Here is a 57,671-nt window from a genome sequence, read left to right on the forward strand (position 1 = left end):
ACTGTAGAAGATAATGTTGATCCTACTGCTATCTGTCAAGATATTACAGTACAACTTGATGCTTCTGGTAATGCGAGTATTACAGCAGCTCAAATTGATAATGGTTCTAATGATGCTTGTGGTATTCAATCACTTGCTTTAGATGTTACGTCTTTTGATTGTTCTAATGTAGGGGCTAATACTGTAACCCTTACTGTTACAGATAACAACAATAACACAGCACAATGTACAGCAACAGTAACTGTAGAAGATAATGTTGATCCTACTGCTATCTGTCAAGATATTACAGTACAACTTGATGCTTCTGGTAATGCGAGTATTACAGCAGCTCAAATTGATAATGGTTCTAATGATGCTTGTGGTATTCAATCACTTGCTTTAGATGTTACGTCTTTTGATTGTTCTAATGTAGGGGCTAATACTGTAACCCTTACTGTTACAGATAACAACAATAACACAGCACAATGTACAGCAACAGTAACTGTAGAAGATAATGTTGATCCAGTATTAATTACACCTGCTTCTCCCATTGTAGTTGAATGTGATGGTAATGGGAATAATGGTGAAATAGAAGCATGGATTCAAAATAATGGAGGTGCAGTAGCCACTGATGCGTGTGGACTAACTTGGGATAATGATTATGCCGGTCAAAATTCAGACTGTTCTGCACCAGTAGAAGTAACTTTTACGGCTACTGATGACAATGGTAATAGTATATCAACAAAAGCTACTTATTCAATATCAGATACAATAAATCCAACAATAATCACTCCTGCTGCTGATCAAACAGTTCAGTGCGATGGTGCTGGAAATATTTCTGAATTTGAAAATTGGTTAAATACAAATGCAGGTGCTCAGGCCACAGATGATTGTTCAGCTATAGCTTGGTCCAACAACTTCAGCGTATTAAGCGATGAATGTGGATTAACAGGTAGTACATTAGTAACATTTAGAGCTACTGACGGTTGTGGTAACTTTATTGAAACAACTGCATTGTTTACAATTGCTGATACAACGCCTCCTGCTTTAGCTGGTGGTGCCGATGGAGCTGCTGAGTGTACAGGTACTGATCCTGCTCTTAATGCCGATTATATCGCTTGGAGAGATAGTTTCGCTGGTGTAACTTCTACTGATATTTGTGGCGCTGCTACAATGAGCTTCTCTGAAGGTACTTGGGATTCTCAAGGATGTACTGATACTATAACTGTAACTTTTACAGCAACTGATGAATGTGGATTGACTTCTAGTCAAGATCAAACTTTCGTTATCTCTGATACAACGCCTCCTGCTTTAGCTGGTGGTGCCGATGGAGCTGCTGAGTGTACAGGTACTGATCCTGCTCTTAATGCCGATTATATCGCTTGGAGAGATAGTTTCGCTGGTGTAACTTCTACTGATATTTGTGGCGCTGCTACAATGAGCTTCTCTGAAGGTACTTGGGATTCGCAAGGATGTACTGATACTATAACTGTAACTTTTACAGCAACTGATGAATGTGGATTGACTTCTAGTCAAGATCAAACTTTCGTTATCTCTGATACAACAAGTCCAGAGCTTATAACTGAGTTCCCTGCCCCTATTTCAGTTAGTTGTGATAATATTCCTGATGCGGCTGATCTGGCATTTGCAGATAACTGTTCAACTAATGTGACTGTTACATTTACTGAAGAGTATATGTATACAACAAATGACACGGAAGAATATGAAATTAAAAGAACTTGGACTGCTGTTGATGAATGTGGTAATCCAGCTGCTGTAGTAGAACAGATAGTAACTGTTACAATAGATGAATTTGTTATACCTACGACCGCTGATGCTTGTGTGGATGATGGTACCGTAGACCTTAACCAATTTGCAAGCGACCTAGATGAGGATTCAAGTTGGTCATTTATTTCAGGTGTAACAAACGATATTGTGTTAAATGATAATATTTTCGATCCATCCAACTTATTAGATTTCACTGGCGATTATGTATTTAGCTATACATACACAAGTCCAACTGGATGTCTTGAAACTACTGAGGTAACCATTAATGTAAATGACGAATGTGTGGTATTCCCATGTACCTCGGATGACATAATAATCTCTAAGGCTGTAACTCCGAATGGTGATAGTTATAATCAGTCATTTGATATTGATGCTGATCCTGGATGTGGGTTCCGTGCAGAAGTTAAGATCTTTAACAGATGGGGAGCTTTAATATTCGAGTCGGCAGACTACCCAATAGGAATTAATGCAACAGGCTCACCTGATTCTCTGAAATGGGAAGGTCAAGCAAATGGTGCTATTGGTAATGCAGACACCGCTCCAAATGGAACATATTATTATATAGTCACTTTAAAAAATAGTACTGGAAACAGTGGAGTTGGATTACCTCCATTTACTGGACCAGTTTACTTAGGAACCAAATAAAACTTTAACCTATGAAACTTATTAAACATTACATAATCGCAATTGCATTGTTTAGTTGTACGTTTGGAGTTGCGCAACAGTTACCGCAGTTCACACAGTACATGTACAATACAATTTCTATTAATCCCGCTTATGCTGGTAGTAGAGAAGCCTTGAGCATTGTTGGCTTGCATAGAAGTCAATGGGTTGGCTTTGATGGTGGTCCAATAACACAAACACTGTCTATTCATTCACCTTTAAGGAATGATAGAATTGGTTTAGGGCTATCTTTTATTCAAGATGATTTAGGTCCGGAGAATTTCTCGTATTTATATGGAGACTTCTCATATAGCATACCAACTGGTGTCGATGGAAAGCTTGCTTTTGGTTTAAAAGCTGGATTCACGAGTTATAGCTTAGACCCTGATTTTAGACAATCACAGAGTTTCGACCCTTCTATTCGAGGTATTGAAGATCGTTGGACTCCAAATATTGGATTAGGGGTATTCTGGCATACCAATAAATGGTACTTAGGATTATCGGCTCCTCGAGTATTAAATACAGATAGAAATAAAGAAGAAGGCTTTGAAGCTCTAGAGCGCTTAAGTTACTACTTCACTGGTGGTTATGTATTCGATTTAAGTAAAAGTATTAAGTTTAAACCATCTTATTTAATAAAAGCAACTAATGGTGCTCCATTGTCATACGACTTCACTGCCAATTTCTTATTCAATGAAAAGTTTTGGTTAGGAGGTTCTTATAGAGTTAATGAGCAAACAGGAGCATTTGGTGGCTTTGCAGACTTTCAAGTTTCTAGACAATTACGTGTAGGTTATGCTTACGAAAAGCCAATCTCCGATATTAATGACTTCACTAATGGTACTCATGAAGTATTGTTAATTTACGAATTCAAGTTCTTAAGCAATAAACTAAAATCACCTAGATATTTCTAATAAAAAAATCACCCCATGAAATTAAAAAATTACATATTAGTTTGTATCCTATTGACGGTGAGTTTTACTGCCTCTGCGCAATATGGAAAACAGAAAAAAGCAGATACTTTATTTAATAAGTTTTCATTTGTAAAAGCTTCTGAAGCTTATAAAGAACTTATTGAGAATAAGTATAATGAAGACTACGCCGTTAGACGATTGGCGGATTGCTATGCACTCTTAAGAGATGCAAAAAATGCAGCCAAATATTATAAAAAGGCGGTAAACCAAGAGAATATTCCTATTGAGTATTACTATAACTATGCACAGGCTCTTAGAGGTATTGAAAAATACGATGAATCCAAAGAATGGATGAAACGCTATAAAGATTCTGGTGGAGTTATAAATACTAGCAAGTACTTAAAAAAAGGTAATTTCATAACAAATATCTTTAATGCTAAGCAACAGTATTTTTTAAAGAAGTTTAACCATAATTCAAAATTAAGTGATTTTGGAGCTTACGAGCATAACGGTAAAATATTCTTTGCTTCTACAAGAGACGAAGGTGTTTCTATAAAGCGTTTATATGGTTGGAATGAACAACCATTCTTAGATGTTTACGCGGTAGATAAAGATAGTAAAGAACCTGCGGACCATACATCAAAAATTAAAGGAGACGTTAATTCCATTTATCATGATGGTCCTGTGGCCATTACAAACGATGGCAACACGATGTACTTTACAAGGAATAGCTTTATTAAAAACGTTTATGACAGCAATAGTAAAGGAATTAATCAAGTAAAAATTTACAGAGCAACATTAACTGATAGTACATGGACTAATGTTGAAGATCTATCTATAAACGATTCGGAGTTTAGTACGCAACACCCTGCACTGAGTTCAGATAATAAAAAATTATATTTCGCTTCAGACAGACCTGGAGGGATCGGCGCTAGTGATATTTATTATGTAGATATTAACGATGATGGCTCTTTAGGCGAACCAAAAAATCTTGGTGAAGTTGTTAACACAAAAGGAGCAGAAGGAATGCCTTACATAAATAACGAGGGCAGTTTATTCTTTTCTTCGGATGGGCATGTCGGACTTGGAATGTTAGATATTTTTGGAACTATTGCCAATGAAGAAGGTGAAATAGTTGATATTATTAATCTTGGTGTTCCTGTAAACTCAAGTAAAGATGATTTTTCATTCACGATGAATGAAGATGGTCTTTCGGGATATTTTGCTTCTAACAGAGCTGGTGGTATGGGAGATGATGATATATATGCCTATAATAGAGTACCATTATTAAATGTTGAAGGTACTGTTACAGATGTTGTAAATAAAAAACCTGTTCCTAACGCTATCATTACCTTATTAGATGGTAATGGCAAACAAATAGCTTATATGGAAACGGATGAAGAGGGTTATTACGAAATCAATATTGACAGAGATATGGATTATAAAATTACTGCTAGTCAGAAAAAGTATGAGGATGATTCTAAAGACTTTACTTCTAAAAATATTGAGACTAGCGTAACAACTATTACTGCTGATCTTGAATTAACTCCAGTAAGAGATGTTGTTAAATTGGCGGATTTAGGAATTATTTATTTCGACTTCGACAAGCACAACATTCGTCCTGATGCAGCTTTAGAGCTTGACAAAATTGTTAAATTGATGAACGAGACTTATCCAGAAATGGTTATAAGAATTGAATCTCATACAGATTCTAGAGGTACATTGTCATATAACGATAAGTTATCCATTGATAGAGCGAACTCTACTTACGAATACTTAATTAGTAATGGTGTTGATAAATCAAGAATTACAGCACATGAAGGATTTGGAGAGCGTAGGCTAACCAATGGATGTGATGGTAGTGTTAATTGTGAAGAAGATAATCACCAATTAAATAGACGTACTGAATTTATCATTATTCAGATGCAAAATGAATAAAGTTTGAATCCAAACATTTATTTTAAAACCATCAAGTGAAAGCTTGGTGGTTTTTTTGTTTATATATCTCTACTCAATTGCCAAGTATTTTTTTAACTTGTTCATAATTAACAACTAAAAAGATGAAAGATCTAAAAGCAATTAAGAACTCAAAAATCTTTATGCTGCTTATATTTATACTTATCTTCTTATCTACATGTCAAAAGACTGATAAACAAATTAATTTAAATAGAGTTCCTGAGCTAGCTTCTTTTGCTTCATATAATCATACGGCATTGGTGGTAAAAGATTTAGATTCTAGTGTTGCTTTTTACCAGTATATCTTTAATTTTGATACAATCAACTACCCTTTTCCATATAGAGAACATATAAGAGCAAAATGGCTATCTATTGGGCATAATGCTGAATTACATTTAGGCGAATTTATTGGAGACACAACACAATACTATTACCCTGGACATATTGGATTTACGGTTAAGTCCATAGATTCTATATTTTCAAGACTATTAAAGCTTAATTATACGTTACCTCAGATTGAAAATATGCCAAATGGCGAAAGAACTATTCATATTACCGATATTGATAGTAATAATATACATATCATTGAAAGTAAATAGATGAATAGAAGTTGAAGTCCATCATAAAAATTAAAAAATCCTCTCAAATATGAGAGGATTTTATACCTAAAGCTAAATTCAATAACAACAAGTTATCAAAAAATAACCATTTATATACTAATACATGCAATACAAATACTGCACTTAGTTGCTACTAATCAGTAAATAAAAGGCTATAAGGTTTGTTACTTTGTGATAAAGCAATTTTATTTTTTTATGAAGATATTGGTATAATACCATTTGCCTTCTTTGCTTTGCTCTGCTGAAATTTCAAAATTTGTAAAATCGCCTTCAATAGTTGCTTTATGTCCTTCACTTCTTATCCAAGCATTAACTACAGATTGCGCTGAAGTATAACCGTAAGCTACATTTTCTGAAACTTTTTTCGCACCAGCATTATTTTTCAAATAGGTACTTCTAGTATAAAAATTATCATGAGAAACCACTTCATTGTCCACCATATAATCTGTATGTGTATAAGCCACAGATTTTACAACAGACATTGATTCTAAGGCGTTAAGGCCTAAAGATAGTCTATGATCATTAATAAGTTCTAATACTTCAATTTCGATTGTTTTGGTCGTAGGCACAACTAAATCTGCTGTAATAGCTTCTACATTGTCCTCTACACTATCCGTTGAACATGAGTAAGTTAGGATAGTAAACAGCACCAATAATGGCAGTTTTCTTAATAACTTCATAAGTAGGTAAATTTAGATTTGGTTCTGTAAAATTAACCGCCTACTACGAAGTGAGTGTTAAAGAAATGTTAAAATCGATTAAAGACATGTATTTTATCGTCTTTTTATGTTTTTAATCGATGAATTGCAATATGTAAAACAGAAAAAATGTATTTCATCGTTATTTTAAGGAGATAATCGATGTATTTGCCAATTAAAATCATCTTGAATTCGATATCTAATTCTGTCGTGCAATCGATTAGGGCGACCTTGCCAAAATTCAAGCTCTACGGGTTTAACTATGTATCCACCCCACGTATCAGGCCTCGATATTTCTTTCCCTTCAAACGCTTTTTCTAATGCTGAAAGTTTATTTTCGAGTTCTTTTCTATCAAATATAATTTCACTCTGATTTGATGCTAGAGCACCTAATTGACTTCCTCTTGGTCGTGATTCAAAATAACCATCGCTTAAATTAGCAGGAATCTTTTCTGCTTTTCCTTTTATAATAATTTGGCGCTCTGCTCCATGCCAAAAAAAAGACAAACAAACATTGGGATTTGCTTCAATAGATTTTCCTTTTTCACTTGTATAATTAGTATAGAAAATGAACCCTTCGAAGGTATATTTCTTGAGAAGGACTACCCTATTCTTAGGAAAACCATCATGCCCTATCGTCGATAAAGTCATGGCGTTTGTTTCATCTTCAGCAAAAAAAGAGTCAACCTCATAAAACCATTTTTGAAACAGTTCCATAGGGTTTTCTGGTACATCCTCTAGAAGTAACTCACCTTTTTCGTATGATTTTCTATAATCGCCTAAATCTTTTTCCATACAAGTGCAAGTTACACGTTTTTTAAAATAAAATAAATACTATTTTCATTATATTAATTCAAAATTTAAAGATTGATAATTTATTTAATCCATTGATATCAATAAGCAAATAGAGAAAGTAGCAAGTTATTTGAAGACCCAGAAGAGTTCAAGAATCGCAAAGGGATTTTATTCGAATGGAGCATTTAATTTGTTATTATGGAAAAGTGTGAGAAACGCGTAAATGAGTTAATAAGAATTTTGATTTGATTGAAACTATAATTTATAATAAACTTCCTGACGAGTTTTATGCCATATACAAACACAAAAGCATACTACAAGATTTATGACTCCGAGTAATATAACCAGAGTAATGGAAACTGAAATTGATTATTTATAATTTAAGTGGCCTAATAAAATTGCTTATCTAGTTTTTCCCAGTTATGTTTAAAAAGCGAGTAAATAAATGGTTAGTTAAATTTAAAGCCTATTGGGAAGGTTGGTAAATATCTCAATTTCACCTAATCAAATTCAAAAACTTTTCCATCTTCAGCTAATTCAACGTTTTTAAAAACTTCTTTAGCCTCTACTTTAAAGAAATTTAAATCATTATATCTAGTTGAATAATGACCGAGTATCAATTTACCTACACAAGCTTGTTTTGCTATTCTAGCGGCTTCTTTTGCTGTGGAATGCTTTGTTTTGGATGCTAGATGTGAATGTTTCTCCAAAAATGTTGATTCATGGTAAAGAACGCTCACATTATTGATTATTGGTACAATACTTTCTTTATAAGCAGTATCGCTGCAAAAGGCATAACTTTTTGGTTTTCTTCCGTCCATTGTCACACTTTCATTCTTAATAAGAATGCCATCTGTATTGTAAACATCAAAACCTTGTTTAAGTTTTCTATAATAGGCTATATCTATTTTTTCTTCTTGTACCGCATCAATATTTAATTTGCGGTCCCCTGGTTTTTCTTTAAATAAAAAGCCATTTGTATAAACACGATGTTCTAAGGGAATCGTAAAAACTTCTACTAACTCGTCTTCAAATATTAATTCAGAATCCTTAGAAGTTAATTCATGAAATATTAGATTATAGTTAGTCCATGAATCTGCCAACTTCATCTGAAGGGTAATCACTTCTTTAATTCCTTTTGGACCATAAATGTGTAAATCGGCTTCTCTTGTTAGAAGTCGAAAAGTAGAAATTAAGCCTACAAGACCAAAAAAATGATCGCCATGCAAATGAGAAATAAAAATGTGCTTTATACGATTGAATTTAATTTTATGCTTACGAAGTTGCACTTGGCTCCCTTCACCACAGTCAATTAAAAACATATGCTTATTGATTTCTAAAACCTGCGACGTTGTATTATTCAACGTCCTTGGCGTGGCACTATAACAACCTAATATGGATAACTTCATGCTATCTAATTGGTTTATAATTTAAAAAATCTTCAATTCCAAATTTACTTTTAAAACTAAAAGCGTATGGTGTATCTCCATGATTATTCAAGTAATCCAGTCTTTTTTTTGCATCTTGAAAAGTAGGTTCATAACCTATTGGTACAAACCAAAATGCCATATGCATCAATTTCATTTTAGAAAACCAATCTTTTCTGCGCTTAAAGACTTCTATATGCCCCGAGTGATAAGTGTAATTAAACAATGCTTCTAAACTAGCCCATACAGACATATTAATAATTAAAGTATCATCTTGAAAGACTAAAGCTGCTTCCTGTTTATCTTCATCTTGTAAGCGCCAAATAAACCCTTCTGCTTTATCCGCAATAGCATTAATTTTATCTAGATTATTCACAAAATCCTGCATTATTGGATCATCCATAGGTGCCAATCTTTTAGCAATATTTACTTGCGCTAAATGGTAATTATCCATTCTAAAACCCTAAATCACGTTCCATTTCTTCCATTTCAATTATATCATGGGCTTCTTGAATAGTTGGAACTACAACAATTTCATCTGGCACATCATCCAAATCAATCTTATTAGAAACTATTACAAAAGACTGTTTATTATTTCGATGTGTATTTGACAACTGAAGAAACTCAACTATATCCTCTACATTAATCTTATTTAAAGAAGTAAGACATATAATTATGTTGTCATTTTTAAACTTAGGATATAAAGCATGTATTTTTTTTACTAATTCAATTATAGTAGCCTTTTCTTGGGTTATAATTGACGTATTGCCAGTTTTATCTATTAACATAACTACTGTTTTATTTTTGAAGCCAATAAGTAAATTACGGCCATTCTAATAGCCACACCATTTTGTACTTGATCTAAAATAATGGCTTGATTAGAATCTGCCACATCACTAGTTATTTCTACACCTCTATTTATTGGACCTGGATGCATAATTGTGATTTCTTTATCCAACGAATCTAAAAAATCCTTATTTACACCATACTGTTGCGTATATTCTCTAGTTGAAGGAAAGTAACTTATTTCCATTCTCTCATTTTGAACACGTAGCATATTTGCTACATCGCACCAATTTAAGGCCTTACGAAGATTTGTTTCAACCTTTACACCTAACTTGCCAATATATTTTGGTAGTAATGTTTTAGGGCCACAAACCATAACTTCTGCGCCTTGTAACTGTAGGGCATAAATATTTGAAAGAGCAACCCTACTATGCAATATATCACCAACAATTACCACTTTCTTTCCTTTTACCTCACCTAGTTTTTCCCTAATAGAATAGGAATCCAAAAGCGCTTGTGTAGGATGTTCATGTGCTCCATCCCCAGCATTAATAATACTAGCATTGACGTGTTTGGATAAAAACACTCCTGCTCCTGGATTTGGATGACGCATAACCACCATATCTACCTTCATAGACAGTATGTTGTTCACAGTGTCTATTAAAGTTTCTCCTTTTTTAACTGAAGACTGTGCCGAAGAAAAATTTATAACATCCGCAGAGAGACGTTTCTCAGCTAATTCAAAAGATAATTTCGTTCTTGTAGAGTTTTCGAAAAATAAATTAGCTATGGTAATATCCCTGAGCGATGGTACTTTTTTAATAGGACGATTAATCACCTCCTTAAAGTGATCTGCAGTTTTAAAAATAAGTTCGATATCTTCTTTATTAAGATATTTTATTCCCAATAAGTGATTGACACTTAATTCGCTCATTTTATCTATTTTTCAATTAAGTAAACGGAATCTTCTTTATCTTGTTCCTTCCAATTTACTTTTACTTTTTCATTATTAATAACATCTACCTGCCTACCTCGATAATCTGGTTGAATGGGTAAATGTCTGCTAAATCGTCTGTCTATTAATGTGAGTAGTTCAATTTCATTAGGCCTACCAAAAGATTGAATAGCCGTTAAAGCCGCTCGTATACTTCTTCCCGTATATAAAACATCGTCAATTAATATGATGTTTTTATTCTCTACTATAAAGTTAATTTCGGTTTTATTAGCCGCTAAAGTTTTATCGCCTCTTCGAAAATCATCACGATAAAACGTGATATCTAAATGACCTAATTGGATACTTTTAACCTTATAATCTTCTTCAAGTATTTTAACTAATCGATCTGCCAAAAACACACCACGTGGCTGAAGGCCAATTATAACAGTATTTGAAAAGTCGTTGTGTTTTTCAATGAGTTGACAAGCCAATCGATGAAGAATGATGTTTACCTCTTTTGCGTTAAGTAAAACTTTTTGACTCATAAAATTTCCAAACGTATCTGGGATACAAAGGTAATGCAAAAAAATAAATATGATGACTATATTTAATCACAATAAAAAAAGCCTTCAATTACTTGAAGGCTTTTAATTTCACAATGAATTATAAAAAACTTATTTTTTAGTTTTTTTACCGTCCATTTTATCTTTAAGAGCTTGTAAAGCATCATTAGCATCACCTAAAGTTGGTTTTGCTTCTGCTGCTGCAGTTGCTGCTTTTTTAGCAGCTGCTTTTACGTTTTTAATCTCTTCAGCTTTAAATACAGCTGTATGAGAAGCTACTACACGCTTAAACTCTTTATTAAATTCAATGATTTTGAATTCTGCTTCTTCACCTTTTTTTAGCTTATTACCATCTTCTTTTTCAAGATGACGAGATGGAATAAATGCTACGATATCGTCATTAAATGCTACAGTAGCACCTTTATCAACGATTTCAGTAACAGCTGCTTTGTGTACCGTTTCTAAAGCGAATTCTGTTTCATATTTGTCCCAAGGGTTTTCAGTAGTTTGCTTGTGTCCTAAACTTAACTTACGACCTTCTACATCTAACTCTAAAACAATAACATCTAATTTATCTCCTACTGCACAGAACTCCGATGGATGCTTAATTTTCTTAGTCCAAGATAAATCTGAAATATAAATTAATCCGTCGATACCTTCTTCTAATTCGACAAAAACACCAAAGTTTGTGAAGTTACGCACAATTCCTGTATGCTTGGAACCTAGTGGATATTTACCTGTAATATCTGTCCATGGGTCTGGTGTTAATTGCTTAATACCAAGAGACATTTTACGATCTTCTCTATCTAAAGTTAAAATAACTGCTTCAACTTCATCTCCAACAGTTACGAAATCTTGAGCTGAACGTAAATGTGTAGACCAAGACATTTCAGAAACGTGAATCAATCCTTCAACACCGTCTGCCACTTCAATAAACGCACCGTAATCTGCAATTACTACTACTTTACCTTTTACTTTATCACCAACTTTTACCTCTTCTGCAAGAGCTTCCCATGGGTGTTTCGATAATTGTTTAAGACCTAATTGGATTCTTGATTTGTTTTCATCAAAATCAAGTATTACAACATTTAGCTTTTGATCTAACTCAACAATCTCGTTTGGATGATTGATTCTAGACCAAGATAAATCTGTAATATGAACTAATCCATCAACACCTCCTAGATCAATAAATACTCCGTAAGAAGTGATGTTTTTAACCACACCTTCTAACACTTGACCTTTTTCTAATTGACCAATAATTTCTTTCTTTTGTTCCTCTATATCAGCTTCAATAAGTGCTTTATGAGAAACTACTACGTTTTTAAATTCGTGGTTGATTTTTACAACCTTGAACTCCATAGTTTTATTTACGTACTGATCGTAATCTCTAATTGGTTTAACATCAATTTGAGAACCTGGTAAGAATGCTTCAATTCCAAAAACATCTACAATCATACCTCCTTTAGTTCTACATTTAACAAAACCGTTTACAATTTCACCAGAATCATGAGCAGCATTCACTCTGTCCCATGCTTTAATTACTCTTGCTTTTCTATGAGATAATACTAATTGTCCTGTTGCATCTTCACGAACGTCAATTAATACTTCTACTTTATCGCCAACAGCTAAGTTAGGATTATAACGGAATTCGTTTAATGAGATTACACCTTCAGATTTTGCATTGATGTCAATAATAGCATCTCTATCTGAGATATGTACTACTGTACCTTCAACAACTTCATCATTTAAAGTGTCTACAAAGTTTTCTGCTACTAATTTTTCAAATTCTTGAAGTTGTTTGTCGTCCACCTCATCAATGCCTTCTTGGTAATTGTGCCAGTTGAACTCTTTTAAGAATTTTTCAGGGTTTGCTTGAGCTTCAGATACTACTGGAGCTTCTACTGCTGGAGTTTCAGTTACTTCAACTTCAGCTTGTTTTTCGTTTTCAGCCATTTGCTGATTAAAATTTGTATTCTGTTTATTTCGGAAGTTTTAAGCGATTAAAAAACAGAAGCGTTAAATTATATTTTATATCCTTTTCCTTTTATCTTTCCGACTATCCGCTAAAAGGAGCGCAAAAATACATATTATTGAGATAATTACCTAAAAATGAGAAAATAAATAATAAAGTTGAAGTAACTTATTTGATTGACTTAGAATGTGACTTTTCAAAAATGTTGGTGTCTTAATACCAGATAACGAAAATTAAACCATAATTTATAAATTTAGATAAGAAATTATATATCTTGTAATACTCAAATTAATTTAAAATTTCCAATTATGACAATGAAAGCAAAGTACCAACCAGTCCTTGATTTAGGAGAATCTTTAAACATTCAAAACGGAAGTGTATCAGAAGAAAATGGTGTTCTAAAGGTTAAAGGAACTGCTAGTACACAATATGAAAAAAATATCCTTTGGGATAAAATAAAAGAGATAGGGGGTGATAACCCATCTGACATTAAAGCTAATATAACTGTTGCAGACGAAAGTGTTTATCATAGACACGTTGTAAGTAGCGGGGAAACATTAGGTAAAATTGCAAAACAATACTATGGTGATGCTATGAAGTATAAAGAGATTTTTGCTGCTAATAGTGATATTTTAAAAAATCCGGATTTAATTTATCCAGATCAAGAATTAATCATTCCAAATTTATAGAGATTAGGAGAACATATTATAAAAACGAATCTTTAAATAAAGATTCGTTTTTATTTATCATTATTACGACTAGTAGACTCTCTCTTAATGAAAAGATTATACTCTATGATCATAATGACTTCTTATATCATTCAAAACCCTCTAAGGTCATAGTAACCAATTGAAGTATTTTTTGAAATTGTTCCTCTAGTGATAGATTAGAATTATCAATTTCTATAGCATCCTCGGCCTTTACAAGAGGAGAATCAGCACGGTTAGTGTCTATATAATCACGATCAACTACATTTTTTAAAACATCATTATAGTCGACATTATCGCCTCTATTCAATAACTCATGATAACGTCGTTTTGCTCTAGTTTCGGCGGAAGCTGTCATAAATATTTTTAATTCGGCATCAGGAAACACAACAGTTCCAATATCACGACCATCCATTACAACACCTTTGTTTAAACCCATATACTTTTGTTGTTGCACCAGTTTTTCTCTTACTTCAGATGCGGTCGCAACCTTGCTTACAAAATTGGAGACTTCTAAAGTACGAATCGCTTTTTCAATGTTTTCATTATTTAGATAAACCTCGGCGAATCCAAGCGTTTCATTAAACTTAAAGCTTATATCAATATTATTCAATTTAGAAATTAATCCTTCAATATTAAAATGAAGTTCATCAATAAAACCATTTTGCATTGCAAAATATGTCACAGCTCGATACATGGCTCCAGAGTCAACATAAATATATCCCAGATAATTTGCCAATTGCTTTGCAACTGTACTCTTTCCTGTTGATGAGTACCCATCAATTGCTATGGTTATTTTTTTATTGCTCATCGCGGATTCAAATCAATTTGTAAACCGAAAAAATTAGAATTGGCTGCACTTGTATATTTTGCATGTGTATAGCTAAAGCGCATTTTATTCATTTTTATTGAAATTCCAGCTGAAAGTCCTGAAAAATTTCTTTGGTCAATAATACGTAATTCTTCTCCCCTTCTAAAATTATAGCCCAAACGAATATTAAAACCTCCCTCTGGAAACAATTCTGCACCCAAAATAGTGTGCCTAATAACTTGACCTAAAAAACCTATTTTTTCTGAAGACTGATTTCCACTTAAATCACTTGATGCTCGAGCAGGATTTGGTCTTGCAATAGGCCAATCCTGTAAATTCTCCAAAGTTACATGCCATCGTATAGGAACATGCTCTAAAGTTTGCGACATACCAAAATCTATTTCGAATGGCAATGGCTCATTTAAACCTGCATAAGTAGTAATTTGAGAGCCCAGATTTCTAATTGCTAATGCAGCATTAAAATCGATGTTATCATTAATATATATCAAGCCCAAATCTACAGCAGCTCCAAAGGAATTATACTGTTCTAATTTAGATGTTATTAACTTTAAGTTTGCTCCAAAGTAAAAATCGGAATATCCTAACTGCAAAGCATAACCAATAGATAACGCAGATTCGTTACCAGTAAAAGTTCCTGTAGAATTACCATCTTCATCATACCCATCAAAAGAACCGTAATTAATATAAGTTATTCCAGCATGAAAAGTTTGCGTACGTCTATCGACTGTATAGGCATAGGATGCTGTTCCATATCCAATATCTCCAAGATAACTTGTATAATTTAGCGCCAATTGATTATCCATTTCAGCATTAATTGTTGCAGGATTAAATAGTGCTTGAGTTACATCGTAATCAACATTGGTTAGTACCTTTCCTCCTAGCGCTGCTTGACGTGGTGACGATACCAAATTTAAAAATTGATACGTGGCCTCCCCACCCACTTGCGAATACAAAGAAAAACTCAAAAACGAGCAAAAAATTATGATTGTCTTTTTCAGCATATTTACGACACAAAGAAACTAAATCTATCTTAAAACGATACCATGTATCTTTTATTTTAAAACATAAAAAAACCTCGATTCATTTCGAGGTTTTTTTGCTTCTTATATCTAGTTATAATTTTTTTGCGCCTTTTACTTTTTGATTGGTTATAGCTATATTAATAACATCACTCATATCTGTAACATAATGAAAGGTAAGTCCTTTGAGGTACTCAGGCTTGATTTCATCTATATCCCTTCTATTATCTTCACAGAGTAAAATTTCCTTTATTCTAGCACGTTTGGCTGCTAAAATTTTCTCTTTAATCCCTCCAACAGGTAGTACCTTGCCACGAAGTGTTATTTCCCCTGTCATCGCCAAACTTTTCTTTACTTTTTGTTGAGTAAACAATGAAACTAGCGAAGTTAACATCGTAACTCCTGCACTAGGCCCATCTTTAGGAGTTGCACCCTCTGGAACATGAATATGAACATTATATTTCTCAAAGACTGATGAATCAATTCCAAAAGTTTCAGCATTTGATTTAATATATTCCATGGCAATAGTGGCAGACTCTTTCATTACTTTACCTAAATTACCAGTAATAGATAATGCGCCCTTACCTTTTGATAAAATGGATTCAATAAATAATATGTCACCCCCTACACGTGTCCATGCAAGTCCAGTTACCACTCCTGCTACGTTATTGTTTTCATATTTATCGCGTTCTAGTTTAGGGCCACCTAATACCTCAATAATATCTTCATTGGAAACTTTCACATTATACTCCTCTTCCATAGCTATATTTTTCGCAGCATAACGTACCATTTTAGCTATTTGTTTTTCCAGTCCACGAACCCCTGACTCACGTGTGTAGCCTTCAACTATCTTCTCCAATTGCTGCTTTCCAATACTTAAGTGCTTGTTTGTCAAACCATGCTCTTTTAACTGCTTTGGTAACAAGTGTCGTTTGGCTATTTCTACCTTTTCTTCTATCGTATATCCTGTTACATTAATAATTTCCATACGGTCTCTTAATGCCGGCTGGATGGTAGACAAACTATTCGAGGTAGCAATAAACATAACTTTAGAGAGATCGTACCCCATCTCCAAAAAGTTATCATAAAATTCACTGTTCTGCTCAGGATCTAAAACTTCAAGCATTGCAGAAGATGGATCGCCTTGATGTGAGTTTGAAAGTTTATCAATTTCATCTAAAACAAAAACAGGATTGGATGTTCCAGCCTTTTTTAAACTTTGAATTATTCGCCCTGGCATAGCACCAATGTATGTTTTTCTATGTCCTCGTATTTCAGCCTCATCCCTTAATCCACCTAAAGAAATTCGAACATATTCCCTACCTAAAGCTTCTGCTATCGACTTTCCAAGAGAGGTTTTTCCAACACCCGGAGGACCATATAAACATAATATAGGTGATTTCATATCGTTGCGAAGCTTTAAAACTGCTAAATACTCAATAATTCTTCGTTTAACATCTTCTAATCCAAAATGATCGCGATCTAAGATTTTTTTTGCACGCTTTAAATCAAATTTATCGGTGCTAAATTCATTCCAAGGTAAATCTAAAAACAACTCCAAATAATTCCTTTGAATTGAATACTCCGCAACTTGAGGATTCATTCGCTGCATTTTAGCTATTTCCTTTTCAAAGTGTTTTGCCACTTTTTCATCCCATAGTTTTTCCATAGCCTTGGCCTTCATCTCTTCAATTTCCTCATCATGACTTACGCCTCCCAATTCTTCTTGGATGGTCTTCATCTGTTGGTGTAGAAAATATTCACGCTGCTGCTGACTCATGTCCATTTGAACTTTAGACTGGATATCATTCTTAAGTTCTAATTTTTGAAACTCAACATTCATGTGCTTCAAAGTAGCTAATGCACGTTGTTTCAAATCATTCATTTCAAGTAACGACTGTTTATCGGCTACAGAAAGATTCATGTTTGAAGAGACAAAATTGATTAAAAAAGAACTACTCTCTATATTTTTAATGGCAAATGATGCCTCACTAGGAATATTTGGACTTTCTTTAATAATTTCTAAGGCCAAATCTTTTATAGAGTCAATAATAGCTGAAAACTCCTTGCTATTTTTGGCAGGTTTTGCTTCAGGAATATCTCTTATTGTTGCATTCATATAAGGATTCTCTGTAAGTACTTCTGCAACCTTAAAACGCTTTTTCCCTTGAATGATTACTGTAACATTACCATCTGGCATTTTTAAAACTCGCAGTATTCTTGCAACTGTTCCTGTTTCGTGAATTTCTTTTGCCGACGGGTTTTCAACAGCCTCATCTTTTTGCGCAACCACACCAATAACTTTACCTCCTTTATTGGCATCATTAATAAGCTTGATAGACTTATCGCGACCTGCCGTAATAGGTATCACCACACCTGGAAACAAAACTGTGTTTCTTAGAGAAAGAATTGGTAAAGTTGCTGGTAACTCTTCGTTGTTTATAGCTTCTTCGTCCTCTGGAGTCATTAATGGAATTAACTCTGAATTTTCATCAAATTCCTGTAATGACAAACTGTCAAGGGCAATAAAATTAGATTTTTTCATATATACAATTAGGTCAATCTGTCATTAAAACAAAACTGATCATTTTTTATGTCTTAAACTATATATTTTAAAACATTGAATATCAGCTACTTAAAAACAAATAAAAGTATTCAACAATACTATAAAGTCAATAGCTATGCCATAGCCATATTTCCAAACATGAATTTTATATTTTGCCCGCTTTCTTCAAACCAAACAAAAGAAGAATTGGTAATGCAAGCAAACCTATCATTAGTAAATTAGTTTCAAAAAGCCAGGGTGATAATATTAAGGTTATTACATAACCTCCAATGGCACCGCCAAAATGGGCATCATGCCCTATGTTACCTATTCTATTTTTCATGCCATAGATAGAATACAATAAATATCCAATACCTAAAACATAGCCTGGAATACCTAAATCCACATCACCAATTCTTGAAGGTAAAAAAAGAAAGTAATACTCGCGTTCTGGGTTTAATAGGATCGCAGCATATAAAATCCCGGTTACCGCTCCACTAGCACCCACAGCACTATAATGATATTCATTTTTATGAAAATACAATGACAAAAGACTACCAGCAACCAAACTTCCCATGTATATTATGAAAAAGCTATATTGACCTACTTCATAAATCACCTGTCCTGCAAAAAGATATAATGCGAACATATTAAAGAATAGATGGGCAGTATCAGCATGTAAAAAACCCGAACTTAGCATTCTAAACTGCTCGCCTCTCCTAATACTACCTATATTAAATTTATGCCTTTCGAAAAAGCCAAAATCGTTAAACCCCTTGTATGAAAGAATGACATTAGCAGCGATAATTATAATTGTTATTAAATCCAATTTACCCATATGGTTTAAACGTTTAAAGTCAAATAATATATATTTGCAAATCTAAAATTAATTCATGCAATTTCTAGCTTATATAATTGTTTATCCGTTTTTATGGTTAATTTCATTATTACCGTTTAGACTTTTATATCTTCTTTCCGATTTCGCCTTCGTATTCATATATCATGTCTTTGGATATAGAAAAAAGGTAGTTACTGATAATATGAAACTTGTTTTTCCTGAAATGTCTGATAAAGAAATTTCTATTATTCGAAATAAGTTTTACCACCATTTATGTGATATGATTCTGGAATCTATAAAATCCATTACTATTTCGGAACAAGAATTAATAAATAGATATGTTTTTACCAACCTAGAAGAGATTCATAAGTTAGAAAAAGAAAATAAAAGTGTTGTGTTGATGATGGGACATTATGGAAGTTGGGAATGGATTTTTATTTTACAAAAACATGTAAACCACAGAGGTTATGCTGTTTATAAACGATTAAGTAATAAGTATTTTGACAGATTAGTTAAACAAATCCGTGCTCGATATAATAGTTATTTAATTACCACAAAAGAAACATTTTCGACCTTAATCAAAGCAAAACAAAACAACGAACTAACGTTTAACGGTTTTGTTTTTGACCAATCACCGAAATTAGCAAAAGCGATTCATTGGCAATATTTTATGGGCATAAAGGTTCCTGTGCACGTTGGTGCTGAAATATTAGCAAAAAGACTTGATATGGCAACCGTTTTTTTGAAGGTTAAAAAGGTTAAGCGTGGTTATTATGAAGCGACATTTTCTGACATCATAAGAAACCCGAAGACCTATAATGATTTCCAGATTACTGATATTTCTTTAAAACGTGTTGAAGAGCAAATTTACGATGCTCCTGAATTCTATTTGTGGACACATAAACGCTGGAAGCATAGGAATGATGTACCTAAAGAATTTCAATAAATTAAATATTAGCGATAGAGCTAATTTCTTTTATAAAATTATCAGCTAAAGTATTTGCTTCTTCTTGAGACTTGGCTTCAGTATAAATTCGAACTATAGGTTCTGTATTGCTTTTTCGCAAATGTACCCAGCTTTCTTCAAAATCTATTTTAACGCCATCAATAGTGGTTAGTTGTTCATTTTGATATCGTGATTCAATTTCTTTTAAAATGCCATCAACATCTAAACCAGAAGTTAATTCTATTTTCTTTTTACTCATATAGTAATCAGGATAAATCTTTCTAAGTTCACTCACTCGCATTTTTTTATCTGCCAATAAGCTTAAAAATAAAGCGATTCCTACTAACGCATCTCGACCGTAATGCGATTCTGGATATATTATACCACCGTTACCTTCACCGCCAATAACAACATTATTTTTTTTCATTAAGCTTACTACATTTACCTCTCCCACAGCACTAGCTTCATAACTACCTCCATGCTTCTCTGTAACATCTCGTAACGCCCGTGTAGAACTCATATTACTAACTGTATTTCCCGGTTTTATACTTAAAACATAGTCTGCACATGCAACTAGAGTATATTCTTCACCAAACATATCTCCATTTTCATCCACAAAAGCTAAACGATCTACATCCGGATCCACCACTATACCAAAATCGGCACGCTCTTTTACAACATGTTTAGATAAATCTGTTAAATGTTCCTTAAGCGGTTCTGGGTTGTGAGGAAAATGACCATTGGGTTCACAATATAGTTTAATAACATCTACCCCTAGGCGTTCAAGTAACAATGGAATAACAACACCTCCCGAGGAATTCACACCATCTACAACGACCTTAAATCGTGCCTGCTCAATGGCCTTAACTGTAACTAACGGTAAATCTAAAACTTCAATAATATGTAAATCAAAATAGGCTTGGTTCTTTGTTATTTTCCCTAAATTATCAACATCTGAAAATTCTATATTATCACTTTCTGCAATCTCTAAAATTTTCGCGCCCTCTTCACCATTTAAAAATTCACCGTCTTTGTTTAAAAGCTTAAGCGCATTCCATTGTTTTGGATTATGACTTGCTGTTAAAATTATTCCACCATCTGCTTGCTCCATGGGTACTGCCATTTCTACCGTAGGTGTGGTTGAAAGGCCTACATTAACAACATGTATTCCTTGACCTACTAATGTATTCATTACCAGGTTTTGAATCATTTTACCAGAAATACGTGCATCACGACCTACAACGACTTTATAATTATCCTTCAGGCGTTGTTGCTTCACCCAAACACCATACGCAGCAGCAAATTTAACAACATCAAGAGGTGTTAAGTTATCACCAACATTTCCACCAATAGTACCTCTAATTCCTGAGATAGATTTTATAAGAGTCATAAAATAGATTTCAAATTAAATGACAAATATACAATTACAAAACCTTTTTTCTTAAATCCTATTTCGTAAATTACACCAATGAATTTTCTAGCGCACATCTATCTTTCTGGAGAAAACGATTTAATAACTATTGGTAATTTTATGGCTGACAGTATAAAAGGAAATAAATACCGAAAATACCCTGAAGAAATCCAAGTTGGCATTTTACTCCATAGACATATAGACACATTTACCGATACCCACAAGACTTTTAGAAGAAGCACAAAGCGTTTGCATAAAAAGTATGGTCATTATTCTGGTGTGATTGTCGATATATTGTATGATCATTTTCTTGCAAAAAATTGGCAAAATTATAGTGACAAGCCTCTGGATGATTATGTTCAAAATTTCTATGACTCATTGGAGGAAAATTTCGAAATATTACCTCTACGTATTCGAAAAATGATTCCATTTATGATTACTGATAATTGGCTTTTAAGTTACGCATCAATTGAAGGCATTACCAGAGTTTTAGAAGGTATGAACCGACGGACAAAACACCGTTCTAGTATGAATGAGGCCGTATTAGAATTAGAAACTTTTTATTCTGAATTTGAAAATGAATTTACTCATTTCTTTCATGAGCTTATTATTTCATCAAATAAAAAACTTATTGAATTAACTTCTTAATTTTTCTAAAATATGTATCGTATTTTACTTTTATTATTTGCGTTTACAGTTCTATATTCATGTAAAAAAGAAAGTCAATTAAATAATCATGTTGCGCCTAAAAGAGGACTGATTACTAAAAACGCTATGGTAGTATCTGCTCGAGCTGAAGCTTCACAAATAGGTAGTGATATTCTTAAAAAAGGAGGGAACGCTTTTGATGCTATGGCTGCAACCCAATTGGCTTTAGCAGTAGCTTATCCTTATGCTGGTAATATTGGAGGTGGCGGCTTTATGGTCTATAGAAAAGCTAACGGTGAAATTGGTGCTTTAGATTTTAGAGAAAAAGCACCCCTAGCGGCAACAAAGGATATGTATCTAGATGAAAATGGGGATGTTATTCCAGGGAAAAGCACCTTGGGAGCGATGTCAGTTGGTGTACCCGGGTCTGTTGCAGGTGTTTTCGCTGTTCATGAAAAAATGGGAAGCTTACCTATTGAGGATATTCTACAACCTGCAATAGAATTAGCTAAAAAAGGTGTAATAGTTACAAAAAAACAAGAAGACAAAATAAAAAAGTATATGCCTGGGTTTTTAAAAGCCAATAGAGATTCAACCCTATTTCATAAATTTTGGAAAGAAAAAGATACCATTAAATATGTGGCTTTGGCTGAAACTTTGTCTAGAATAATGTTGAATGGAAAAGATGAGTTTTATAAAGGGCAAACAGCTAAGACACTCGCCTCATTTATTCAAAATAATGGAGGTATTTTAACAGAAGAAGATTTAAATAAATATGCTGTTAAATGGAGGAAACCAACAACTTTTAAATATGATGACCTCAATATCATCTCCATGCCTCCACCTTCTAGTGGTGGAATTTGTTTGGCACAAATAATGAAAATGATTGAACCATATGATTTAAAAAAATATGGCCATAATTCGCTGAAAGCAATTCAATTAATAACTGAGGCTGAACGTCGTGCTTATGCAGATAGGAGTTTTTATTTAGGTGATCCAGATTTTGTTGATGTTTTTGAAAACACTTTAATAAATGAAACATATCTAAAAGAGCGTATGGCATCTTTTTCTTTCGAAAAAGCGACTAAATCTGATGATGTAACCCATGGCAACGTTCATGTTGTTGAAAGTGATGAAACTACACATTACTCCATTATCGATACTTTTGGAAACACTGTTTCTGTTACCACAACAATAAACGGAGCCTATGGTTCTAAGTTATATTGCCAAGAATTAGGTTTCTTTCTAAATAATGAAATGGATGATTTTAGTAGTAAACCTGGAATCCCTAATATGTTTGGTGTAACCGGTGGTGAAGCAAATAGTATTTTACCTGAAAAGCGTATGCTAAGTTCTATGACTCCAACTATTGTTGAAAAAAATGGTGAATTATTTATGTCTGTTGGTACTCCAGGAGGCTCTACAATTATTACATCTGTGTTGCAAACAATCCTAAATGTTCATGAATATAGCATGTCTATGCAAGAAGCCGTAAATGCCCCCAGATTTCATCACCAATGGCTTCCTGACGAAATTAGAATGGAACCAAATTCTTTTGATAAATCTCTTATTGAGAAATTAGAATTATTAGGCTACCCAATAAACGAGTCTAGGTCTCCAGTAATTGGGAAGATCGACGGAATACTTGTTTTGGATGACAAAAGGTTAGAGGGTGGTGCAGATCGTCGAGGGGATGATACGGCTGTCGGTTTTTAATGGTTTTACTTTCTTTACTCCAACATTGTTAGTAATTTAGCTAGACTTGGTCTTCAATATTTTCCATTGAATAACCTTGTTAAATTATTTATGACGTTTAAAAAAATAATAAAAATATCAATTGGGGTTGTTATATTTTTCACGTTACCTAGCCTTTTATTTTTTGGCTTTGTATATTTTAAATATAATGAAGACTTACCCTCTGGAATGCAAGGAGATCAAGCAGATTCTTTAGCTTACAAAATGCTGAATGCCTTAGACCATCAAGCGTTTAAGAATACCGATTACATAGAATGGACTTTCAAAAGAAGAAGACATTATAAATGGAATAAAACAGATTATAACTGTGATGTTCTTTGGAAGGATTATAAGGTAAACATTAATTTAACAGACCCATCACTGAATAAGGCTTATGTTCATGGTTTTGTAGTTGAGGGTGAAGTTGGTGCAGGTTTGATAAAGAAAGCAGTAAAATACTTTGAAAATGATTCTTTTTGGTTAGTTGCTCCATATAATGTTTTTGACGAAGGTGTAGAAAGACGCTTGGTAAATGGAAATGATTTACTTGTAACTTATAATGAAAGTAATTCATCTAAACAAAACTCATACTTATGGAAGTTAGATAAAGAAGGAAAACCAAATGCAGTTAAAATGTGGACTTCTCTCCTACCCATAGATGGACTTGAAGCTTCATGGACAGATTGGATTGTAACCGAAACTGGTGCACAGTTACCAACCAATCACAAATTTATATTTGGGAATCTTGGAATAGATAATATTAAAACCAAGCTATAGTATTTAATCAAATAATCACTTCGACCTTTGTCCAACAAAATTGTGATTTTTAGATTTAAAAAGTGTGTTGAAGCTTGTTAGACTTCCGTAAATTCTTGTTATATATTGCTGTAAATCTATTTTTCCTTGCTCGTCCAAATCACTCGAATTAATGCGTTGTTCCATAACACGTAGTCTATCTCGAACCATGGTTATTTTATGAAAAAAAGTGTTAATTGGCACTTCATATGGTTTTAAACTGGTATCAGCGGGTTGCAAAATAATCTTTCCACCTTTGTATTTTTCTGCAATAGGAACAACTTCACTAACATCACTCCACTTCCTTAATATTCTAACAAGACTACTCTCAACTTCAAAGAAACTAACGGTATCCACATCTCCGTCTGCAGCTTCTATAATTTCAAAATCACTATCTATATCAATCGTTTCTAATCCATTTTCTATAAATGTAACCCAATAATGAATTGAAGTTACGTTTGTAACAACACCTTTCCCATATTCTGGATGGTTAATTCTAGAACCTATACCTAATAATTTCATCTGTCAAAAAGTTTTATAAAGCTTACTAAAAATAATAATAATTGCATACAAGTATAATAAATCTGAAACTAATCTTCACAAGAATTTAACATCTAAAATTGTACCTTTGCAACTTTGCATTTTATGAGCCAATTTGAAGAACATATTGAGGTTAGAGGGGCTAGAGTCCATAACCTTAAAAATATAGATGTCTCAATACCAAGAGAAAAACTAGTGGTTATTACTGGTTTATCTGGTAGTGGTAAATCATCATTGGCTTTTGATACTATATATGCTGAAGGACAACGACGATACATTGAAACGTTTTCTGCTTATGCAAGACAATTTTTAGGTGGTTTAGAACGTCCTGATGTTGATAAAATTGATGGTCTTTCTCCTGTTATTGCTATTGAGCAAAAAACAACAAGTAAATCACCTCGGTCAACAGTTGGAACCATTACCGAAATTTATGATTTCTTAAGGTTACTGTATGCTAGAGCAAGTGACGCTTATAGTTATAACACAGGAGATAAAATGGTTAGTTATAGCGATGAGCAAATAAAAGCGTTAATTTTAAAAAACTTTCAGAATAAACGCATAAATATTTTAGCGCCTGTTATTCGTTCGAGAAAAGGACATTACCGAGAATTATTCGAACAAATTGCAAAGCAAGGTTTTCTAAAAGTGAGAACCGATGGTGAAATTAAAGACATCATTAAAGGCATGCGCCTAGATCGTTATAAAACACATGATATTGAAATAGTTATTGACAGATTAGTTATAAACGATACTGTTGATAACGACAAACGCTTAACTGAAAGCATAAACACGGCCATGTATCATGGAGACGATGTTCTTTTAATAATAGATCAAGACACTGGTGAGACAAGATATTTTAGCAGAAGTCTCATGTGTCCTACTTCGGGTATATCTTATCCTAATCCAGAGCCAAACAATTTTTCATTTAATTCGCCCAAAGGGGCTTGCAATACTTGTAATGGCATTGGTGATTTATATCAAGTCAATGAAGATAAAATTATCCCCGATGATAGTATTTCAATTAACGCTGGAGCCTTAGCACCTCATGGTCCTGCAAAAAACAGCTGGATATTTAAACAATTTGAAACTATTGCACAGAGATTTAATTTTAAACTAACAGATGCCTATAAAGACATTCCTAGAGAAGCAAAGGACATGATTCTTTATGGTGGTAACGATAAGTTTTCCGTAGAGAGTAAAACACTTGGTGTTACTCGAGATTATAAAATTGACTTTGAAGGTGTAGCAAACTTTATTGAAAACCAATATAAAACGGCAGAATCAACCTCTTTGAAACGTTGGGCTAAAGACTATATGGATAAAGTCAAATGTCCGCAATGTGAAGGTTCAAGACTAAAAAAAGAGTCGCTTTATTTCAAAATTAACAATAAAAATATTGCAGAATTATCTAATATGGATATTGTAGAATTGTCAAATTGGTTTCAAACATTAAATCAGCACCTATCGGACAAACAATTAAAAATAGCCGAAGAAATAATAAAGGAAATAAAATCACGTCTTCAATTTTTGTTAGATGTTGGATTGGATTACTTGGCATTAAATAGAAGTTCTAAAACTTTATCTGGTGGTGAAGCTCAGCGAATTAGACTAGCTACACAAATTGGTTCACAATTGGTTGGAGTCTTGTACATTTTGGACGAACCTAGTATTGGACTGCATCAAAGAGATAATGAAAAACTTATCAACTCTTTGGTTTCTCTCCGAGATATAGGTAACTCTATTATAGTGGTAGAACATGACAAGGACATGATTGAACGTTCAGATTATGTTATTGACATTGGTCCAAAAGCAGGGGAATATGGCGGCGAAATTATTAGTATCGGGACCCCAAAACAATTGAAAACCCATAATACTTTAACAGCTGATTATTTAAATGGTTCCAAAGAGATTGAGATTCCAAAGAAACGAAGAGATGGGAACGGAAAAACACTTATTCTTAAAGGATGCACCGGAAATAACTTAAAAAATATTTCGGTAGAATTTCCTTTAGGAAAAATGATTGGAGTAACTGGAGTCTCTGGTAGTGGTAAATCTACCCTTGTCAATGAGACGCTATACCCTATTTTAAATGCTTATTATTTTAACGGCGTAAAAAAACCGATGCCATACAAAAGCATTAAAGGTCTTGAAAATATTGATAAAGTAATAGATATTAATCAATCTCCTATAGGGAGAACACCTCGCAGTAATCCAGCCACTTACACTGGTACATTTAGTGAGATTAGAGCTTTATTTGCCAAAATACCTGAGGCTATGATTCGTGGATACAAACCTGGGAGATTTAGTTTTAATGTTTCAGGTGGACGTTGCGAGACGTGTAAAGGTGGGGGTTTACGAGTTATAGAAATGAATTTTTTACCTGACGTATATGTTGAATGTGAAACTTGCCAAGGCAAAAGATTCAATCGTGAAACGTTAGAAATAAAATACAAAGGAAAAAGTATTAGTGATGTTTTAAATATGACTATAAATGAGGCTGTTAGCTTCTTTGAGCATATCCCAAAAATTTATAAGAAGCTTAAAACAATAAAAGATGTTGGCTTGGGTTATATTACTTTAGGACAACAGAGCACTACACTTTCTGGCGGTGAGGCACAACGTATTAAGTTAGCCACCGAGTTAAGTAAGCGAGATACTGGTAATACCTTTTATATTCTGGATGAACCAACTACGGGGCTCCACTTTGAGGACATACGTGTACTCATGATAGTTTTAAATAAACTCGTTGATAAAGGCAATACGGTTCTTATTATAGAGCATAATTTAGACGTTATTAAAACAGTAGATCATATTATCGATATTGGATATGAAGGCGGAAGAAATGGCGGACAAATAATTGTAGAAGGAACGCCTGAATTAGTTATTAATCATAAAAAAAGTTACACTGCCAAGTTCTTGAAAAAAGAATTAAATTAGCAAGAAAAATATGAGAAAAGAACAACACCATAAGGGTTGGAATGAAATAAAGACCAACGATTCTTGGGCCATTTTTAAAATAATGGGGGAGTTTGTGAATGGTTTTGAAAAAATGAGCAAGATAGGTCCTTGTGTTTCTATATTTGGTTCGGCCAGAACTAAACCAGATCATAAATATTATAAATTAGCAGAAAAAATTGCTAAAGGTATTGTTGAAGCAGGATATGGCGTAATAACAGGTGGTGGTCCTGGTATTATGGAAGCAGGCAATAAAGGAGCACATTTAGGTGGAGGCACATCAGTTGGTCTAAACATTGATTTACCTTTTGAGCAACATGACAACCCATATATTGACCATGATAAGAGTCTAGATTTTGATTATTTCTTTGTTAGAAAGGTCATGTTTGTAAAGTATTCACAAGGTTTCGTTGTTATGCCAGGTGGTTTTGGAACATTAGACGAACTTTTTGAAGCCATGACACTTATACAAACTCATAAAATAGAAAAATTCCCAATTATATTAGTGGGTACGACATTTTGGGAAGGTCTTTTGGAGTGGATAAAATCAACACTTCAAGATAAATTCTCAAATATAAGCCCAAATGATCTTGATCTTATTCATTTAGTGGATACCGATGAAGAGGTGATTAATATATTGGATTCATTCTACAAAGAATCCAGATTAAGCCCTAACTTTTAAAAGAAAACAGCTAAGCATATCCTATATTGCGATGCTTTGAAAAATGATTACTGATTAATAGCTAAGATAAATTGAAATTCAACATTATAAGTTTTCTTTTATGCTTCCTTATGGGAGTTTTAGGCTTCAGTCAAAATAAAATTGATTTGAAAGCCAAATTCGATATTGATAATAAAGAAATTACTATTTCACAAAATATTACTTATACCAATAATACTCAAGACGAATTAAAAATTGTTTTTTTAAACGATTGGAGCAATAGTTACTCTACAAAGAAAACACCACTCGCGGCACGGATTGCAGATGAATACATTAATGATTTTCATTTAGCCAAAAACGAAGAGCGAGGTTATTCTGTAATTACTTCAATAACACAAAACGGTAACAAAGTTCGATATGAGCGCGTAAAAAATCAGATAGATATTGTAAAGGTAATTTTGAATGAATCTTTAAAACCTCAAGATTCTTATACGTTAGAACTTAATTACAAAATTAAAATACCAAGTGATAAATTCACAAATTATGGTGCCACACCAGAAGGCAATTTAAATTTAAGATATTGGTATATAACACCTGCTGAATATAATGGGAAATGGCGCTATTACAGCAACAAAAACTTAGACGATTTATATATTCCTAAATCTGATTTAAACTTAGAAATCACCTACCCCATTGGCTATTATATTACTTCTGATTTAGATTTAATTAATATATCAGAAGACCCTAATAATCAAACGATTAAACTAATTGGAAATAACAGGTTAAATAATAGGATTTATTTCAATAAAGAAAAAAAATTTAATACAATTATTATAGACAGTTTATCCGTTGTTTCTAATATTGATGATAAAAATGTTGATGATTTAAATAAAGCTATATTAACTGAAAAGATTATAACATTTATTAACAAAAACTTTGGCAGCTATCCTCATAAAAAATTAATGATAAGTGAAATTGATTATGCCAAAGATCCCGTATACGGTTTAAACCTTTTACCTGATTTTATAAAGCCTTACCCCAATAATTTTGAGTATGAACTCAAGCTCCTCAAAGTAATGCTTCATAATTATTTGGAGAACACTCTACTAATTAATCCTAGAGAAGAGCAATGGCTACTTGATGGTATTCATATTTTATATATGATGAATTATGTTGATGAATTTTATCCAAATATGAAGTTTCTTGGCTCTATTGCCGATTTTTGGGGAATACGGTCATTCCATGCTGCAGATATGAAATTTAATGATAAGTATGTATTTGCATACATGTCTATGGCAAGAACAAATCGGGATCAGCCACTAACTATGGCAAAAGACTCCTTGCTAAAATTCAATAAAAATATTGCAAATAAATATAAAGCCGGCGCAGGCTTTAAATATCTTGATGACTTTATCAATTCGCATATTTTAGAAAATTCAATTGAATCCTTTTTAACCAAAAACAAACTAAAGCCAGTTACAGGTGCTGATTTTGAATCTTATTTAAAAAGTAAAACAGAGAAAAATATTGATTGGTTTTTTAGGGATTACCTTACTACACGAAAGCAAATTGATTTTAGAATAAAAGAGGTCATACAAACAGAAGATTCTATCACTCTAACTATAAAGAATAAGCGTGATAATAATATGCCTATCTCTCTTCATACTTTAAACAATGATAGTATTGTCTCAAAAATATGGATTGAAAATATTAAAGATGAAAAAACATTAACTGTTCCTAAAAATGGGGCAAATAAATTAGTTCTTAATTACGACAAAATTATTCCAGAATTTAATTTACGTGATAATTGGAAATCTTTAAAGGGTTTTTTCTTTAATAATAAGCCGCTTCAGTTTAGGTTATTTCAAGACGTGGAAGATCCCTATTATAATCAGGTTTTTTTAATGCCAATAGCTGAATTTAATAATATTTATGATGGCGTCACTCTTGGAGTAAGAGCTTATAATAAAACATTGTTAAGAAAAATGTTTGATTATAAGATATCACCTAAATATTCCTTGAAATCAAAATCCTTAACAGGAAGTGCATCAGCATTTATGACACATTATTTACAAGATAGTGATTTATACTCCATTCAATATGGAGCCGGAATAAGCTATTCATCTTATGCAGAAGACCTATTTGTTAGGCAGATTAAGCCATCAATCACCCTTAGATTTAGACAGGATGACGATTTTAGATCTAACAAAAGGCAATTTTTGAGACTAAGATATTTAGACATTGAACGTGATGAAGATTTAACTAATACAATCATCGATTCAGAACCAAATTATAGCGTATTCAATATTAGATATGTAAATTCCAACGATAACTTAATTAACTTTAGTAAGTGGTATACAGATGTTCAAATAGCGAAAACATTTAGTAAAGTAGCGTTTAATTATGAATATCGCCGTCTATTTGAGAGTAATAGACAGCTCAACTTACGGTTTTTTGCAGGGACATTTTTAAATAACAAAAATGAGGTTACATCAGATTATTTCAGTTTTGCTTTAGACAGACCCACAGATTATTTATTTGACTATAATTATTTGGGTAGGTCTGAAGCCTCTGGAATATTTAGTCAACAGTATATAGACGCAGAAGGCGGTTTTAAATCTCAACTCGAAACACCATATGCTAATCAATGGATGACCACCTTAAATACAAGTACAACTTTATGGAAATATATTTTGGCATATGGGGATATTGGGCTATTGAAAAACAAATTCGATAATCCTCATTTTGTTTACGATTCGGGAATTCGAATCAACTTGGTAATCGACTATTTTGAAATCTACCTTCCAATTTATTCTAATTTAGGTTGGGAAATTGGACAACCTAACTATGACCAGAAGATTAGGTTCAAGTTTACAGTAGACCCAGAATCTCTACTTGGTCTATTTAGAAGGCGCTGGTATTAATATGTTAAAATTTTAATCAATTATCGTTTTTTAAACTATTTATTTATAAATAATTAAAAATATTACAAATTATAACGTTTTTATTATCATATTGTCAATTATTTAACATGTATTAAGATTGCAAAAAGATTTAATTTTAACTAATTTTGCAATGCTTAAACCGACACTATGGATATTATTCCCGATATAAAAAATAACATAACATTTGAAGATTTTAAAGCAGAAGTTTTAAATGATTATGCTATTGCTGTAAGAAGTCGAGAATGCAGTTTGCTTGGTCGTAGAGAGGTACTTACTGGAAAAGCCAAATTTGGAATTTTTGGTGATGGTAAAGAGGTTCCGCAACTAGCCATGGCCAAAGCCTTTAAAAAGGGTGATTGGCGCTCAGGTTATTATCGTGATCAAACCTTTATGATGGCCATAGGTGAATTTACGGTAAATCATTTTTTTTCTGGCTTATATGCAAATACTAATTTAGAATTAGAACCCATGTCTGCCGGAAGACAAATGGGTGGTCATTTTGTTACGCATAGTCTTGATGAAAAAGGCAGCTGGAAAGACTTAACAAAACAATACAACTCTAGTGCCGACATCTCTCCTACTGCTGCTCAAATGCCCCGTTTACTTGGTCTGGCTCAAGCATCAAAAATTTATAGGAATTTAAGTGAGATTAATAGCTCTAAATTTTCTGTAAATGGAAATGAAGTCGCTTGGGGAACCATTGGTAATGCAAGCACCAGTGAAGGTTTGTTTTTTGAAACTGTAAATGCAGCTGGCGTATTGCAAGTGCCCATGATTATTAGTGTTTGGGACGATGAATATGGAATTTCTGTTCATGCAAAGCATCAGACAACCAAAGAAAATATTTCTGAAATCCTTAAAGGTTTTCAAAGAGATAAAGACAATAAAGGTTACGAAATTCTTCGCGTAAAAGGTTGGGATTATCCTAATCTTATTGAAACATATCAAGAGGCAGCAACCATAGCTAGAGAAGAGCACGTGCCTGTTTTAGTACATGTTCAAGAGCTAACACAGCCGCAAGGTCATTCTACCTCAGGATCTCATGAGCGCTATAAAAGTAAAGAGCGTTTAGAATGGGAGGCTGAAAATGACTGCAATAAAAAGATGCGTGAATGGATTATTGAAAGTGGAATTGCAGAGAACGAAGCACTAATTGAACTTGAAAGATCAATTAAAAAAGAGGTTAGAGAAGCCAAAAAGAATGCTTGGGACGTTTTCTTAAAACCTATACGCAAAGAACAGCAAGAACTTCTAGGCATCCTTCAAAATCTAGCATCTACTCATCCTAATGGGGTATTTATAAATAAATTGAAGGATAGTTTGGCTAAAATTCATGAACCAACAAGAAAAGACATTTTATCTCACGCAAGGAAAGTGTTGCGTTTTACAATAGGTGATAATTCCAAAGAAAAAGAAATACTTGCGAATTGGATAACTAAAAATATTGAAGAAAGTCAGCCGAAATTTAGTTCTCATCTTTATGCCGAAACTGATAAATCTGCATTAAATGTTAAAGAAGTTAAAGCAACATATAGTGATGATGCCATTCAAGTAGATGGAAGAGTTATTCTTCGAGATAATTTTGATGCCATATTCAATAAGTACCCTGAAGCCTTAATTTTTGGAGAGGATACAGGAAATATTGGTGATGTTAACCAAGGATTAGAAGGGTTACAAGAAAAATATGGTGAATTACGCATTGCTGATGCCGGCATACGAGAAGCAACTATTGTTGGTCAAGGTATTGGCATGGCATTAAGAGGACTCCGACCTATTGCTGAAATTCAATATCTTGATTACGTATTATATGCCTTACAAATTATAAGTGATGATTTAGCTACACTTCAGTATAGAACTAAAGGGATGCAAAAGGCTCCTTTAATTGTTAGAACTCGTGGACATAGACTGGAAGGTATTTGGCATTCTGGTTCTCCAATGGGAGGCATACTTAATCTCGTTAGAGGAATTTATATACTGGTTCCAAGAAATATGGTGAAAGCGGCTGGTTTTTACAACACGCTTCTACAAAGTGATGATCCAGCATTAGTTATTGAGTGCCTAAATGGTTACCGTTTAAAAGAAAAAATGCCAGACAACTTAAGCAATATTAGGACAGCTGTTGGTTTGGTTGAAACCCTTAGAGAAGGTACCGATATCACTTTAGTATCCTACGGTTCTACTCTTAGAATCGTTATGGAAACAGCAAAAGAACTCTTGACTGTAGGCATTGATGCTGAAGTCATAGATGTACAATCATTACTTCCTTTCGATATAAATCATGATATCGCTAAAAGTATAGCAAAAACGAATAATGTTTTAATAATTGATGAAGATGTTCCTGGAGGTGCTTCTGCTTATATTTTAAATGAAATTCTAAACGTTCAAAACGCTTATCAATATCTGGATGGGCAACCAAGAACATTAACAGCAAAAGCCCATCGACCTGCCTATGGTAACGATGGGGATTATTTCTCTAAACCATCTGCCGAGGATATTTTTGAAGCTGTCTATGATGCCATGCACGAATTGAGTCCTAATGATTTCCCTAAATTGAGATAATAGTATTATTTTAGGTATTTAAATACCAATTAGTGTTTCCAAATTTTAATTTTTATAGTACTCCCTTATTGATTCTTGTTATTCAGGGTCTCATTTTTGCCTTTTTATTACTCTTACGATACCATAGAAAGCGTAACATCTCAGATTTGTTTTTAGGATTTATTTTATTGTTTACATGTTATAGCCAAACCTGTTATACAATAGGATTTATGGGATGGTATGACACTTATAGAAATACTAAAATAAATTACTTTTTGTATAATATTTCAATAGTTCTTGCTCCGCTAATATACTTGTATGTTAAATCGGTAACTGAATCTAATTTCAAGTTTAAAAAAAAATATTATTTGCATTTTGGATTCGCAGCATTGTTCTTAATTTATAGAATGGGTATTTATGTTTATGATTCCTTACAACCTGAATTTGATACTTATCAAAATGGTGTTCTAAAAATTAATTTAGACGAAGCCTATGTTCAGCCAGTGATGAGTTTTATTGAATTCCCATTCATGCTGCTATACTTAGCATTTACACTACAATTATTTTACAATTACAGAAAAAAAATCATTCAATATTTTTCAAATACGTATAATCTTGAACTTAATTGGATATTAAGTTTTTTAATCCTGTTTTCAATTTTATTTTTATACAACACCGTGCAAACCATTATAGGTGTTTTTGTTACCGATTTAGGCTATCAAGAACGTTGGTGGTTAAATCTTATCACGGCTTTAACCACAATTTATGTTGGGATTAAAGGATACTTTACAGATACAACAAAACTTAATCTACTAAATTTTAATTTTTCACCAAGCAACCATAAAATAACAGTTGCAAGTTTAACAGAACTATCTAAAGAAATTTCAGAAGATGATATTTCCATTGTAAAAGATAATATGGAAATAAACAAGGCTTATTTGAATCCAGATATTAATCTGTCTGATATGGCGATTCAAGTTAATATGTCTCGTACTAAATTATCTGAAGTTATAAACTCAGGCTTCAATAAAAATTTTAATGATTTTGTAAACACCTATAGGGTTGAAGCCTTTAAATCAATGTTAAAGGAGAATAAACACAAACAACTTTCACTTTTGGGAATAGCAATGGATTGTGGTTTTAATAGTAAAGCAACATTCAACCGTGTTTTTAGAAAATTAACAAATACGTCGCCTTCCGAATATTTGAATTCTACATTAAATTAAGACGTCTCAAACCGTATTTAAGCCTTTCTAGTATGATTTAAGTCTTTAAAGACAGCATAATGCATCAAATTTGTATAAAACAAATATTTAGAGCATTATGAAAACCTTGAAATTACTAATTACACCTATCTCCCAACCAAATTGGATAGCCGATTTATTGTTCGCAGCCATAAGATTTATTTGCGGTATCATTTTATCCATTGATTTTGGAGCATCCAAATTCGGTGTTCCATGGACACCGGACCATCGTAACCTAAACTTGTTTGAAGTATCTGCTTGGTTTCCCGAAGATGTTACTAATTATGGTGGCATTTTTGCAATAGCTCCAGTTTTCTTTGCTTGGATGGGAGCCTTTAGTGAGGCTGTGGGAGGAATGTTTCTCGCTTTAGGTCTCCAAACACGTCTTGCTTCCTTTTTAATAATGTGTACGATGCTTGTAGCTATATTTTGCCAAAAATGGGGTCAAGGTGTTTGGGGAATGTTACCTGCCATGAGCTTTCTTTGGATAAGCATTTACAACCTATACTTTGGTTCAGGTAGATTTGGACTTGATTATTTAATAACCTTAAAATTTAATAAACAATAGCGCTATGAAAACTTTATTTATCGTATTAGGTACGCTTTTACTGTCAACTATTAATAACGCGCAAAATAAAATTACCATGTCGGATTTAGAACCTTTAAACAATTCAGAATGGACCGGGGTGTTAACCTACCTAGATTATCAGTCTAATAAACTAGTAGATATTGAAACTACATTGCAAATTAAAATTAAAGACAACAAAGTGATTTCAAACATGCAATATATATATGAGCCCAAAAAGAATAACAAATCGGTTGTCAAAATAAATAAAAATGGAACTTATTACGGTAACGAAAAAATTGTTTCGAACCTACTAGAAAACAATGAAAGAATCATTACTACAACCTATGATGGTCTTGATGATAGTAAGAAAGCACGAATTTTTATTACACATACTTTTACCGATAAAATCTATACAGTAAGTAAAAAGGTAATATTTAAAGCATCAGGAGATAGTTTAATTAGAAATACATATAAATTCAAAAAAAATATAAGAATGGGTTTACAAACAAACTCTCTTAAACCTAATAAAAAGCATGATTTATAATAATCATGCTTTTCATGTTTCCTCTTTATATAATAGATAGAACAAAATTTGGTGTGCGAATCTTTTCATTTTTTTATCTTGTCATCTATTAAAAACAAAAAATATGAAGAACTTTTTCAATTACGGTTTACTAATACTTAGAGTTGGTATAGGCAGCTTAATGCTTACTCACGGAATTCCTAAAATATCAAAGCTCGCCGAAAGTCCCATTAAATTTCCTGATCCTATTGGATTAGGGGCCTCCACATCCTTAATACTAACAATTATTGCTGAGGTTTTGGCACCAATTTTAATAATAATAGGACTAAAAACCAAGCTTGCGTCTATTCCGGCTGCTATTACTATGTTTGTTGCATTTTTTATTGTTCATGCAAGCGATCCAATAGGTAAGAAAGAAAAGGCACTACTATATTTAATATGTTTTATTGTTATCTTTCTAACTGGTGCCGGAAAATATTCTTTAGATGGCCTGCTTACTAAAAACAAACACTAGAGTACCTTTCAAATAACATTTTGTTCAAAAAAAAGTTTTATCTAAATATTAAAGGTTCTATATTTAGAGATATCCTTTATATATGCTCTCTAAACAAGACAAAGCAAAATTAAGAGGTACTATTTTCAGACATCTTGATGGTATAGCAACAGCTACAACGGTTTTTGCACTATACAAAAAAGGTGTCTTAGACTATATTCTCGAACATAGAATTGTAGAATTAAGTAATCTTGTATTAACATTCAATGCTAATGAAGGCTATCTTAATGTTGCACTAAGGATATTATGTTCTCAAGGATGGTTAATTCAGCATATAGATAATAATAGTAATACCATTCAATATGAAATTAATGCTAATACAGCAAAGGCATTTTCATTGGCTTCGCTTTATAAATCTCCTGTTCTATTATTAAAGTATTCAGTGAAATTCCCGTCAAAGCGAATCGGGCCAGATGCGTTTAATGCTTTGCAAAATGTATTTAAAAAATTTGATAATGATTTCGGACTAAGAAATGCAACATCGGACGCCATTGAAAAACAAGTTTTAAAACATATAGAAGGTGTTATTGCAGCTCCTCTTATTGTTTTATTAGGAGTTAACGGCTTGTTTCATAAATATTTTATGGAAGCGTCTTTTAGAGCCCAAGAATACCATAGTGATCCCGAAAGTTTCGAGAAAATATTAGACTTTCTTTGTTGTTTAGGATGGTTTTCAAAAAAGAAAGACACCTATAAGTTTACAGATGAAGGATTGTTTTTTGCAAAACGGGCGAGTGCATATGGAGTTACTGTATCTTATCTTCCTACCTTTGTAAATTTAGATGAATTGTTATTTGGAAATCCTTTAATATTAAACACTAATTCCGCAGATGATATAGAAAAGCATGTAGAAAGAGAAATGAACGTTTGGGGCAGCGGAGGAGCTCATTCAACTTACTTTAGAATTGTTGACGAAATTATCATCAAACTCTTCAATAAGCCTATAGAAGAACAGCCTAAAGGCGTTTTAGATATGGGGTGTGGCAATGGTGCTTTTATTCAACACATTTTTGATGTTATTGAATTCAAAACACTCCGAGGGACTATGTTAGATGAACATCCTTTATTATTAGTTGGTGCAGACTTTAATAAAGCTGCATTAAGAGTAACACGAGCAAACCTAATTAAGGCAGATATTTGGGCAAAAGTAATTTGGGGCGATATTGGGCGACCAGATTTACTGTCCAAAGATTTAAAGGAAGACTACAATATTGATCTAAGAGACTTACTAAATGTTAGAACTTTTTTAGATCATAATCGAATTTGGGAACCACCAATTAGTAAGACATCAACTCTTAGCAATTCTTCCGGAGCATATGCCTTTAAAGGAAGGCGACTTAGTAATAATTTGGTAGAACAATCCCTTTTAGAACATTTTAAAAAATGGAAGCCTTTTGTGGATAAGTTTGGATTATTAATCATTGAACTTCACACAATTAATCCAAAAGTAACTTCTTCAAATTTAGGAAGAACACCAGCTACAGCCTACGATGCAACTCATGGTTATTCAGATCAATATATTTTGGAAGTAGAGGTATTTAATAAAATTGTAACCGAAGCAGGTTTAGAACCAGACCCTAATTATTTTACTACTTTTCCAAATAATGAATTAGCCACCGTTAGTATAAACCTTTTAAAAGGAAATAATAAATCTATTTAATGAAAGCAGTTTCGGTAACAACCATAAAAAAGGAATTACAATATTTCTCTCAGCAAGATCTAATAGCGCTTTGTTTAAGACTGTCTACATTTAAAAAAGAAAATAAAGAGCTTCTTACCTATTTACTTTTTGAATCGGATGATGAGCCATCTTATATCGCCAGTATTAAAGAACATATTGATAATCAGTTTGAACTAATCAACACTAAAAGTTATTTCTACATTAGAAAAAGTGTGCGTAAAATACTCCGCGAAATAAAAAAATACGTGAGATACTCAAAACATAAAGAAACCGAAGTAGAGCTCCTACTCTATTTTTGTGAAAAATTAAAAGATTTTAACCCTAGTATTACTAAAAGTCAGCAGCTAGTTAATTCATATAATCGACAAATAATTCTAGCTAAAAAGATAGTTTCTTCGCTCCATGAAGATTTGCAATATGATTATAATTTGGTAATCCAAGAATTAGAACTTTAAACTACTCTTGTGTTTAAAACATATCAAGTTAGAATTTATAACTTTGTGGCTTCTGTAAGGACATTACTTAAATGATTAATATTCACGAAAAGACATTACAAGATTTAGAATTTCAAACGGTTTTACAACAGGTTAGTGAACTTTGCATTACAACTCTTGGAAACAAAAAGGCGCTTGAGACTGTTCCGTTTAAGAACAAAGGAACACTAACAAACGCCTTATATTTAACCAATGAGTACGTCTCATCTTTTTACAATGATAATCGTATTCCTAACCACGGGTTTGATACTATTACTAAGGAATTAAAACTTTTAAATATTGAAAACACCTATTTAGAAGTTCATGGGCTTCGTAAAATTGTATCCATGTCCATAACCGTTAATGCACTTGTTACATTTATAAAAAAATTTGAAGAATATTACCCTACGCTGAATGCCTTTGCGTCTCATATTGAAGTTACCAAAGTAATCATTGAAAAAGTTGACACTATTGTTGATCGATTTGGTGATATTAAAAACAATGCCTCTAATTTACTTTTCGATTTAAGACAAAGTATAAACCGAATTAAAGGTAAAATAAATCAAAGTTTTTCAACAGCCCTAAACATGTACCATAATCTTGAATATTTAGATGATATTCGAGAAACCGTGGTAGACAATAAACGCGTACTAGCAGTTAAAGCTATGTATAGACGCAAAGTTAAAGGTTCTATAATGGGCGGCAGTAAAACAGGAAGTATTGTTTATATAGAACCTGAAACTACCCTACAATATTCAAGAGAGCTTAATAATCTTGAATATGAAGAAAAAGAAGAGGTTATTAGAATTTTGAAAGAAGTAACCAATTTTATGCGTCAGTTTTTGCCGCTGCTTAGAGATTATCAAGATTTTTTAATTGATATTGATGTTATTTCTGCAAAAGCAAAATATGCAAAATCTATGAATGCTATTCTTCCAGAAATTGTGGAAGACAGAAACATGATTTTAAGAGATGCCTATCATCCTTTATTGTACTTAACCAACTTAGAAAAAAAGGAAAAAACATTTCCGCAAACAATAGAACTCAAACAAGACAAGCGCATAATTGTCATTTCGGGTCCTAATGCCGGCGGAAAAAGTATCACTTTAAAAACAGTCGGTTTGTTGCAAGTCATGTTACAAAGTGGTTTATTAATCCCTGTACATGAACGCAGTAAAGCCTGTTTATTTGATCGTATTTTAAGTGATATTGGTGATAACCAATCTATAGAAAATCATTTGAGTACTTATAGCTACAGGCTTAAGCAAATGAATTACTTCTTAAGAAAGTGTAATAAAAACACACTTTTTCTAATTGATGAATTTGGAACAGGAAGTGACCCCGAATTAGGTGGTGCTTTAGCTGAAACATTTTTGGAAGAGTTCTACCATCGTGAGGCTTTTGGAATTATAACAACACATTACTCCAATCTCAAAATATTAGCCAACGAATTACCACACATGCTTAATGCTAATATGCTTTTTGATGAGCGTACTTTAGAACCGCTTTTCAAGTTGGTTATTGGGCAAGCAGGAAGCTCGTTCACCTTTGAAGTCGCACAGAAAAATGGGATTCCATATAGTTTAATTAATCGCGCTAAAAAGAAAATTGAACGTAGTAAAGTACGCTTTGATGCGACTATTGCGAAACTTCAAAAAGAACGTTCCCGATTAGAAAAAACAGGTCAATCTCTTAAACTTAATGAGAAAAAGAAGATTGAAGAAGCCGATAAACTAGAAGAGATGAATGCTAAAATTCAGAAGAAGTTAGAAAGCTATCAGGAGTTATACGATAGTAATCAACGTTTAATTTATCTCGGACAGAAAGTCAATGACATTGCTGAAACCTATTTTGAAAACAAACAAAAAAGAGTGTTAATGGACGAACTTTTCAAACTCGTTCAAATAGAAAACTCAAAACGTAAAAAAGTTTCGGCTAAACAGAAAAAGGCTAAAAAGGCCAAAGAACAACAGGTAAAACAAGAAGCTGAAAAGAAAGTAAACGTTATACGCAAAAGGAAAAAAGTTGAAAAGAAAAAAGCTATTGAAACGCCTAAACCTAAACCAAATTTAAAAATTGGTGACCGTGTTAGACTTGAAGATGGTCGAGCTGTTGGTAGCATTGATAAAATTGAAAAAAACAAAGCCACAGTTAACTATGGCTTGTTTACAACAAATGTAAGTTTGGAACAACTCGAATTAGTTGAGGCCAAGAAATAGCAGTTATATAAGTGATTTAAACGTTTTTTTGAATACAATGTAAAGCGGTATCTTTGCTATATGAATTTTGGTGTTCCAAATAACAAAAGTCTTATTCTTTTTGACGGTGTTTGTAACCTTTGCAATAACTCGGTTAAATATGTAATTAAGCACGACACGTCTAACAAATTTATGTTTGCTCCCTTGCAGGGCACTACTGGCAAAAGCATTGTTGAGCATTACAATATTAACACGGCAAAAATAGATTCCATTATACTCTACAATCCAGAAAAAGGAATTGTATACAAAAGTACTGCCGCACTTAAAGTAGCTTCTAAATTGGGGTTCCCAATCAATATACTTATTGTATTTTTAGTTATTCCAGCTTTTATACGAAATTGGGTTTACGATTTTATAGCCAAAAACCGCTATAAATGGTACGGTAAAAAGGAGGCTTGTATGATTCCTACTCCCGAACTTAGGAGTAAGTTTTTGGGCTAGTCAATTTTTATATTTAAGATTTAGATTTATAACTCTTTAAAGTAAAGCCAAAAGTTAAAAAAGTATCTTCTTGTTCCTGTCCTTCAATTACAATACTCTCGAAAGTATGCAGGTAGTTTATTTTAAAGTTAAGGTATTTCCAAACAGGGAATTCCAATCCTAAATCGGTTTGCCAACGGTAGTTATTTCCCTCTTCAAGTGAAGGTTGTATAAAATTTTCATGCGTTAATATCATCTTGTTTTTAAATAAATAATATTTACCATTCACCCATAGTGTTGCTCGCATGGTATTTATATGTCTATTGCCATTATATTCTACTTTATTGAAGTTGGTTTCGTTAAATGCGGTTTGCTCGTATTCGCTTGTTAGTGCTAACTTAAGCCAGTCATCTTTCTTTGAATATGCTTGATAGGTAATACCTAAGCCAAATAGCGAGCGTAAATCTATTTCCCTTCTAAAATTGGTGCTTACAAAACCCAAAACAAGTGGATATAACTTTCTATCTGGGTTTAAATACAAAAAGTTTAAACTTAATATATCCTCATCTGCTTTTTCTTTCCCAAATTCTTGGTACACATAAGAATTTCTGGTTTTAAATACCCAATTCTTCCATGGCTTGAAACCAATTTCAGATTTTGTTCTAAAAATAATGGTTTCAACATTACCATCTTGCCAAAATCCAGTTATAGAAAGGTTTGCCTTAAAATTAAGGGAATCGCTTTCATTTATTTGTGCAGAAAGCATTAATGGAAAAACAAGAATTACAAATAATAATTTCTTCATATTGCAATCTTTTAAAGATTAAAATGATTTGCAAATATAAGTATGCAGTATCTTTTTTAAAACATGACAGTCAAGAATACTGAGAATAAATTAATTATTTAAAGTTTAGAGGATTTGTATGCTAAAAGGAAATAAAAGAAATATTGCTAAGTTTAATTTAAATTACAAAAAGATAGTATTTATTTTGGTTACTCATATTTTGATAAGGCATATAATCAGACACAAAACCGAGTTTCAATAGTTTACCGAAAATCTAATCCAAGAAATATTGATCTTATTTTAAACTCCGTAAAATAAAATCTACTTTTTTATTAGTGTTTTTATTTTCAGTATAAGAATCTGTGATGTGCTTGGAAGGGACTGCATATCCTTTTTCAATTAAGGATTGAATTTCATTTGCATATTCTAAAGATACTTTTCCTGTAAGCAACAAACTCAAATCCTTACCAGATTGGTAATAATCATAGACTTTTTTAAGTCCAGTTAAATACAAGTAATCCTTTGTAAATCCTCCACCCCGGTGGGCACGAAGCGTAATGTAGAATGCTGTTTCTCGATCTAAATCGTATTGATTATGTAACAACCTAAAAGTCCTTGAGAATGGATAGCCTTTAGCTAAGGTGTCTACCGCTATAACACGATATGCCAACTCCTTAAGACGCGTAATCGTGAGGTTGTTACTCATATACTCTGAAAATACTGCTAAACCTTCCTGAGTTTCTTCATTATTAGGAAAACCGTGAGAAAATATTTTTAAGGGATGTAATAATCCATTCATTGTAGTAACCATATGAACCCCAATTTCATGATTTGTTAATACAGCTATCTCATTATCGGAATAGGTGTGGTTTGTGTTTAAAACCAAAGTTTTAATATTGTTCAGAACCATGGCTATAGCCGATATCTTATCGGAATAATCAATTCGGTAATCAAAATCGTATGCTTCAGAAAAAGTTCTAAAAAAGACCTCAGCATCTTTTGCACTGTATTTTGGTTGAAATGAAGTAACCTCTCTATTATCATCTTCAAAATGCAAAATAAACTTTGCGTTCTCAACATCATTTTCGGTTGGTGTACCAAAACAATGCAAGCAGTTGTAATAAAACTTTTTACCGTTACCAATGGTTTCAATACATTGAATCAATCCAGAATAAGCATAAATAATATCTTCGTACAAGTTTCTTATTTCTTCATCCTCAATTGACTCTAAAGATTGTGTGAATAATTGTCTGTGTAATTTAAACTTATCAAAATTTATAGTAGGATATTTAAAAACCGGATCGGTTAAATATTTCGATGAAAAAAAACGTGCTTTTTCTTCTTCAATATTTATAGGGTTAACATAACTGAGTAATTCAATTTGCTTAACTAGTTTATCTATATTTTTATCAATCTCTAATAGTGCTTTAGAGGCCACATTACCATCAATCTTCATAAAACCTAATTTTTAAATCTGTTATATACAGCCTGGGCATGCTCTGGAATTCGAATTTTTAATTCCTTTTCAATCGTATTAACCACTTCAGGGTATATAACCTGCTCATTTTCATCACAATATACTTTCGCTATTTCGGTAGCCAAAACTAAGGTATTTTTAAAGTTTTTAGTAATATATTTTAAGAAATATCCATTGCCATGGAAGGTGTCATTTATTAATGATGTGGACTTAATATCATTTGGAAAATTAATTTCTGAAAGGCTTTGTCGCCAATCTTCAATAACTTCTCCAAAACGAGCGTTATCCACATTTGAAGTGCCTAAATTCCAGGTAGGCACTTCCCTATCCCACCGTTTCCAATTATAACTATGCATATCGTAAACCGTACAAAACCCAAATTTGGACTCTAGTGTTTCTATTAAAGCATGAACCACCTTATAAAAATTAGCGTGCTTTTGAAGGCTTTTAGCCTTCATAGTTTCTGAAAGTGGTTCTCTCCATAATTGCTTACCCCAAGCCGTTACAAAAACCGCATCTACTGGTCCACGGTTTAAATCGTATTCGAAACGCGAATCACAACCAGCAATAACAATTGGATGCATTTTAACCATATTTTTTGTTTCGGGGTCTTCTTCATACCAGCGTTCGTATTCTGAATGAATACAATTCTTCCAAAGTTCTTTTCTAAATTGATGCCCATCGTGAACTGCACCACAAGCATAGGGAACATACTCATCAATTTTTATGGTAAATGAATAATCTGAGGATACCGCCTCAAAGATTTCTTCATTCTTAATTTTAGTAATAATATCTTTTAATGCTAGCTTTTGCATAGTCTATTCTTTTACTAAAGTACCCCACTCTGTCCAACTGCCATCATAAACCGAAATATTTTTATAACCTGAAACATCAGCTCCTAAAGCTAGAACACACGCCGTAAGACCAGAACCGCATGAAAAAATAATATCGTCTGAGGTATTGGCAACCATATAAAATGCTTTGGCTAAATCTTTCTTAGATTTTAAAATACCATTCTCTAACAAATCTGTATACGGTAGATTGAGTGAATTTGGAATCGTTCCCATTCTTAAACCTGCTCTAGGTTCAGGTTCTGTTTTGTTGAATCTTCCAGAAGAACGAGCATCTACAATGACATGCGTATTATTTTTTGAAGCATGCTCGAGATCTTTAAAGAACTTCATATAACCAGATTGAAGATTTGCAACAAAATTACCACCTTTACCTTCGTAAAGATTCATGTTTTCAGTTGTATATCCAACTTTTAACCAAGCAGGAAATCCACCATTTAAAACAGCAATATTATTAAACCCGAACGCTTTGAACATCCACCACACTCTTGCGCTCGAATAAATCCCCTTATCATCATAAACCACAATAGCACTATCTTGATTAATTCCTAAAGCTCTTGCTTCAGACTGAAATTGTTCTACGGAAGGAAATGCACTAGGAAATGCATTTGATTTATCACTAAACTTACCTTTAATATCAAAAAAACGCGTATTTAGAATTTGTTGATGTGTTGCGTCGTAAACCTTATTGATAGTGCCATCCAGAATAATTAAATTGTCGGCTTCTAGATGTTCATTAAGCCAGTTAACTGAAACAATGGGCTCTTTTAATTCTAGCATTTTCTTTTTTGATTGGGATATTCAAATAACTTTAAGCGTCCTGAACTGTTTTACGCAACCTCGTGCGTCTATCAAATGCTTGAAGCTTATCAATGACTTTCATCTCAAGGAAATCAATAACTTTTTCTTCTATCTTAGTTTTGAGCTTATATACTTTGTTTATGTAGGTGATGCCTCCTGGAGACATGACATTTACCTCAACTAACTTCCCTCCAATCACATCGATACCCACAAAATAAAGGCCATCGTTTACTAACTTTGGACCAATCTGCTTGCAAAGAGCTTTCTCTGTCTTGGTTAAGGTATGTTTCTGGACGCTTCCTCCAGCTGATACATTAGAACGATGATCATCACTTCCAGGAACGCGTTTCATTGCACCAACGGGTTCTCCATTTAAAATCAGAATGCGCACATCACCTTGATCGGCGCCTTCAATATAGTCCTGTAAAATCACATAGCTTGATGTACCATCACTGTTGGTAATATAAAAGTCTAATAATGAATTGATATTACTCATGGCAGATTTCTCAATAAGAATAACACCAGAACCTCCAAAGCCATTTAAGGGCTTCAATATCATTTTATCCGATTTCGATTCTTTTATTTGTTTTATCAAATATCGCTTACTTTTTGAAACATGAGTAGCTGGAATTATATTGCTATGGGCATCGCCAAATGCGGCAGTATATAGTTTATTATTGGCCTCTCGCATACCTTCTAAGGAATTCATTATAAATACATCGTCTTTAACCGAATCTAAAAAATTAAGCATAATAGGATCCAATGGTGGATTTGCTCTAAAGAAAATAACGTCGAAGCCAGCAAGTGGAAGCATTTCTTCACGTAAATCTGCCTTTTTATAAAATGATCTTAAGGATGCTGGAGTTTTTTCCATTCTATTTATCACGGTACAATTAGCAGTAGTAACACTATTTCTAATAGTTAAACTTGCCGGTGTACACATAGCCACTCCATGATTACGCTTAACGCATTCCTTAATTAATGCTAAACTGGTATCATTTTCTGGATCTATTTCTTCCCAAGGATACATGATAAAACATACATTCATTTTATAAATATTTTTATTTTAATCGTAATTATAACAATCTGCAAGCTAAACTTCAAATAAATGGCTCACACAAATCTATTAAAAATTTGGTATTCTTTTTTATTTAACTTTGTCGTAATGATCGTCCCATTCTTTAGGTTGTGGGTCATGCAATTTATCTAATGATTTGGCAACAATCATAGAAACTGTGGCATCACCTGTTACGTTAACAACGGTTCTACACATATCTAAAGGTCTATCAACTGCAAAAATAAGTGCCAAACCTATAGGTAATAATTCTGCTGGAAAACCTATGGATTCCAAAACAATTACTAACATAACCATACCAGCACTAGGTACAGCCGCGCTACCAATAGAAGCCAGTAAAGCGGTTAAGACAATTACTAATTGATTGGTAAAAGTTAAACCTTCAGGCCAAATAACTTGCATAATGAAAACAGCCGCAATACCTTGATATAAACTAGTACCATCCATATTTACAGTTGCTCCAACTGGCAAAACAAATCCAGATACTTCTTTATCTACACCCAGATGCTCTTCTACTCGTTCCATGGTTACGGGTAAGGTTGCGGCACTACTACTGGTTGAGAATGCCAATAGCTGTGCGGGACTTATCTCTTTTAAAAACCACATTGGTGATTTCTTAGTATAAACACTTAAGAGTAGCATATAAAAAGTAATCATTAATAATAATCCCCCTACTACACAAAAAGCATAGTAAAGTAGTTTTATTAATATTTCCGTATCATCAAATGCGATAATAACATTTGCCAAAAGAGCAAAAACAGCGTAAGGGGCAAATAACATTATTAAATCTACCATTTTCATTACGACCTCATTTAAAGAATCGAAGAAATTAACAAGTGGTTTTGCCTTTTTTTCTCCAATGAGTAATAAACAAATTCCAACAAAAAGTGCAAAGAAAATAACTTGCAGCATAGAAGCCTCTGCAAAAGATTTAAAAATATTACTCGGAAAAATATCAACCAATGCTTGCAATGGTCCAGCATCTTTTTGAGCAGATGCCTTCATTAACTTATCCGTTACACCAGCATCATTTTCATATTTAAGCTTAATCTTTTCAATAGTCTCTTGAGGCATTCCATTTCCTGGTTTAAACGTATTTACGATGCTTAAGCCTATAACAATGGCAACTAAAGTTGTACCGATATAAATACCTATAGTACGAAGACCCATTGATTTAATTTTTGATATGTCCTTCAAGTCTGAAATTCCTTTTATTAATGAAGCTAATATTAATGGAACAGCGATAAGCTTAAGAAGATTAATAAAAATCGTACCAAACGGCGCAATCCAATCTGTTACAAAGGTTTTACCTCCATCGATTGTGTTCATAATAAACCCAAAAATAATTCCGAGAATCATTCCAATAATAATCTTCCAGTGTAGTGCTAGTTTTTTCATATAGTATATATATCTGGAGAACAAGATAAGTAATTTTGATGTTTTTAATAATCTCTTTTTGTAGTTAGATATTATCTAGTGTCATCTATTTATCGAAAAAATAATTGCTTGCCTTATTAATAGCGTTAAGTTTCAAAAGGAATACTAACAAACATAAAACTAGACCTTAAACGGCATTACTTGGAATTGGTTAACTAACCAATTCAATTTTAAGAATATAGTTTATTCATTAAATAGAAGTCGGCAATAACTAACGCTGCCATAGCTTCAACAATAGGAACTGCACGAGGAACTACACATGGGTCGTGACGCCCTTTACCTTGCATCTCGACCGTGTTTCCATTTTTATCAATGGTTTCGTATTTCTGAATAAGTGTTGCAACAGGCTTAAATGCCACATTAAAATAAATATCCATACCATTGCTTATACCGCCTTGAATACCACCAGAGTAATTGCTTTTAGTGGTACCGTCATTATTAAATGCATCGTTATGATCACTGCCATACATGGTACTCCCGTGAAAACCACTGCCGTATTCGAAACCTTTTACAGCATTAATAGAAAGCATTGCTTTACCTAATTCGGCATGTAGTTTATCGAAAACAGGCTCGCCTAGTCCTACTGGTACGTTCTTAATAACGCAACTCACTATTCCTCCAACAGTATCACCTTTGCCACGAACTTCCTTAATGTATTTTTCCATATCGGCTGCCATCTCTTGGTCTGGGCAACGTACAATATTAGATTCAATTTTAGTAAGATCTAAATCGTTATAAGATTTATCAAGTTTCATAGTTCCTACACCAGAAACATAAGCTATTATCTCAACATCTTTTATTACTTGTTTTGCTATTGCTCCAGCAACCACGCGACAAGCAGTTTCACGAGCAGAACTGCGTCCTCCACCACGATAATCTCTTACACCATATTTTTTATCGTAAGTATAGTCTGCATGACTTGGTCTGTAACTGTCTTTAATATGTGAGTAATCGTGAGATTTTTGATTAGTATTTTCAATAACAAATCCTATTGAAGTGCCAGTAGTAATACCTTCAAAAATACCAGAATAAAATTTTACGGTATCCGGTTCTTTACGTTGAGTTACAATTGCAGACTGACCCGGTTTGCGTCTATTTAATTCATCTTGTATCGCCTCTAAATCTAATTTAACTCCCGAAGGACAACCGTCAATAACACCTCCCAAAGCAGGACCATGAGATTCACCATACGTCGTCAAATGAAATAGTTTTCCGAAGGAATTACCAGCCATAATATCAATTTTTGGCTAAAATAAAGCTATTCCAATAAATAAGGAAATGAAATTAATAGATAACAACATCTATATTACAAATACACATAACAATTATTTAACAATACGCTGATATATTGATAATTATGGGATAATAATCAAATAATACTAGAAGTAGTTATTTGTACTTTATAAAATACATTTTTTAAGTTGAAAATAAAGCGCAAAATTGAAATAGCCGTAATATCAGATGTCCACCTTGGCACCTATGGTTGTCATGCCAAACATCTATTAACTTATCTCAATAGCATTAGTCCTAAAAAGCTCATACTCAATGGAGATATTATCGATATTTGGTAATTTAGCAAACGTTATTTGCCTAAATCTCAATTAAAAGTTATCAAAAAAATAATGTCTATGGCTGCCAATGATGTCGAAGTAATTTACATTACTGGTAACCATGATGAGATGTTGAGAAAATTCAGTGATACAACAATTGGAAACATTTCTATTGTTGATAAGCTGTACTAGAATTAAACGGAAAAAAAGCTTGGTTTTTTCGCGGTGATATATTCGATATTTCTATCCAGAATGCCAAATGGCTAGCCAAACTTGGAGGCTACGGATATGACTTACTTACACTATTAAATAGACTTGTTAATTGGTATTTTGAAAAACGTAGAAAAGAACGTTATTCAATCTCTAAACGCGTGAAAAATGGTGCTAAAGGTGCCATGAAATACATTAATAATTTTGAAAAGGTAATTACCGATCTTGCTATAGAAAATGGGTACGATTATGTTATTTGCGGACATATTCACCAACCTAAAATACAGGTGTATGAAAATAAGCATGGTAAAACAACTTATTTAAATTCTGGTGATTGGGTTGAAAACTTTACCGCCTTAGAGTATCAATTTAATCGATGGAAAATCTATAATTTTAATCAAGACAAACTTACTCCTTTTGTAGTTGATGATGATGCTGAAGAAGATTTTAAGCATAGTAACGACCTCATCTCTGCCATTACCATATTAAACAAGGAATAAACTACTATAAACGTTATTAAACTAAAGCTTCTTTTAAAATAGTAATTGGATGCTTTGCAATTCTTTGGGTACCATCCTTTATTTGATGTCTACAACTAGTCCCGTTGGCTGAAATTATTGTTTGGTGTGAAGCTTTGCGAATTGCAGGAAACAAGGTCGTCTCTCCTATTTTCATACTTACGTCGTAATGCGCTTTCTCGTAACCAAAACTTCCCGCCATACCACAACAACCACTCGGGATAATAGTGACATTATAGTTTTTTGGTAAATTCAACACAGCAAAGCTGGACAATTGATTGCTCATAGCCTTTTGATGACAATGCCCATGAAACTTAATGGTTCTAGATTCTGAAATAAAATTGTCGCTAGTAATATTTCCGAGTTCTATTTCTTGTTGAATGAATTCTTCAATTAAGAAAGTGTTTTTTGAGATAGTTTCAGCTGAAACTTTATCATCTGCTAATTTTAAAGATTCATCTTTAAATGTTAAAATAGCTGAAGGCTCAATACCGATTAACGGTGTTTCTTCTGAAATCAAATCCTTGACAGTTTCAATATTAGTATTGGCTAAATCTTTAGCTTCTTCTAAAAAGCCTTTCGAAATAAATGAACGACCACTTTCTAAATTATATATTGGAATAACTTTATAATTCAAAGCTTCTAATAGAACCATGGCATCTATAGCAATTTCCGATTCTAGGTAGTTTATAAACTCATCCACAAAAAGATAAATTGTTTTTATTGGGCTTTGCTGATAATCTATTCCATCAATCCAACCAGTAAAATTATCCCAGCTCGTAAAAGATTTTGATATTGTAGGTAAACTCCGTTCTGGATGAATTCCTAGAGTTTTCTTTATTATTCCACCAGTGAGACTATTCTGAAATAACGCATTATAAAACTTTGGAACTCGTGAAGCAATTTTATTGTACTTTGTAGACTTAGCAAAGAATTTATCTTTAAACTTAAATCCATTTGTCTTTTGATATTGATATTGAAACTCCGCTTTTAAACTTGCGACATCAACACTACTGGGGCATTCACTAGCACACGCTTTGCAACTCAGGCACAAATCGAAAACATCTTTGAGTTCTTTATAATCAAATCTATTTACCTTATCTGAGTTTGTTAAAAACTCACGGAGCGCATTAGCTCTTGCACGTGTTGTATCCTTTTCATTTTTAGTGGCTCGGTAACTTGGGCACATGGTTCCACCAAACTCAGGTAACTTTCTACAATCTCCAGAACCATTGCACTTTTCAGCTTCTCGCAAAATACCCTGAGATTTTGAAAAATCTAAAATAGTTTTTATTTCAGGCTCCTCTCGATTAGTTTCATATCGTAGTGACTTATCCATAGGAAGCGCATTTACAATTTTTCCAGGATTGAAAATATTATGCGAATCAAAAGCTTGTTTTATACGCTTTAAAATTTGATAATTTTCATCTCCAATCATATTAGATATAAATTCTGAACGTACAATACCGTCGCCATGCTCCCCGCTCATAGACCCATTATACTTCTTAACTAATTTAGAAACATCGGTCGTTATCATTCTAAACAAACCAACATCTTCACCTTTCTTCAAATCTAAAATAGGGCGTAAATGAATTTCGCCAGCGCCGGCATGAGCATAGTATATAGCCTCTTGGTCATAGCTTCTCATTAAAGCCGTAAATTCTGAAATATAATTTGCTAAATCAGGCAGTGCGACTGCCGTATCTTCAATACAGGCAACACCTTTTTTATCTCCAACAATATTTCCTAACAACCCTAAACCTGCACTTCTTAAATCTAACGCTTTATTAATCTCATTTCCTTCTAATACTGGGAAAGCATAACTTAAGTTAGCGGTCTTAATGTCTTCTATGAGCTTTTCAGACAAAACATTGACCTCATCTACTGTATCTGCCTTTACCTCACAAATGAGAATAGCCTTTGGGTCACCAACTATAAATTGTCTATTCTCTTGTTGCGTTTTATTATGTTTTGTGCAATCTAATATGGTTTTATCCATCATTTCACAGGTGTACAAATTATGCTTCATAACAACTTGAACAGCACTCATACAAAGTTCTATACTATCAAAATGAGCGGCTACCATAATAGATTCTAAAGGTGGTAACTTGTCCAATTTTAAAGTCAACTGCGTTGTAAATGCTAATGTGCCTTCACTTCCTGATAATAGTTTACACATATTAAAAGGTTCTTCACTATCAGAAAAAATCGCAGATTTAATTAATTCGTCAATGGCATAACCTGTATTCCTTCTATGTATCTCGATCTTTGGGAAATGTGCATGAATTCTTTTTTGAACCGTTTCCGATTCTAATTCAGTATAAATTGTTTTATAAATGTTTCCTTCCAATGAATCTTCATTCATCTTGCATTTAAACATTTCTGAATTAACATCACCAAACACTACCTCTGTCCCATCACTTAAAAGAGTTTTTAATTCCAAAACCTTATCTCTTGTAACACCATATTGGATGGAAGTTGTCCCAGATGAATTATTTCCTACCATACCACCAATCATACATCGGTTAGACGTTGAAGTATTAGGGCTAAAAAACAAGCCATAAGGCTTTAAATAATTATTCAGGGCATCTCTTACTACTCCAGGCTGTACAGTAACAGTTTTCTTTTCTTCATCAAGAGAAATAATTTTGGTAAAGTGTTTTGAAACATCAACCACAATACCAGTTCCTACACATTGCCCTGCTAATGAAGTACCAGCCGTACGTGGTATTAAGGATGTTTTATGGTTTTTAGCAAACTGAATTAGTTGCTTTAAGTCATCCTCGTTTTTTGGGTAAGCTACTGCCAAAGGCAACATTTTATATACAGAAGCGTCAGTTGCATATATAGCTTTTACCAAATCGTCATATAGTAATTCTCCAACTAGTTTTTTACTTAAAGACTGTAAATGTGATGATAAGCTCATTTAATTTTAAAATGTTGATAAATGTAAAAAGAAGTTAAATATAAATACATTTTTGGCGTTATTTTTGTAAATATAATCTGAATTATAAAAAGTGACGTATTTATAAAAAAGTGTCTCAATTAAAACAAACAAAAATTTAACTTTATGAAAAAATTATTTTTTTTAACAGTAGCATTAATTGGATTTTCATTTGCTTCTAACGCTCAAGCCATTGCAGATAATGCTTTAGGTTTAAGGTTAGGAGACAGCGACGGTTTTGGGGCCGAAATATCATACCAGCGTGCCTTAGGAGATAACAACCGTTTAGAAATTGATTTAGGATGGCGCGATGGAAATAATTATGATGGTTTTAAAATAGCTGGATTATACCAATGGGTTTTCCCTTTAGACCAAGGTTTTAACTGGTATGTAGGTGCTGGTGGTGGATTAGGATCTTTTGATGTAAATGTTCCTATCCCAGGTGGTGGAAATTTTAGTGACAACGAAACCTTTTTCTTCGCAGCCGGTGATATAGGTATTGAATACGATTTTGATATTCCATTACTTATCTCATTAGATTTTAGACCTGAAATTGGATTCGGAGATTTTAATGACGATTTAGATTTTGATATCGCTTTAGGACTTAGATATCAGTTCTAGTTAGTCTAGAAAATAAGTTTATATATAAAAGCGTCTTAATTGACGCTTTTTTTATACCTTAAAATCTATTTAACAATTTGATTTTGAAAGAAAAAAATGATATTTTAGATATAGAATGAAATTGTACTTTACATTTATACTCGTTCTATTATTCCTTTTTAAAGCATCTGCACAAAAAGAAAAAGAAACTCTTTATAGTACATGGAATAATTTAAATCTAAATGATTCAATTAGATTTAATTCTATGATTGATTTGGTTCAAAAGTATTATCTATTTACTAAAATAGACAGTGCTCTTGTTTTAAGTAAACAAATGCTTAATTCAGCTCAAAAGAAGAAGAATCTTCAATTTGAAATTGAAGCCAGCACATTAATTGGTAAAATTTATTTTGAGCTTAAAGAATTTGAAACTGGAGAAAAAATCTATACTAAAGGATTAGAATTAGCAAAAAAAAACAAAGACAGATTCCTTTATGCCGAAAAACTATTTGATTTAGGGTATCTGTATTCAAAATACGAAGATTACACCAATTCTTTTAAAATATTACAAAAATCCGAAAAGCTTTACAAAGAACTAGGTGATCCTTTAAATGAAGGCTGGAGTATTGTGCATCAAGGTTTTATTTACAGGGATTTGGGCGACTATAAGGAGGCTGAAAAATATCATTTGAAACATTTAGAATTAAGCGAAAAACATAAAATAAAAAAAAGTATCTCGGCAGCCAATGGTAATTTAGGAGAGATTTATCATAAATTGGGAAATCTTCCAAAATCAATAGAATACTGGAAAAGAGCCATTCGCTTATCAAAAGAAATTGGCCTTGAAGAATACGCAAATGTTGGAACTGGCAAACTTGTTGAAATATACATCATCGAGAAACAATTTTCAGAAGCAACTAAATATTTAAATGAATACATCGCAGTTACCGAAAAATATCCTATTCCTAAATACGAAAGAGATTTTTTAATGAAAATCCATTTGTGGAAATGTCAAATAGATTATGGGTTTAAAAATTATACAAAAGCTTTAAAAGAATGTGAAGAATGCCTAAACATCAATATGGTCAATAATTGGAAACTTGAATCTGGTCTTTTTAAAAGTCTTTATGAAGTCAATAAAAAACTAAATCGTCCAGCAATAGCTCTCGATTATTTTGAAAAATATCAAATAGCCAATGACGACGAGAAAGTAGATAAAGCTAGAACAGAAATTCAATCCATTGTTTTTAATAATCAAATAATTGCTGATAGTATATCTCAAGCTCAAGAAAAGGAATTATTAAATCTGACTTACGAAGAAGGCTTGCGTAAAAAAAATCGTGAAAAGAATCTATTTTTAACTATAGGGCTATTAGTACTTTTATCTGCAATAGCATATTTTGTGATTTCTCGGAGAATGGCTGCTTCAGAAAGAAAAAGACTTCAAGAGATTAACCAATTGAAAAATGCGCTATTCACTAATATTACACATGAATTTAGAACACCACTTACCGTAATAAAAGGTATAACAAGTACCATTAAATCAAATATAAAAAACAATCAACATGATGATCTTAAAAATTCATTAGAGATCATTGATCGTAATAGTGATGGCCTATTACATTTAATTAATGAAATGCTAGATCTTGCCAAAATTGAAAGTGGTAACATGGAATTGAATTCAGTTCAAACTGATATAATTCCTTTTACCAAATATCTAACTCAAAGCTTTCAATCGCTTGCTGAAGAAAAAGGAATTAAGTTTTCTATTCATTGTGATCTTGAGCATATTAAAATGGATATAGATGTAAATAAATTTATGGCTATTATTACCAATTTATTATCTAATGCCATAAAGTTCACTTCAGAAAATGGTGAAGTAAAAGTAAATATTAAAAAGGTTGAGATTCATAAAACTAATTTTGTTGAAATAAAAGTTATAGATACAGGTTTAGGAATCTCTAAAGAAGAACAATTACATATTTTCGATAAGTTCTATCAAGTAGATAACTCGTCATCCAAACTTCAAAAAGGCACTGGCATTGGATTAGCTCTAGTTAAGGATTTTGTAGAATTGATGAATGGTACCATAGATGTAGAAAGCAGACTAGGAAAAAGCAGTGTTTTCTGTATTACTATTCCAATTACAAATAATGCCAATTCAGCTGATGGTTCTGAACTCGCTTCAAAGACAACATTTTTCCAAGCTAATACAGAACAATTGGTGTCGGAAAATAATCAATCTATAAATAACTCTGATTCGAGTTTACCACTTGTACTTATTGTTGAAGACAATATAGATGTTGCTCATTATATAAAAACTTGTTTAACTGAAAAATATGGTATTCTTCATGCACCTAATGGTGCCATTGGTATAGATATGGCTTTAGAAAAAATTCCAGACATTATTATTTGTGATGTGATGATGCCCATTAAAGATGGTTTTGAAGTTTGTGAACGCTTAAAATCAAACGAATTAACAGATCACATTCCTATCATCATGCTCACCGCAAAAGCCACTTTTGAAGATAGACTTACAGGACTTGCTCATGGTGCAGATGCCTATCTAACAAAACCCTTTGAAAAAGAAGAATTATTAACGCGCATCGACCAGTTAACTCTTCTACGCAAGAAAATGTTGAGCAAATTTGAGAAAGTTGGCATCGAGAGTCTGCTAAACAAGAATATCAAAAATTCTGAAACAAAATTTCTTGACAAGATTATTACAGTAATCCATAATAATATTGTTCAGACAGATTTTGGTCCTGTAGAATTAGCAAAAAAATCACATTTTAGTGAATCACAATTGTATCGAAAGTTAAAAGCCACTAGCGGAAAATCTACATCTATGTTTATTCGATCTATTCGACTCCAAAAAGGGAAAAAATTAATTCAAACTACCAACAAAACAATTTCTGAAGTTGCTTACGAAGTAGGATTTAACGACCCTTCCTATTTTAGCCGTGTTTTTAAGGAGGAATTTGGCTCTGCTCCTAGTGCTATTTCCAAGTAATACTGCGTAATACCACCATTTTTTTTATTTCAAGTTTTCACCATAATAACGTTACGCAACTTTCGTAATATTACAGAATTAGTCCTAGTTTTTGAAGAAATAGTCCATGATGTTAATCAAGTTTCATAATAGCTTTGTAGTATAATCAGGCATTTATAACAAAAATGTCTAACGGTATTAATCATTTAAATATATTATTATGAAAACAATTTTAAAATTTGCAGTTCTTAATATTTTTGCCCTATTCATTACAGCTTGTGGTGATGTTGATCAATCCACTGTGTCTGAGCCAGAAGCTAAATCAGCAGCTCAATTGACATCGAAAAACGGTGGTAGCGTAATTAACCAGGAATATCCAGAAGCACAAGCAGAGGTCTTAAAAACTTTTACCGCCATTGCAACAAGTATAACAAAAGGAGCAGGCCTTGGTACAGATTCAGAATTTATGGATCAACTTATCTCTTTTCATGATTATGATGCCA

Annotated in this window: 46 protein-coding genes and 1 pseudogene (1 of these 47 running past the window's edge); 25 read left to right on the forward strand and 22 right to left on the reverse strand. The window is 32.8% G+C overall.

Features of this window, described 5'->3' with window-relative positions; translation table 11 throughout:
* The 4 genes from FEF17_RS12350 to FEF17_RS12365 form a co-directional block, all read left to right on the forward strand.
* Nucleotides 1-2,412 (forward strand): T9SS type B sorting domain-containing protein (locus tag FEF17_RS12350; RefSeq protein ID WP_139002725.1); only part of this gene is annotated, 2,412 nt, incomplete at its 5' end.
* Nucleotides 2,413-2,423: 11 nt separating this feature from the next.
* Nucleotides 2,424-3,344: a PorP/SprF family type IX secretion system membrane protein gene (locus tag FEF17_RS12355; RefSeq protein ID WP_139002726.1), complete on the forward strand. Its 921-nt coding sequence runs from the start codon at nt 2,424-2,426 to the stop codon at nt 3,342-3,344.
* Nucleotides 3,345-3,359: 15 nt separating this feature from the next.
* Nucleotides 3,360-5,282: an OmpA family protein gene (locus tag FEF17_RS12360; RefSeq protein WP_139002727.1), complete on the forward strand. Its 1,923-nt coding sequence runs from the start codon at nt 3,360-3,362 to the stop codon at nt 5,280-5,282.
* Between the two features lie 122 nt (nt 5,283-5,404).
* Nucleotides 5,405-5,899 carry a VOC family protein gene (locus FEF17_RS12365; RefSeq protein WP_139002728.1) on the forward strand — a complete coding sequence of 165 codons (495 nt, stop codon included), beginning with the start codon at nt 5,405-5,407 and terminating at the stop codon, nt 5,897-5,899.
* Between the two features lie 206 nt (nt 5,900-6,105).
* Here the strand turns inward: FEF17_RS12365 and FEF17_RS12370 are convergent, their stop codons facing one another.
* The 8 genes from FEF17_RS12370 to rpsA form a co-directional block, all read right to left on the reverse strand.
* Complete coding sequence (locus FEF17_RS12370; protein ID WP_139002729.1) at nt 6,106-6,600, reverse strand: CAP domain-containing protein; 495 nt, start codon at nt 6,598-6,600, stop codon at nt 6,106-6,108.
* A 165-nt stretch (nt 6,601-6,765) separates the two neighbouring features.
* Nucleotides 6,766-7,413, reverse strand: coding sequence for a pyridoxamine 5'-phosphate oxidase (gene pdxH, locus FEF17_RS12375; RefSeq protein WP_139002730.1), 648 nt, complete (start codon nt 7,411-7,413; stop codon nt 6,766-6,768).
* Nucleotides 7,414-7,913: 500 nt separating this feature from the next.
* A complete protein-coding gene (locus FEF17_RS12380; protein WP_139002731.1) occupies nt 7,914-8,822 on the reverse strand; it encodes a ribonuclease Z in 909 nt (302 codons plus the stop codon).
* 1 nt (nt 8,823) lies between these two features.
* Entirely contained in the window at nt 8,824-9,294 is a 471-nt protein-coding gene (locus FEF17_RS12385; RefSeq protein WP_139002732.1) for a DUF3291 domain-containing protein, read from the reverse strand.
* 1 nt (nt 9,295) lies between these two features.
* Nucleotides 9,296-9,628, reverse strand: a complete 333-nt coding sequence (locus FEF17_RS12390) for a ribonuclease Z (protein WP_139002733.1) — start codon at nt 9,626-9,628, stop codon at nt 9,296-9,298.
* Between the two features lie 2 nt (nt 9,629-9,630).
* Nucleotides 9,631-10,560 (reverse strand): aspartate carbamoyltransferase catalytic subunit, encoded by a 930-nt coding sequence (locus FEF17_RS12395; RefSeq protein ID WP_139002734.1) that lies wholly within the window; start codon nt 10,558-10,560, stop codon nt 9,631-9,633.
* A 5-nt stretch (nt 10,561-10,565) separates the two neighbouring features.
* A complete protein-coding gene (pyrR, locus tag FEF17_RS12400; protein WP_139002735.1) occupies nt 10,566-11,105 on the reverse strand; it encodes a bifunctional pyr operon transcriptional regulator/uracil phosphoribosyltransferase PyrR in 540 nt (179 codons plus the stop codon).
* 129 nt (nt 11,106-11,234) lie between these two features.
* Nucleotides 11,235-13,076: a 30S ribosomal protein S1 gene (rpsA, locus tag FEF17_RS12405; protein WP_139002736.1), complete on the reverse strand. Its 1,842-nt coding sequence runs from the start codon at nt 13,074-13,076 to the stop codon at nt 11,235-11,237.
* A 327-nt stretch (nt 13,077-13,403) separates the two neighbouring features.
* Here rpsA and FEF17_RS12410 point away from each other — a divergent pair, with 327 nt between their 5' ends.
* Nucleotides 13,404-13,784 (forward strand): LysM peptidoglycan-binding domain-containing protein, encoded by a 381-nt coding sequence (locus FEF17_RS12410; protein WP_139002737.1) that lies wholly within the window; start codon nt 13,404-13,406, stop codon nt 13,782-13,784.
* 127 nt (nt 13,785-13,911) lie between these two features.
* On the opposite strand, the gene cmk is transcribed toward FEF17_RS12410, so the two are convergent.
* The 4 genes from cmk to FEF17_RS12430 form a co-directional block, all read right to left on the reverse strand.
* Nucleotides 13,912-14,613 (reverse strand): (d)CMP kinase, encoded by a 702-nt coding sequence (cmk, locus tag FEF17_RS12415; protein ID WP_139002738.1) that lies wholly within the window; start codon nt 14,611-14,613, stop codon nt 13,912-13,914.
* Nucleotides 14,610-15,635 (reverse strand): type IX secretion system protein PorQ, encoded by a 1,026-nt coding sequence (gene porQ / locus FEF17_RS12420; protein ID WP_139002739.1) that lies wholly within the window; start codon nt 15,633-15,635, stop codon nt 14,610-14,612. Before porQ ends, cmk begins: the two co-directional genes overlap by 4 nt.
* A 112-nt stretch (nt 15,636-15,747) precedes the next feature.
* On the reverse strand, nt 15,748-18,198 hold the full coding sequence (gene lon, locus FEF17_RS12425) for an endopeptidase La (RefSeq protein WP_139002740.1): 2,451 nt from the start codon (nt 18,196-18,198) through the stop codon (nt 15,748-15,750).
* Nucleotides 18,199-18,364: 166 nt separating this feature from the next.
* Nucleotides 18,365-19,036 carry a rhomboid family intramembrane serine protease gene (locus tag FEF17_RS12430; RefSeq protein WP_139002741.1) on the reverse strand — a complete coding sequence of 224 codons (672 nt, stop codon included), beginning with the start codon at nt 19,034-19,036 and terminating at the stop codon, nt 18,365-18,367.
* A 55-nt stretch (nt 19,037-19,091) separates the two neighbouring features.
* Here FEF17_RS12430 and FEF17_RS12435 point away from each other — a divergent pair, with 55 nt between their 5' ends.
* A complete protein-coding gene (locus tag FEF17_RS12435; RefSeq protein WP_139002742.1) occupies nt 19,092-19,982 on the forward strand; it encodes a lysophospholipid acyltransferase family protein in 891 nt (296 codons plus the stop codon).
* Between the two features lies 1 nt (nt 19,983).
* On the opposite strand, the gene glmM is transcribed toward FEF17_RS12435, so the two are convergent.
* Nucleotides 19,984-21,372, reverse strand: coding sequence for a phosphoglucosamine mutase (gene glmM / locus FEF17_RS12440; protein ID WP_139002743.1), 1,389 nt, complete (start codon nt 21,370-21,372; stop codon nt 19,984-19,986).
* Between the two features lie 78 nt (nt 21,373-21,450).
* Here glmM and FEF17_RS12445 point away from each other — a divergent pair, with 78 nt between their 5' ends.
* The 3 genes from FEF17_RS12445 to FEF17_RS12455 all read left to right on the forward strand — a co-directional run bounded on the left by FEF17_RS12445 (nt 21,451) and on the right by FEF17_RS12455 (nt 24,552).
* Nucleotides 21,451-22,041, forward strand: a complete 591-nt coding sequence (locus FEF17_RS12445) for an acyl carrier protein phosphodiesterase (protein ID WP_139002744.1) — start codon at nt 21,451-21,453, stop codon at nt 22,039-22,041.
* 12 nt (nt 22,042-22,053) lie between these two features.
* On the forward strand, nt 22,054-23,757 hold the full coding sequence (ggt, locus tag FEF17_RS12450) for a gamma-glutamyltransferase (RefSeq protein WP_139002745.1): 1,704 nt from the start codon (nt 22,054-22,056) through the stop codon (nt 23,755-23,757).
* Between the two features lie 90 nt (nt 23,758-23,847).
* Nucleotides 23,848-24,552: a hypothetical protein gene (locus FEF17_RS12455; RefSeq protein WP_139002746.1), complete on the forward strand. Its 705-nt coding sequence runs from the start codon at nt 23,848-23,850 to the stop codon at nt 24,550-24,552.
* A 15-nt stretch (nt 24,553-24,567) separates the two neighbouring features.
* On the opposite strand, the gene FEF17_RS12460 is transcribed toward FEF17_RS12455, so the two are convergent.
* Entirely contained in the window at nt 24,568-25,092 is a 525-nt protein-coding gene (locus FEF17_RS12460) for a DUF8685 domain-containing protein (RefSeq protein ID WP_139002747.1), read from the reverse strand.
* 123 nt (nt 25,093-25,215) lie between these two features.
* Between FEF17_RS12460 and uvrA the strand changes: the two genes are divergently transcribed.
* The 12 genes from uvrA (at nt 25,216) to FEF17_RS12520 (ending at nt 41,950) form a co-directional block, all read left to right on the forward strand.
* Entirely contained in the window at nt 25,216-28,047 is a 2,832-nt protein-coding gene (uvrA, locus tag FEF17_RS12465; RefSeq protein ID WP_139002748.1) for an excinuclease ABC subunit UvrA, read from the forward strand.
* A 10-nt stretch (nt 28,048-28,057) separates the two neighbouring features.
* Nucleotides 28,058-28,747 (forward strand): LOG family protein, encoded by a 690-nt coding sequence (locus FEF17_RS12470; RefSeq protein ID WP_139002749.1) that lies wholly within the window; start codon nt 28,058-28,060, stop codon nt 28,745-28,747.
* Between the two features lie 146 nt (nt 28,748-28,893).
* Complete coding sequence (locus tag FEF17_RS12475) at nt 28,894-31,650, forward strand: gluzincin family metallopeptidase (RefSeq protein WP_344737151.1); 2,757 nt, start codon at nt 28,894-28,896, stop codon at nt 31,648-31,650.
* Between the two features lie 168 nt (nt 31,651-31,818).
* Nucleotides 31,819-34,230 (forward strand): alpha-ketoacid dehydrogenase subunit alpha/beta, encoded by a 2,412-nt coding sequence (locus tag FEF17_RS12480; protein ID WP_139002751.1) that lies wholly within the window; start codon nt 31,819-31,821, stop codon nt 34,228-34,230.
* A 209-nt stretch (nt 34,231-34,439) separates the two neighbouring features.
* Nucleotides 34,440-35,435 carry a helix-turn-helix domain-containing protein gene (locus tag FEF17_RS12485; protein ID WP_139002752.1) on the forward strand — a complete coding sequence of 332 codons (996 nt, stop codon included), beginning with the start codon at nt 34,440-34,442 and terminating at the stop codon, nt 35,433-35,435.
* 97 nt (nt 35,436-35,532) lie between these two features.
* Entirely contained in the window at nt 35,533-36,021 is a 489-nt protein-coding gene (locus FEF17_RS12490; protein WP_139002753.1) for a DoxX family protein, read from the forward strand.
* Nucleotides 36,022-36,025: 4 nt separating this feature from the next.
* Entirely contained in the window at nt 36,026-36,565 is a 540-nt protein-coding gene (locus FEF17_RS12495; RefSeq protein ID WP_139002754.1) for a hypothetical protein, read from the forward strand.
* Nucleotides 36,566-36,668: 103 nt separating this feature from the next.
* Nucleotides 36,669-37,058: a DoxX family protein gene (locus tag FEF17_RS12500; protein WP_139002755.1), complete on the forward strand. Its 390-nt coding sequence runs from the start codon at nt 36,669-36,671 to the stop codon at nt 37,056-37,058.
* Nucleotides 37,059-37,140: 82 nt separating this feature from the next.
* On the forward strand, nt 37,141-38,757 hold the full coding sequence (locus FEF17_RS12505; protein ID WP_139002756.1) for a class I SAM-dependent methyltransferase: 1,617 nt from the start codon (nt 37,141-37,143) through the stop codon (nt 38,755-38,757).
* Nucleotides 38,757-39,233, forward strand: a complete 477-nt coding sequence (locus tag FEF17_RS12510) for a hypothetical protein (protein WP_139002757.1) — start codon at nt 38,757-38,759, stop codon at nt 39,231-39,233. Before FEF17_RS12505 ends, FEF17_RS12510 begins: the two co-directional genes overlap by 1 nt.
* A 71-nt stretch (nt 39,234-39,304) precedes the next feature.
* Entirely contained in the window at nt 39,305-41,470 is a 2,166-nt protein-coding gene (locus FEF17_RS12515; protein ID WP_139002758.1) for an endonuclease MutS2, read from the forward strand.
* A 60-nt stretch (nt 41,471-41,530) separates the two neighbouring features.
* Entirely contained in the window at nt 41,531-41,950 is a 420-nt protein-coding gene (locus tag FEF17_RS12520) for a thiol-disulfide oxidoreductase DCC family protein (protein ID WP_139002759.1), read from the forward strand.
* A 13-nt stretch (nt 41,951-41,963) separates the two neighbouring features.
* Here the strand turns inward: FEF17_RS12520 and FEF17_RS12525 are convergent, their stop codons facing one another.
* The 7 genes from FEF17_RS12525 to aroC form a co-directional block, all read right to left on the reverse strand.
* Nucleotides 41,964-42,734, reverse strand: coding sequence for a DUF481 domain-containing protein (locus FEF17_RS12525; protein ID WP_139002760.1), 771 nt, complete (start codon nt 42,732-42,734; stop codon nt 41,964-41,966).
* Between the two features lie 274 nt (nt 42,735-43,008).
* Entirely contained in the window at nt 43,009-44,169 is a 1,161-nt protein-coding gene (locus tag FEF17_RS12530) for a peptidase MATCAP family protein (RefSeq protein ID WP_139002761.1), read from the reverse strand.
* A gap of 5 nt (nt 44,170-44,174) precedes the next feature.
* Nucleotides 44,175-45,005, reverse strand: coding sequence for an N-formylglutamate amidohydrolase (locus FEF17_RS12535; protein WP_139002762.1), 831 nt, complete (start codon nt 45,003-45,005; stop codon nt 44,175-44,177).
* 3 nt (nt 45,006-45,008) lie between these two features.
* Nucleotides 45,009-45,821, reverse strand: coding sequence for a sulfurtransferase (locus FEF17_RS12540; protein WP_139002763.1), 813 nt, complete (start codon nt 45,819-45,821; stop codon nt 45,009-45,011).
* A 31-nt stretch (nt 45,822-45,852) separates the two neighbouring features.
* A complete protein-coding gene (gene gshB, locus FEF17_RS12545) occupies nt 45,853-46,890 on the reverse strand; it encodes a glutathione synthase (RefSeq protein WP_139002764.1) in 1,038 nt (345 codons plus the stop codon).
* Nucleotides 46,891-46,989: 99 nt separating this feature from the next.
* Nucleotides 46,990-48,315, reverse strand: coding sequence for a dicarboxylate/amino acid:cation symporter (locus FEF17_RS12550; protein ID WP_139002765.1), 1,326 nt, complete (start codon nt 48,313-48,315; stop codon nt 46,990-46,992).
* Nucleotides 48,316-48,524: 209 nt separating this feature from the next.
* Entirely contained in the window at nt 48,525-49,586 is a 1,062-nt protein-coding gene (gene aroC, locus FEF17_RS12555) for a chorismate synthase (protein WP_139002766.1), read from the reverse strand.
* 189 nt (nt 49,587-49,775) lie between these two features.
* Between aroC and FEF17_RS12560 the strand changes: the two are divergent.
* Nucleotides 49,776-50,614: pseudogene (locus FEF17_RS12560) on the forward strand (UDP-2,3-diacylglucosamine diphosphatase).
* A gap of 16 nt (nt 50,615-50,630) precedes the next feature.
* Here FEF17_RS12560 and FEF17_RS12565 read toward each other — a convergent pair.
* A complete protein-coding gene (locus FEF17_RS12565; RefSeq protein ID WP_139002767.1) occupies nt 50,631-53,558 on the reverse strand; it encodes an FAD-binding and (Fe-S)-binding domain-containing protein in 2,928 nt (975 codons plus the stop codon).
* Between the two features lie 144 nt (nt 53,559-53,702).
* Here FEF17_RS12565 and FEF17_RS12570 point away from each other — a divergent pair, with 144 nt between their 5' ends.
* From FEF17_RS12570 to FEF17_RS14330, 3 genes are all read left to right on the forward strand, one after another.
* Complete coding sequence (locus FEF17_RS12570) at nt 53,703-54,197, forward strand: hypothetical protein (protein ID WP_139002768.1); 495 nt, start codon at nt 53,703-53,705, stop codon at nt 54,195-54,197.
* Nucleotides 54,198-54,312: 115 nt separating this feature from the next.
* The gene (locus FEF17_RS12575) at nt 54,313-57,189 is read left to right on the forward strand and encodes an ATP-binding protein (protein WP_139002769.1); all 2,877 of its coding nucleotides are present in this window, start codon (nt 54,313-54,315) and stop codon (nt 57,187-57,189) included.
* A gap of 199 nt (nt 57,190-57,388) precedes the next feature.
* On the forward strand, nt 57,389-57,671 hold the start of the coding sequence (locus tag FEF17_RS14330; RefSeq protein WP_170181008.1) for a nuclear transport factor 2 family protein. 788 nt of this gene lie beyond the right edge of the window; 283 of the gene's 1,071 nt are visible here — the first part of the coding sequence; its start codon is at nt 57,389-57,391; its stop codon lies off the right edge, out of view.

The sequence above is a fragment of the Hyunsoonleella aestuarii genome (assembly GCF_006148925.1).
In the GTDB taxonomy this organism is placed as follows: Bacteria; Bacteroidota; Bacteroidia; order Flavobacteriales; family Flavobacteriaceae; genus Algibacter_D; species Algibacter_D aestuarii.

Bases quoted from the DNA above. Each gene is read 5' to 3' on its own strand.
- FEF17_RS12355 (WP_139002726.1), top strand. From the start codon at position 2,424: ATGAAACTTATTAAACATTACATAATCGCAATTGCATTGTTTAGTTGT.
- FEF17_RS12360 (WP_139002727.1), top strand. From the start codon at position 3,360: ATGAAATTAAAAAATTACATATTAGTTTGTATCCTATTGACGGTGAGT.
- FEF17_RS12365 (WP_139002728.1), top strand. From the start codon at position 5,405: ATGAAAGATCTAAAAGCAATTAAGAACTCAAAAATCTTTATGCTGCTT.
- FEF17_RS12370 (WP_139002729.1), bottom strand. From the start codon at position 6,600: ATGAAGTTATTAAGAAAACTGCCATTATTGGTGCTGTTTACTATCCTA.
- pdxH (WP_139002730.1), bottom strand. From the start codon at position 7,413: ATGGAAAAAGATTTAGGCGATTATAGAAAATCATACGAAAAAGGTGAG.
- FEF17_RS12380 (WP_139002731.1), bottom strand. From the start codon at position 8,822: ATGAAGTTATCCATATTAGGTTGTTATAGTGCCACGCCAAGGACGTTG.
- FEF17_RS12385 (WP_139002732.1), bottom strand. From the start codon at position 9,294: ATGGATAATTACCATTTAGCGCAAGTAAATATTGCTAAAAGATTGGCA.
- FEF17_RS12390 (WP_139002733.1), bottom strand. From the start codon at position 9,628: ATGTTAATAGATAAAACTGGCAATACGTCAATTATAACCCAAGAAAAG.
- FEF17_RS12395 (WP_139002734.1), bottom strand. From the start codon at position 10,560: ATGAGCGAATTAAGTGTCAATCACTTATTGGGAATAAAATATCTTAAT.
- pyrR (WP_139002735.1), bottom strand. From the start codon at position 11,105: ATGAGTCAAAAAGTTTTACTTAACGCAAAAGAGGTAAACATCATTCTT.
- rpsA (WP_139002736.1), bottom strand. From the start codon at position 13,076: ATGGCTGAAAACGAAAAACAAGCTGAAGTTGAAGTAACTGAAACTCCA.
- FEF17_RS12410 (WP_139002737.1), top strand. From the start codon at position 13,404: ATGACAATGAAAGCAAAGTACCAACCAGTCCTTGATTTAGGAGAATCT.
- cmk (WP_139002738.1), bottom strand. From the start codon at position 14,613: ATGAGCAATAAAAAAATAACCATAGCAATTGATGGGTACTCATCAACA.
- porQ (WP_139002739.1), bottom strand. From the start codon at position 15,635: ATGCTGAAAAAGACAATCATAATTTTTTGCTCGTTTTTGAGTTTTTCT.
- lon (WP_139002740.1), bottom strand. From the start codon at position 18,198: ATGAAAAAATCTAATTTTATTGCCCTTGACAGTTTGTCATTACAGGAA.
- FEF17_RS12430 (WP_139002741.1), bottom strand. From the start codon at position 19,036: ATGGGTAAATTGGATTTAATAACAATTATAATTATCGCTGCTAATGTC.
- FEF17_RS12435 (WP_139002742.1), top strand. From the start codon at position 19,092: ATGCAATTTCTAGCTTATATAATTGTTTATCCGTTTTTATGGTTAATT.
- glmM (WP_139002743.1), bottom strand. From the start codon at position 21,372: ATGACTCTTATAAAATCTATCTCAGGAATTAGAGGTACTATTGGTGGA.
- FEF17_RS12445 (WP_139002744.1), top strand. From the start codon at position 21,451: ATGAATTTTCTAGCGCACATCTATCTTTCTGGAGAAAACGATTTAATA.
- ggt (WP_139002745.1), top strand. From the start codon at position 22,054: ATGTATCGTATTTTACTTTTATTATTTGCGTTTACAGTTCTATATTCA.
- FEF17_RS12455 (WP_139002746.1), top strand. From the start codon at position 23,848: ATGACGTTTAAAAAAATAATAAAAATATCAATTGGGGTTGTTATATTT.
- FEF17_RS12460 (WP_139002747.1), bottom strand. From the start codon at position 25,092: ATGAAATTATTAGGTATAGGTTCTAGAATTAACCATCCAGAATATGGG.
- uvrA (WP_139002748.1), top strand. From the start codon at position 25,216: ATGAGCCAATTTGAAGAACATATTGAGGTTAGAGGGGCTAGAGTCCAT.
- FEF17_RS12470 (WP_139002749.1), top strand. From the start codon at position 28,058: ATGAGAAAAGAACAACACCATAAGGGTTGGAATGAAATAAAGACCAAC.
- FEF17_RS12480 (WP_139002751.1), top strand. From the start codon at position 31,819: ATGGATATTATTCCCGATATAAAAAATAACATAACATTTGAAGATTTT.
- FEF17_RS12485 (WP_139002752.1), top strand. From the start codon at position 34,440: ATGGGATGGTATGACACTTATAGAAATACTAAAATAAATTACTTTTTG.
- FEF17_RS12490 (WP_139002753.1), top strand. From the start codon at position 35,533: ATGAAAACCTTGAAATTACTAATTACACCTATCTCCCAACCAAATTGG.
- FEF17_RS12495 (WP_139002754.1), top strand. From the start codon at position 36,026: ATGAAAACTTTATTTATCGTATTAGGTACGCTTTTACTGTCAACTATT.
- FEF17_RS12500 (WP_139002755.1), top strand. From the start codon at position 36,669: ATGAAGAACTTTTTCAATTACGGTTTACTAATACTTAGAGTTGGTATA.
- FEF17_RS12505 (WP_139002756.1), top strand. From the start codon at position 37,141: ATGCTCTCTAAACAAGACAAAGCAAAATTAAGAGGTACTATTTTCAGA.
- FEF17_RS12510 (WP_139002757.1), top strand. From the start codon at position 38,757: ATGAAAGCAGTTTCGGTAACAACCATAAAAAAGGAATTACAATATTTC.
- FEF17_RS12515 (WP_139002758.1), top strand. From the start codon at position 39,305: ATGATTAATATTCACGAAAAGACATTACAAGATTTAGAATTTCAAACG.
- FEF17_RS12520 (WP_139002759.1), top strand. From the start codon at position 41,531: ATGAATTTTGGTGTTCCAAATAACAAAAGTCTTATTCTTTTTGACGGT.
- FEF17_RS12525 (WP_139002760.1), bottom strand. From the start codon at position 42,734: ATGAAGAAATTATTATTTGTAATTCTTGTTTTTCCATTAATGCTTTCT.
- FEF17_RS12530 (WP_139002761.1), bottom strand. From the start codon at position 44,169: ATGAAGATTGATGGTAATGTGGCCTCTAAAGCACTATTAGAGATTGAT.
- FEF17_RS12535 (WP_139002762.1), bottom strand. From the start codon at position 45,005: ATGCAAAAGCTAGCATTAAAAGATATTATTACTAAAATTAAGAATGAA.
- FEF17_RS12540 (WP_139002763.1), bottom strand. From the start codon at position 45,821: ATGCTAGAATTAAAAGAGCCCATTGTTTCAGTTAACTGGCTTAATGAA.
- gshB (WP_139002764.1), bottom strand. From the start codon at position 46,890: ATGAATGTATGTTTTATCATGTATCCTTGGGAAGAAATAGATCCAGAA.
- FEF17_RS12550 (WP_139002765.1), bottom strand. From the start codon at position 48,315: ATGAAAAAACTAGCACTACACTGGAAGATTATTATTGGAATGATTCTC.
- aroC (WP_139002766.1), bottom strand. From the start codon at position 49,586: ATGGCTGGTAATTCCTTCGGAAAACTATTTCATTTGACGACGTATGGT.
- FEF17_RS12565 (WP_139002767.1), bottom strand. From the start codon at position 53,558: ATGAGCTTATCATCACATTTACAGTCTTTAAGTAAAAAACTAGTTGGA.
- FEF17_RS12570 (WP_139002768.1), top strand. From the start codon at position 53,703: ATGAAAAAATTATTTTTTTTAACAGTAGCATTAATTGGATTTTCATTT.
- FEF17_RS12575 (WP_139002769.1), top strand. From the start codon at position 54,313: ATGAAATTGTACTTTACATTTATACTCGTTCTATTATTCCTTTTTAAA.